This window comes from Flavobacterium daejeonense DSM 17708 (genome assembly GCF_000425425.1).
GTDB lineage: Bacteria > Bacteroidota > Bacteroidia > Flavobacteriales > Flavobacteriaceae > Flavobacterium > Flavobacterium daejeonense.
The window spans coordinates 22930-80600 of the sequence record NZ_KE384374.1 but is presented as its reverse complement, the minus strand read 5'-3'; the positions used below and the strand labels follow the sequence as shown (position 1 = coordinate 80600).

Annotated in this window: 47 protein-coding genes and 1 tRNA gene (1 of these 48 running past the window's edge); 18 read left to right on the top strand and 30 right to left on the bottom strand. The window is 35.5% G+C overall.

The window, feature by feature from the left end:
* Window positions 1-1467: the 3' portion of an MGH1-like glycoside hydrolase domain-containing protein gene (locus tag H599_RS0118095; RefSeq protein WP_026715398.1), read on the top strand. The gene continues 1158 nt to the left of window position 1, outside the view; 1467 of the gene's 2625 nt are visible here — the last part of the coding sequence; the start codon falls outside the window, past its left edge; its stop codon occupies window positions 1465-1467.
* A gap of 69 nt (window positions 1468-1536) precedes the next feature.
* On the opposite strand, the gene H599_RS0118090 is transcribed toward H599_RS0118095, so the two are convergent.
* The gene (locus H599_RS0118090) at window positions 1537-2298 is read right to left on the bottom strand and encodes a hypothetical protein (RefSeq protein WP_026715397.1); all 762 of its coding nucleotides are present in this window, start codon (window positions 2296-2298) and stop codon (window positions 1537-1539) included.
* 669 nt (window positions 2299-2967) lie between these two features.
* Here H599_RS0118090 and asnS point away from each other — a divergent pair.
* Complete coding sequence (gene asnS, locus H599_RS0118085; protein ID WP_026715396.1) at window positions 2968-4401, top strand: asparagine--tRNA ligase; 1434 nt, start codon at window positions 2968-2970, stop codon at window positions 4399-4401.
* A gap of 87 nt (window positions 4402-4488) precedes the next feature.
* Complete coding sequence (gene rpoN / locus H599_RS0118080; RefSeq protein ID WP_026715395.1) at window positions 4489-5952, top strand: RNA polymerase factor sigma-54; 1464 nt, start codon at window positions 4489-4491, stop codon at window positions 5950-5952.
* An 81-nt stretch (window positions 5953-6033) separates the two neighbouring features.
* Here the strand turns inward: rpoN and H599_RS0118075 are convergent, their stop codons facing one another.
* Both H599_RS0118075 and H599_RS0118070 read right to left on the bottom strand, forming a co-directional pair.
* Window positions 6034-6459, bottom strand: a complete 426-nt coding sequence (locus tag H599_RS0118075) for a YMGG-like glycine zipper-containing protein (protein ID WP_026715394.1) — start codon at window positions 6457-6459, stop codon at window positions 6034-6036.
* 103 nt (window positions 6460-6562) lie between these two features.
* Window positions 6563-7153, bottom strand: coding sequence for a thymidine kinase (locus H599_RS0118070; RefSeq protein WP_026715393.1), 591 nt, complete (start codon window positions 7151-7153; stop codon window positions 6563-6565).
* Window positions 7154-7414: 261 nt separating this feature from the next.
* On the opposite strand from H599_RS0118070, the gene H599_RS0118065 reads away from it, so the two are divergent.
* From H599_RS0118065 to H599_RS0118035, 7 genes are all read left to right on the top strand, one after another.
* The gene (locus tag H599_RS0118065; RefSeq protein WP_026715392.1) at window positions 7415-8443 is read left to right on the top strand and encodes a hypothetical protein; all 1029 of its coding nucleotides are present in this window, start codon (window positions 7415-7417) and stop codon (window positions 8441-8443) included.
* Between the two features lie 23 nt (window positions 8444-8466).
* Window positions 8467-9183 carry a 16S rRNA (cytidine(1402)-2'-O)-methyltransferase gene (gene rsmI / locus H599_RS0118060; protein WP_026715391.1) on the top strand — a complete coding sequence of 239 codons (717 nt, stop codon included), beginning with the start codon at window positions 8467-8469 and terminating at the stop codon, window positions 9181-9183.
* Between the two features lie 165 nt (window positions 9184-9348).
* Complete coding sequence (locus H599_RS0118055) at window positions 9349-9693, top strand: HopJ type III effector protein (RefSeq protein ID WP_026715390.1); 345 nt, start codon at window positions 9349-9351, stop codon at window positions 9691-9693.
* A 97-nt stretch (window positions 9694-9790) separates the two neighbouring features.
* On the top strand, window positions 9791-11479 hold the full coding sequence (gene recJ, locus H599_RS0118050) for a single-stranded-DNA-specific exonuclease RecJ (protein ID WP_026715389.1): 1689 nt from the start codon (window positions 9791-9793) through the stop codon (window positions 11477-11479).
* Window positions 11479-12762: an MFS transporter gene (locus tag H599_RS0118045; RefSeq protein WP_026715388.1), complete on the top strand. Its 1284-nt coding sequence runs from the start codon at window positions 11479-11481 to the stop codon at window positions 12760-12762. Before recJ ends, H599_RS0118045 begins: the two co-directional genes overlap by 1 nt.
* A gap of 121 nt (window positions 12763-12883) precedes the next feature.
* On the top strand, window positions 12884-13924 hold the full coding sequence (locus tag H599_RS0118040) for a glycosyltransferase family 9 protein (RefSeq protein WP_026715387.1): 1041 nt from the start codon (window positions 12884-12886) through the stop codon (window positions 13922-13924).
* Window positions 13925-14002: 78 nt separating this feature from the next.
* A complete protein-coding gene (locus H599_RS0118035) occupies window positions 14003-14359 on the top strand; it encodes a hypothetical protein (protein WP_026715386.1) in 357 nt (118 codons plus the stop codon).
* Here the strand turns inward: H599_RS0118035 and H599_RS0118030 are convergent.
* The 3 genes from H599_RS0118030 to H599_RS0118020 all read right to left on the bottom strand — a co-directional run bounded on the left by H599_RS0118030 (window position 14356) and on the right by H599_RS0118020 (window position 16536).
* Window positions 14356-15099 carry a UDP-2,3-diacylglucosamine diphosphatase gene (locus H599_RS0118030; RefSeq protein ID WP_026715385.1) on the bottom strand — a complete coding sequence of 248 codons (744 nt, stop codon included), beginning with the start codon at window positions 15097-15099 and terminating at the stop codon, window positions 14356-14358. The genes H599_RS0118035 and H599_RS0118030 overlap by 4 nt on opposite strands.
* Before the next feature lie 85 nt (window positions 15100-15184).
* Window positions 15185-15637 carry a 6-pyruvoyl trahydropterin synthase family protein gene (locus H599_RS0118025; protein ID WP_026715384.1) on the bottom strand — a complete coding sequence of 151 codons (453 nt, stop codon included), beginning with the start codon at window positions 15635-15637 and terminating at the stop codon, window positions 15185-15187.
* A 131-nt stretch (window positions 15638-15768) separates the two neighbouring features.
* Window positions 15769-16536 (bottom strand): enoyl-CoA hydratase/isomerase family protein, encoded by a 768-nt coding sequence (locus H599_RS0118020; protein ID WP_026715383.1) that lies wholly within the window; start codon window positions 16534-16536, stop codon window positions 15769-15771.
* 185 nt (window positions 16537-16721) lie between these two features.
* Between H599_RS0118020 and H599_RS0118015 the strand changes: the two genes are divergently transcribed.
* Together H599_RS0118015 and H599_RS21290 are read left to right on the top strand one after the other, a co-directional pair.
* Window positions 16722-16798, top strand: a tRNA-Ala gene (locus H599_RS0118015).
* Window positions 16799-16846: 48 nt separating this feature from the next.
* Complete coding sequence (locus tag H599_RS21290; protein ID WP_245600565.1) at window positions 16847-16987, top strand: GIY-YIG nuclease family protein; 141 nt, start codon at window positions 16847-16849, stop codon at window positions 16985-16987.
* A 198-nt stretch (window positions 16988-17185) separates the two neighbouring features.
* On the opposite strand, the gene H599_RS0118010 is transcribed toward H599_RS21290, so the two are convergent.
* The 11 genes from H599_RS0118010 to mtgA all read right to left on the bottom strand — a co-directional run bounded on the left by H599_RS0118010 (window position 17186) and on the right by mtgA (window position 36102).
* Window positions 17186-17668 carry a hypothetical protein gene (locus tag H599_RS0118010; protein ID WP_026715382.1) on the bottom strand — a complete coding sequence of 161 codons (483 nt, stop codon included), beginning with the start codon at window positions 17666-17668 and terminating at the stop codon, window positions 17186-17188.
* A 141-nt stretch (window positions 17669-17809) separates the two neighbouring features.
* On the bottom strand, window positions 17810-19678 hold the full coding sequence (locus H599_RS0118005; protein ID WP_155960831.1) for a glycoside hydrolase family 13 protein: 1869 nt from the start codon (window positions 19676-19678) through the stop codon (window positions 17810-17812).
* Between the two features lies 1 nt (window position 19679).
* Window positions 19680-20375: a glycoside hydrolase family 78 protein gene (locus tag H599_RS0118000; RefSeq protein ID WP_026715380.1), complete on the bottom strand. Its 696-nt coding sequence runs from the start codon at window positions 20373-20375 to the stop codon at window positions 19680-19682.
* A gap of 2 nt (window positions 20376-20377) precedes the next feature.
* Entirely contained in the window at window positions 20378-23710 is a 3333-nt protein-coding gene (locus H599_RS20150; RefSeq protein ID WP_081810602.1) for an alpha-amylase family glycosyl hydrolase, read from the bottom strand.
* A 61-nt stretch (window positions 23711-23771) separates the two neighbouring features.
* The gene (locus H599_RS0117990; protein ID WP_026715379.1) at window positions 23772-24887 is read right to left on the bottom strand and encodes a SusE domain-containing protein; all 1116 of its coding nucleotides are present in this window, start codon (window positions 24885-24887) and stop codon (window positions 23772-23774) included.
* Between the two features lie 19 nt (window positions 24888-24906).
* The gene (locus tag H599_RS20665; RefSeq protein WP_081810604.1) at window positions 24907-26751 is read right to left on the bottom strand and encodes a RagB/SusD family nutrient uptake outer membrane protein; all 1845 of its coding nucleotides are present in this window, start codon (window positions 26749-26751) and stop codon (window positions 24907-24909) included.
* Between the two features lie 31 nt (window positions 26752-26782).
* Window positions 26783-29713: a SusC/RagA family TonB-linked outer membrane protein gene (locus tag H599_RS0117980; RefSeq protein WP_245600560.1), complete on the bottom strand. Its 2931-nt coding sequence runs from the start codon at window positions 29711-29713 to the stop codon at window positions 26783-26785.
* 536 nt (window positions 29714-30249) lie between these two features.
* Window positions 30250-32361 carry a glycoside hydrolase family 97 protein gene (locus H599_RS0117975; RefSeq protein ID WP_026715377.1) on the bottom strand — a complete coding sequence of 704 codons (2112 nt, stop codon included), beginning with the start codon at window positions 32359-32361 and terminating at the stop codon, window positions 30250-30252.
* 251 nt (window positions 32362-32612) lie between these two features.
* A complete protein-coding gene (locus H599_RS0117970; RefSeq protein WP_026715376.1) occupies window positions 32613-34256 on the bottom strand; it encodes a DUF6377 domain-containing protein in 1644 nt (547 codons plus the stop codon).
* A 166-nt stretch (window positions 34257-34422) separates the two neighbouring features.
* Window positions 34423-35370 (bottom strand): lipid A deacylase LpxR family protein, encoded by a 948-nt coding sequence (locus H599_RS0117960; protein WP_026715375.1) that lies wholly within the window; start codon window positions 35368-35370, stop codon window positions 34423-34425.
* Complete coding sequence (gene mtgA / locus H599_RS0117955; RefSeq protein ID WP_026715374.1) at window positions 35371-36102, bottom strand: monofunctional biosynthetic peptidoglycan transglycosylase; 732 nt, start codon at window positions 36100-36102, stop codon at window positions 35371-35373. It abuts the gene before it with no gap.
* Window positions 36103-36329: 227 nt separating this feature from the next.
* On the opposite strand from mtgA, the gene H599_RS0117950 reads away from it, so the two are divergent.
* Together H599_RS0117950 and H599_RS0117945 are read left to right on the top strand one after the other, a co-directional pair.
* The gene (locus H599_RS0117950; RefSeq protein ID WP_026715373.1) at window positions 36330-38168 is read left to right on the top strand and encodes a S9 family peptidase; all 1839 of its coding nucleotides are present in this window, start codon (window positions 36330-36332) and stop codon (window positions 38166-38168) included.
* Window positions 38169-38186: 18 nt separating this feature from the next.
* The gene (locus H599_RS0117945) at window positions 38187-40607 is read left to right on the top strand and encodes an ATP-binding response regulator (protein ID WP_026715372.1); all 2421 of its coding nucleotides are present in this window, start codon (window positions 38187-38189) and stop codon (window positions 40605-40607) included.
* Here H599_RS0117945 and H599_RS0117940 read toward each other — a convergent pair.
* The 9 genes from H599_RS0117940 to pdxA form a co-directional block, all read right to left on the bottom strand.
* Window positions 40604-41938: a sigma-54-dependent transcriptional regulator gene (locus H599_RS0117940; RefSeq protein ID WP_026715371.1), complete on the bottom strand. Its 1335-nt coding sequence runs from the start codon at window positions 41936-41938 to the stop codon at window positions 40604-40606. The genes H599_RS0117945 and H599_RS0117940 overlap by 4 nt on opposite strands.
* Window positions 41939-42060: 122 nt before the next feature.
* Window positions 42061-42363 carry a hypothetical protein gene (locus tag H599_RS0117935; protein WP_026715370.1) on the bottom strand — a complete coding sequence of 101 codons (303 nt, stop codon included), beginning with the start codon at window positions 42361-42363 and terminating at the stop codon, window positions 42061-42063.
* Window positions 42364-42416: 53 nt separating this feature from the next.
* On the bottom strand, window positions 42417-42737 hold the full coding sequence (locus H599_RS0117930) for a hypothetical protein (protein ID WP_026715369.1): 321 nt from the start codon (window positions 42735-42737) through the stop codon (window positions 42417-42419).
* A 248-nt stretch (window positions 42738-42985) separates the two neighbouring features.
* On the bottom strand, window positions 42986-44332 hold the full coding sequence (gene accC / locus H599_RS0117920) for an acetyl-CoA carboxylase biotin carboxylase subunit (RefSeq protein WP_026715368.1): 1347 nt from the start codon (window positions 44330-44332) through the stop codon (window positions 42986-42988).
* A gap of 85 nt (window positions 44333-44417) precedes the next feature.
* Window positions 44418-44903 (bottom strand): acetyl-CoA carboxylase biotin carboxyl carrier protein, encoded by a 486-nt coding sequence (gene accB, locus H599_RS0117915; protein WP_026715367.1) that lies wholly within the window; start codon window positions 44901-44903, stop codon window positions 44418-44420.
* A 24-nt stretch (window positions 44904-44927) separates the two neighbouring features.
* Window positions 44928-45926 (bottom strand): beta-ketoacyl-ACP synthase III, encoded by a 999-nt coding sequence (locus H599_RS0117910; RefSeq protein ID WP_026715366.1) that lies wholly within the window; start codon window positions 45924-45926, stop codon window positions 44928-44930.
* Between the two features lie 176 nt (window positions 45927-46102).
* On the bottom strand, window positions 46103-46300 hold the full coding sequence (gene rpmF / locus H599_RS0117905) for a 50S ribosomal protein L32 (RefSeq protein WP_026715365.1): 198 nt from the start codon (window positions 46298-46300) through the stop codon (window positions 46103-46105).
* Between the two features lie 9 nt (window positions 46301-46309).
* Window positions 46310-46852, bottom strand: a complete 543-nt coding sequence (locus tag H599_RS0117900) for a YceD family protein (RefSeq protein ID WP_026715364.1) — start codon at window positions 46850-46852, stop codon at window positions 46310-46312.
* Window positions 46853-46952: 100 nt separating this feature from the next.
* The gene (pdxA, locus tag H599_RS0117895) at window positions 46953-47996 is read right to left on the bottom strand and encodes a 4-hydroxythreonine-4-phosphate dehydrogenase PdxA (protein WP_026715363.1); all 1044 of its coding nucleotides are present in this window, start codon (window positions 47994-47996) and stop codon (window positions 46953-46955) included.
* Window positions 47997-48050: 54 nt separating this feature from the next.
* On the opposite strand from pdxA, the gene H599_RS0117890 reads away from it, so the two are divergent.
* Window positions 48051-48641 carry a riboflavin synthase gene (locus H599_RS0117890; RefSeq protein ID WP_026715362.1) on the top strand — a complete coding sequence of 197 codons (591 nt, stop codon included), beginning with the start codon at window positions 48051-48053 and terminating at the stop codon, window positions 48639-48641.
* 19 nt (window positions 48642-48660) lie between these two features.
* Here the strand turns inward: H599_RS0117890 and H599_RS20140 are convergent, their stop codons facing one another.
* On the bottom strand, window positions 48661-48873 hold the full coding sequence (locus tag H599_RS20140; RefSeq protein ID WP_155960830.1) for a hypothetical protein: 213 nt from the start codon (window positions 48871-48873) through the stop codon (window positions 48661-48663).
* 775 nt (window positions 48874-49648) lie between these two features.
* Between H599_RS20140 and H599_RS21390 the strand changes: the two genes are divergently transcribed.
* Complete coding sequence (locus H599_RS21390) at window positions 49649-50875, top strand: phage integrase SAM-like domain-containing protein (protein WP_026715361.1); 1227 nt, start codon at window positions 49649-49651, stop codon at window positions 50873-50875.
* A 155-nt stretch (window positions 50876-51030) separates the two neighbouring features.
* Here H599_RS21390 and H599_RS0117875 read toward each other — a convergent pair whose 3' ends face one another.
* A complete protein-coding gene (locus tag H599_RS0117875) occupies window positions 51031-52470 on the bottom strand; it encodes an ATP-binding protein (protein ID WP_026715360.1) in 1440 nt (479 codons plus the stop codon).
* Between the two features lie 163 nt (window positions 52471-52633).
* On the opposite strand from H599_RS0117875, the gene H599_RS20135 reads away from it, so the two are divergent.
* Both H599_RS20135 and H599_RS20660 read left to right on the top strand, forming a co-directional pair.
* Window positions 52634-52975: a response regulator gene (locus tag H599_RS20135; RefSeq protein WP_081810601.1), complete on the top strand. Its 342-nt coding sequence runs from the start codon at window positions 52634-52636 to the stop codon at window positions 52973-52975.
* Window positions 52976-53330: 355 nt separating this feature from the next.
* Window positions 53331-53573, top strand: coding sequence for a transposase (locus H599_RS20660; protein WP_081810600.1), 243 nt, complete (start codon window positions 53331-53333; stop codon window positions 53571-53573).
* A 650-nt stretch (window positions 53574-54223) separates the two neighbouring features.
* On the opposite strand, the gene H599_RS0117850 is transcribed toward H599_RS20660, so the two are convergent.
* Together H599_RS0117850 and H599_RS20450 are read right to left on the bottom strand one after the other, a co-directional pair.
* The gene (locus tag H599_RS0117850; RefSeq protein ID WP_026715359.1) at window positions 54224-55057 is read right to left on the bottom strand and encodes an outer membrane beta-barrel protein; all 834 of its coding nucleotides are present in this window, start codon (window positions 55055-55057) and stop codon (window positions 54224-54226) included.
* A 67-nt stretch (window positions 55058-55124) separates the two neighbouring features.
* Window positions 55125-57671: MBG domain-containing protein (locus tag H599_RS20450; RefSeq protein ID WP_026715358.1), on the bottom strand; the 2547-nt coding region annotated here is incomplete at its 5' end.

Genomic DNA, 57671 nt, shown 5'->3' with positions numbered 1-57671 from the left:
CCTCATCGTTCTAACATGCGAAATTATTCCTGGCAACATCTTACCAATCGTCACGTTATTTCGATGCCCGACAAATGGGAATACCCTTGGTATGCCGCCTGGGACTTGGCTTTTCACATGGCTTCCTTTGTAGAAATTGACCCTTATTTTGCCAAGCAGCAATTACTGCTCGTTTTACAGGAAAGCTACATGCATCCTAACGGACAAATTCCGGCTTACGAATGGAATTTTAGCGATGTAAATCCGCCTGTACATTCCTGGGCAGTTTGGACGGTTTATGAAAAAGATAAAATTCGTACTGGCAAAGCCGATACAACATTTTTAGAAAAAGCATTCCAAAAACTCCTTATCAATTTTACCTGGTGGGTAAATCAAAAAGACACCAGTGGAACCGACTTATTTGAAGGAGGGTTCCTGGGCTTGGATAACATTGGGGTTTTTGACCGCAACCACATGCCCGAAGGAATTAAAAAAATGCAACAGGCCGATGCTACCAGCTGGATGGCCATGTTTTCATTAAACATGTTGCGCATGTCGCTGGAACTGGCTAAAACGAATAAAATTTACGAAGAGGTTTCGGCTAAATTTTTCAGACACTTTTTGAATATTGCCTGGGCGATGCATCACATCGGGAAAAAAGATATTTCACTTTGGGATGACGAAGACAATTTCTATTATGATGTTGTCGAAATGTCCAATGGAAAAACGGAACGTTTAAAAGTACGCTCTCTGGTGGGTGTTATCCCGATGTTTGCTGTCGAAATCATGCACAAAGATTTGTTCGATCAATTGCAGGATTTTAGAAAAAGAGCTAACGAAATTATCAGAACCCGTCCTGATTTGGCTTCCTTAATTTCGAATTTGGAAAAAGCCAATCCGGATGGGAATTTTCTATTCTCTATAATGCGTGGTTTTAGATTAGAACACTTACTCAAACGCCTGCTGGATGAAAATGAATTTTTATCTGATTACGGAATTCGTTCCCTGTCTAAATTCCACAAAGACCATCCTTTTGTTTTTGAACATCATGGACGTCACCAAATTCAGTACGAACCGGGAGAAAGCCGTTCGAATATGTTTGGCGGAAATTCGAACTGGCGTGGTCCTATCTGGATGCCGTTGAATTATATGATTATCCAATCGCTTCGTAAATATTATACTTTTTACGGACCAACATATATCTATGAATTCCCAACGGGTTCCGGAAATAAACTGAATTTAAAAGAAATTGCTAACGAATTGACTAAACGTTTAATCAAACTGTTTGAAAGAAACGAAAATGGTAAATTTCAATACCATTCCGATGACCACGAAATGCATTTTGCCAAAGACCCGCATTTTAGAAATGAACATTTTTTCTATGAGTTTTTTGACGGCGATACCGGAAAAGGTCTCGGCGCATCACACCAAACCGGATGGACAGCATTGATTGCTAATTTGATTCTGGAATTAGAGAAGAATAGTTAAAATGCTAAATCCCGTCTCGTTTTTAGGAATGAGACGGGGTTTTATATTCAAATAGTTTTTTAAATTTCTCTATCTTACACTTAAAAAACTGTATTCGTCAAGATACTCTTTTAATTCTCGACTGGGTTTGAAATAAATTAGTTGATTAGTTGGAATATTTTCTATAATTTCCTTTTCTACATTCTCACATTGTAATTGTTTTAAAACAGATATACAATAATCAAATTTACTGAGAGAATTAAACATCCTCATACAACATCTGGTTTGATTTGGCACTCCATAACGTGAATAGGCTCCAACAATGAACGAAATTTTTTGTGTATCAGTTTTAAATAAACCATCCTTCATTGTACCTTGATAAACAGTATCTTTTGGCTCTTTACTTTTATAATAATCATCATGTTTTTTCCTCCATTCTTTATCTTTAGTATCTATAAAATACTTAAAAGCCCCATCAAATTTATAGTTATAAAAAGAGTTTATTCTTTCGGCTATTTTTTTTGATCTTAGTATATCTTCCACGCTATTATATGGATATTGATTTTTTTCAACTACAAAATTAGGGGCTTCATCACTGTACATTTCGACAATAAATTTCATCAATAAATATTCACCTTTGTAATAATTATCAACAAAATCATCATTCCTATACGTCTTCTCTCTTCCCAGATAGTCTGATAAAGTTCCAAGTAAAAAATAATCTCTATCTAAAATTAATTGAGACTTGGGCTTTTGCTCCAATTGAAATTCATAACCATTTAAATTTTGACTATGATCAAATTGAAAAGCAAAAAGAACCAATACAATAAAGAAAGTTTTCATTTTTTTCATTTACTTATTTCATTTAAAAACATTCATAAAATTAACAAAATAATCTTACAAACAATATCTTCTAACCATTTTAGAAAATTTTGCATTGAAAACGCTATGATTTCACTACCTAACAGCTAATCGATTTCATCGAATCGAGTACCTTCTTTAATTATATAGACAAATCATAGCGTTTTCAATGCAAAATTTTCAAACCTAATTAACTTTAAATATTAGATTACGTACCTACGGCACTCCAACAAATTACCTTCAATTGTGGATGGATTAAAATCCATACCTACAAAATATACCGAGCCTACGGCTCTTTGATACCTTATCTAAAAACAAATTGAATTCCTAATACCCTATTTACACAGAAAAGTTCCGTAGGAACGTTATGTTTATAGCTCCGTAGGAGCGAGACATTTTGTAGCCCCGAAATTTATTTCGGGGGAAATAATAGGGAACGACATATAAATCAACATTTTAAATCTTTGTGAAATAAAACAACTTTGTAAAAACCTAATTCCACTGTTCCCTAGCCCCGATAGCAATGAAAATCCTTTTCTTTTTTTCTTTAAAAAGAAAAGATTGAAATGAATAGCGGGAAAATAGCTCCTAAAAAATAACTTCAAAAGATTTATATTTGCATGTAGAACGTGAGACTATTTTAAATCAACGCTACCCAAAATGAGACACACAAAAGTTAAAGACTTATTGAACAGCTCGGTTACACTGCAGGAAGTAAACGCTAAAGGATGGGTAAGAACATTTAGAAACAATCAGTTTATTGCTTTGAATGACGGTTCGACCATCAATAACATTCAATGTGTGGTAGATTTTGAAAATACGCCTGAAGAAACCTTAAAAAGAATTACTACCGGTGCTGCGGTTTCTGTAACGGGAACTTTGGCAGAAAGCAAAGGTGCAGGTCAGAAATATGAAATTCAGGTTTCGAAATTAGAAATTCTTGGAGATTCTGATCCTGAGAAATTCCCGATGCAACCTAAAAAACATTCTCTGGAATTTTTACGAGAAAATGCGCATTTGCGTGTCAGAACCAATACTTTTGGGGCGATTATGCGCGTGCGTTCGATATTGTCATTTGCGGTGCATAGTTATTTCCAACAAAAGGGATTCGTTTATGTCAATACGCCAATTATCACCGGAGCCGATGCGGAAGGTGCCGGCGAAATGTTTCAGGTGACTTCGTTGCCACTAGACAATTTGCCAAAAAATGAAGAAGGAAACATTGATTACAAAAAAGATTTCTTTGGAAAACATACTAACCTAACAGTTTCAGGCCAATTAGAAGGAGAAACTTTTGCAATGGCTTTGGGACAGATTTATACTTTTGGGCCAACATTTAGAGCCGAAAACTCCAATACTTCCCGCCATTTGGCTGAATTTTGGATGATAGAGCCGGAAGTAGCTTTTAATGATTTGGATGCCAATATGGATTTGGCAGAAGATTTTATTCAATATGTGATTAAATATGCGATGGACAAATGTCCGGAAGATTTAAAATTTCTGGAATCCCGTTTGTTGGAAGAAGAAAAATCAAAACCGCAGGCAGAAAGAAGCGAAATGACTTTGCTGGAAAAATTGAATTTTGTTTTAGAAAACAATTTCAAACGTGTTTCTTATACCGAAGCTATCGATATTTTAAGAGATTCGACACCTAACAAAAAGAAAAAATTCCAATATAGCATTGACGAATGGGGCGCCGACTTACAAAGCGAACACGAACGTTATTTGGTAGAAAAACATTTTAAATGTCCTGTAATTCTGTTTGATTATCCGGCCAAAATAAAAGCGTTTTACATGCGTTTAAACGAAGACGGAAAAACCGTTCGCGCCATGGATATCCTTTTCCCGGGAATTGGAGAAATCGTTGGCGGTTCGCAAAGGGAGGAACGTTTTGATGTTTTAGTCGAAAAAATGAAAACACTGGGCATTCACGAAGAAGAATTATGGTGGTATCTGGACACCCGAAGATTTGGTAGTGCGGTTCACTCCGGTTTCGGACTCGGGTTTGAAAGACTGGTATTATTTGTAACCGGAATGACTAACATTCGTGACGTAATTCCGTTTCCAAGAACCCCGATGAATGCAGAATTTTAAAAATAATGTTTAATCGGTTAATCGTTTATTTGTCTAAAAACAATTATGTACGAATAAACAGATAACCAAATAAACAAATAAACCCAAATGCTAAAGCAATTCTTAAATTTAAAATTAACCCAAAAATTATCTCCGCAGCAAATTCAGCTGATGAAGTTAATTCAATTGCCTACGCAAGCCTTTGAACAACGTCTTTTAGAAGAAATGAATGAAAATCCGGCATTAGAATCCGGAAAAGAGGAAGAGGATTACGACAAAGACGAATTTGACAATAATGATGAATACGACGACTACGATGATTCTGATCGTATTGAAGCCGATGATATCAATATCGACGAATATTTAAGCGACGACGATACTCCGGATTACAAAACGCAAACTAACAATTACAGCGACGATGATGAATTACGCGAATCGCCTATAGCCGCTCCGATTAGTTTTCATCAGGATTTAATTAATCAGTTGAATACTTTTATCTTAGACGATCACGAAAGAGAAATTGCCGAATTTCTGGTAGGAAGCATTGATGATATGGGCTACATCCGTCGTAGTATTCCGGATATTGTGGACGATATGGCTTTCACCCAGGGTATTTATACCGATGAATTCATGGTAGAACGTATGTTGCAGGTAATCCATCAATTAGAGCCATCAGGTGTAGGTGCCAGAGATTTACAGGAATGTCTTTTGCTTCAACTAAAACACAAAACACCTACCGATTCGGTTGATTTGGCCGCTGATATCATCGAAAATCAGTTTGATGCTTTTACCAAAAAACATTACGACAAACTGATTCAAAAATACAATATTTCGAATGACCAGCTTAAAAAAGCCATCTACGAAATCGAAAAACTAAACCCGAAACCGGGTGGTGGTTTTACCGGAAACAATAAAGTAACCGAAAATGTAGTACCTGATTTTGCCATTCGAATTATTGATAACGAACTCGAATTGACCCTAAACGGACGAAACGCTCCTTCTTTGCACGTTTCTAAGGATTATCAGGAAATGCTGCAAACGTATAAAGATTCCCGCGACAAATCGGGGGCACAAAAAGAAGCGGTTCAGTTTATCAAGCAAAAATTAGACTCAGCCAAATGGTTTATTGATGCTATCAAACAACGTCAGGAAACCCTGTTTGTAACCATGAATGCCATCATGCATTATCAGGAAGAATATTTCTTAGATGGTGACGAAACCAAACTAAAACCAATGATTCTAAAAGACATTGCCGATATTGTAGGTTTGGATATTTCGACGGTTTCCCGTGTGGCCAACAGCAAATATGTGGAAACACCTTATGGCACCAAACTGATTAAGGAATTTTTCTCAGAAGCGATGAAAAACGATCAGGGAGAAGATGTTTCGACTTTGGAAATCAAAAAAATATTGCAAAATATCATCGAAGAAGAAGACAAGAAAAAACCCCTTCCGGATGACCAACTGGCCGAAATGCTTAAAGATAAAGGCTATCCAATTGCCCGAAGAACGGTGGCCAAATACCGCGAACAATTGGATATTCCGGTTGCCCGAATGCGCAAAAAAATTTAAAACCTTCCCTTTTTACAAAACAAAAAAGGCTGTTTCGTTATTTGAAACAGCCTTTCTTTTTATAAAACAAACCAACCATTTTTATTCTTTCTTACTATCAATGATTGCTCCGGTTCCGGCGCCAACACCCGCTCCGGCCAGACCACCAATAATAGCACCTTCTCCTTTCTTCTTACTGATAATAGCACCTGTAGCAGCTCCTACTCCGGCACCAATTACTGCACCTTTAGCCGTACTACTCCATTTCTTTTTCTCAGTTGTAGTCTGAGGTGTGGTATTATTAATCACCGTTACCTCTTTTCCCTTAGCAGCTTCCTGTTTTGCCATTTCTATTTTCATCGAATCGATGGCTTTTTGCTTAACCATTTCCATTTTCATCGAATCAATACTCGCCTGTTTCATCGAGTCGATACTGGCCTGACTATCATCCATCATTCCTGCTTTTTCGGCTTTTTTACAGGAAACAATCATCAAAGAAGCTAAAATTACATAAACAATATATTTCATGACTTATCGTGTTTAAAATTATTACTCTACAAAGATACTCTAAAAGACCGCCTGAATTCCTTACATGATTTTATTAATATATTACAGAATTTTAACTCTAGCCTTATTCTTCCTGACTTTTTTGCATGGCTTCAAAATAAGCCGCGCGACTTAGCGGTTCATATTCTTCGGTTTCACCTAATAAAACCAATTTATCATTGGCTGTTTTTCTAAAACTGTAATTCGCCAGATTTCCGGTTCGGGTACATACCGCATGAACTTTCGTTACATATTCGGCCGTTGCCATCAATGCCGGCATGGGGCCAAAAGGATTTCCTTTAAAATCCATATCCAGTCCCGCAACAATCACACGAACACCCTGATTAGCCAAATCATTACAAACCCTTACAATTTCATCATCAAAAAATTGCGCTTCGTCAATTCCTACCACATCACAACCCTGCGCTAAAATGGCGATATTAGCCGCCGCAGGCACCGGCGTGGAACGAATTTCATTCGCATCGTGCGAAACTACCATATCCTGATGGTAACGGGTATCAACTTCAGGTTTGAAAATTTCTACTTTTTGTCTGGCAAATTGTGCTCTTTTCAACCTGCGAATCAGCTCTTCTGTTTTTCCCGAAAACATGGAACCGCAAATAACTTCAATCCAACCAAATTGCTCTTTATGATTTACTGTATTTTCGAGAAACATTTTATATTTTTTCTAACTTAAAAAATGAATAGTTTTTATTACTTTGTAAACTTAAAATCGACTTAAGATTTTATACTTTTACACTTTCTCAAAAGTAGAAAATTTTTAGCAATTTGAAGGTTTTAGAACACTTAATTAAAAGCAGTTCCTAATTCTTTCACTAAATAATAAAAAACATTCGCCAAAACTAAACCATTGTAAAATTGCCGGTCTAAACAAACGGTGAGAACATCATTTGACCTCTAAAAATAAATTACAGATATGAAAAAAAGATTAGAAGCCGATTTAATTAGCATCGCACACAGAATTTTACAGCTTAAAGATAAATCTGACGTGAATCAATTGTATTTGGAAACCCAAAAACTATACGAAAAACTGTCTGTTTTAAAATTTATAGAAGAAAATTACGCGGATACCAAACCTACCATTGGCAGCTATAGCGAGATTGAAAAGGAAGTAGAAGGTTTCTATGACAAAGAAGCTGCTTTACCGGTTGAAACAGTTATTGAAATGACTGAAAGCACTATTTATCCGGAAACTAAAACCGAAGAAACTGTTGCAGCAACAACAGAAATAGTTGAAGAAGAAAAAGAAGCTGTTGCCATTTCTGAAAATAATACAATTGAGGTAGAAACTATTGTTGCTGAAGAAACAGAAGAAGAGGAAGAAGACTTAGTTTCTGACGAAGAAGAAATCTTAGAAGAAAACGAAACTGAATTCCACGAACAGGAACCGGAAATCGAAATTGAAGAAGAGGAAGAGGAAGAAACTGATAATGAAAAAGTGGAAATTCCGGCTTTCAAAGCAGCTTTCGAATTAGCATCTGAGCCGGAAGCTGAAGAACTTAAAAAATCGGAACCTTTACAAATTTCGTTTGAAGACTTATTAGGTTTGGATTACAACGAGCCTGAATTTGTTAAAGTAGATGAAATTCCGACTCCTGCCACAACTAATAATATTGTTTTTGAAGCTCCGGAAGCCATAGAAACTCCTGTAGAAAAAGCCGTGGAAACTTCTGAAAAAGCAAATCCTAAATCTCTTTCGCTAAACGATAAATTTTCGAAAGGAATTGAAATTGACCTGAACGACCGTCTGGCTTTTGTTAAACATCTTTTTGGCAACAGCAACGAAGATTACATTCGTGTAATGAATCAAATAATTACTTTTGATAATTTTTATGAAACCAAAAGTTTCATAGACGACATGGTTAAACCCGATTACAACAACTGGGAAGGAAAAGAAGAATATGAAGAACGTTTTATGGAAATTATCGAAAAAAAATTCCTTTAAAACAACTGAAGAAGAACTAATTTATGTCTAAATTATACATCGTTCCCACACCCATAGGCAACCTCGAAGACATGACTTTTAGAGCCATCCGGATTCTAAAAGAAGTCGATTTGATTCTGGCCGAGGACACGCGTACCAGCGGAAAACTCCTGAAACATTTTGAGATAAGCACGCACATGCACAGTCACCACATGCACAACGAGCACAAAACCACCGAAAATGTGATTGCCCGACTGAAAGCAGGTGAAAACATTGCACTGATTTCGGATGCGGGAACTCCAGCGATTTCCGATCCCGGTTTTTTACTCACCCGTGCCTGTGTTGAAAACAGAATTACAGTGGAATGCCTCCCGGGAGCAACTGCCTTTGTTCCTGCACTAGTAAATAGTGGTTTACCAAATGACAAATTTGTTTTCGAAGGTTTTTTACCTGAAAAAAAAGGACGTCAAACCCGATATTTAGAATTGGCAGAAGAAGTCAGAACGATGATTTTGTATGTTTCGCCACATAAATTAGTAAAAACACTGAGCGAATTTGCGACTTATTTTGGCGAAGACCGACAAATATGCGTTTCGCGGGAGCTTTCTAAAATGCACGAAGAAAACCGAAGAGGAACAGTCAAAGAAATTTTGGCGCACTTTGAAAACACAGCTCCAAGAGGCGAAATTGTAGTTATCGTTGCCGGAAAAACGATTGTAAAAGAAGCAAAGAAAAATAAATTTCAAAAAGACGAAGAATAGAAATCAAGCCACAGATTTAAAGGATTAACACAGATTAAAAAATTTTCAATTTCTGGCAGTAAATAAAATTTCAAAGACTAAAATTAAGTCACCTATTACAAAGATTAACAAAGTACAAAATCCTTAAAATCTTTCTAATCTGTGGCAAAAAATTAAATACAACCCATGAATATCCAAACTTTCTTAGAAAAATTAAAACAAACACCTGAAGCCATTACTTTTCCGGAAACCATTGAAGTAATCGAAGCGAATTACGATTTTACTCCAACCGCTTTTCAAAATGGAAATACACATAACGCGGCCGGGACCAACTCAGGTTCCTGCAAATTATTTGCTTTTGCCCAATTACAAAACTTATCTCAGGACGAAACCTTAGCCTGTTTTGGCTCTTTTTATCGTGACGAAGTTTTAGGTGAGCCCGAAGGAACCAATCACCAAAACATCCGAAACTTTATGGTTCACGGTTGGAGCGGCATTCAGTTTGAAGGAACTGCTTTAGAATTGAAATAAATTATTTAAGATTGAAGGTTAACGTCCCGATAACTATCGGGACTGATTTCAGATCTAAAATCAAAAATCGTTAATCAACATTCAAAAATCGAAAAAAATGCGCTGGACACTGAAACCCAAACCTTCGGAAGACAAAATCAAACACTTGGCGCAGGTCTTAAATGTAGAAGAATTTGTAGCCCAATTATTAGTGCAGCGCGGCATTGAAACTTTCGAACAGGCCAAAAACTTTTTTCGCCCTTCTTTAGAGCATTTGCATGATCCTTATCTGATGAAAGACATGGACAAAGCCATTGCCCGAATTGAAAAAGCTATCGAAAACGACGAACGCATTCTTATTTTTGGCGATTATGATGTTGACGGAACTACTGCAGTTTCTTTGGTTGCTTCTTATTTAAGCAGTTTTTATCCCAATGTAGCCACTTACATTCCGGATCGCTATACCGAAGGTTATGGCGTTTCTTTCAAAGGGATTGACTTTGCTGATGATAACGAATTTTCATTAATCATTGCGCTGGATTGCGGTATCAAATCGATTGATCATGTGGCCTACGCCAAAGAACGAAACATTGATTTTATTATTTGCGACCACCACCGCCCGGGAGATTCTTTGCCAGAAGCAGCTGCAGTTCTTGATCCTAAAAGAATCGATTGTAATTATCCTTATGATGAATTGTGCGGCTGCGGAATTGGTTTTAAACTCATTCAGGCGATAGGTGCAAACAGAAATCAGACGATCGAAGATTTAGTGCCTTATCTCGATTTGGTTGCTACCGCCATTGCCGCCGATATTGTCCCGATAACCGGAGAAAACCGGGTATTGGCGTATTTTGGTTTGCAGGTCATCAACAACAATCCCAGACCGGGAATTAAAGCTTTGGTACACCAAATCAAAAAGCAAAAATTAGACATTACCGATGTGGTTTTTATCATTGCTCCGCGAATTAATGCCGCCGGACGCATCAAACACGGAAATCAGGCAGTGAAATTACTCAGTGAATTTAACTTCGAACAAGCGCAACAGTTTGCTTCTGAAATCGAACAATACAATGCCGCCCGTAAAGATTTAGACAAACAAATCACTAAAGAAGCTTTCGAACAAATTGAAAAAAATCAGGAGCAAAATAGATACACTACAGTTGTTTATCAGGAAGACTGGCACAAAGGTGTTATCGGGATTGTAGCTTCCCGATTAATTGAAACCTATTATCGCCCGACGCTGGTTTTTACCAAAAGTGGTGATAAATATGCGGCTTCTGCCCGTTCGGTTAAAGGATTTGATGTTTATAATGCACTGGAAGCCTGTTCGGAACATTTGGAGCAATTTGGCGGACACATGTATGCTGCCGGAATGACTTTAAAAGAAGAAAACTATGCTGCTTTTAAAGAAGCTTTTGAATTACAGGTTCAAAAAACCATTCATCCGGAGCAGCTCATTCCAGAAGTGGAGGTTGATGCCGAAATTAATTTTTCGGATATCACACCTAAACTTTGCCGTATTTTAAAACAATTCGAACCTTTTGGCCCTATGAATATGACACCTGTTTTTGTGACAAAAAATGTTATTGATACCGGTTATGCCAAAAAACTCGGAGCTGAAGAGGAACATTTAAAACTTTTCGTGAAACAAAATCAATCCGAAGGAATTGCAGCTATTGGTTTTGGTTTAGGAAATAAAATTGATTTGACCACCAATCAAAAACCATTTCAGGCAGCTTATTGCATTGATGAAAACGAATGGAACGGTAAAACTTCCATTCAATTACGATTAAAAAGTATTCAATAATGACTTCAAAAAAAATAGATAAAAAAGACCCTTACGCAGCCTTGCGTTACAAAGAATTCAACACCTTTTTATTCCTTCGTTTTGCGATGGTTTTTGCCTGGTCCATGCAGTTTATCGTCATTGAATGGGAAGTGTACAGCATTACTAAAGATGCGCTTTCACTGGGAATCATCGGATTAATGGAAGTAATTCCTGCGGTTTCACTAGCCTTATTTGCCGGACATATTGTAGATCAAAAAGAGAAAAAAGGCTTGCTGATGAAATGTATTTTTGCTTTCTCAATAATCAGTTTTGGACTGTTTCTTTTAACCTGGCCGGCTGTTGTAGGAGGAATTTCGAATCAAATTATATTATACCTCATCTATTTTCTGGTATTTTTAGGTGGATTAGTCAGAGCTTTTTTAGGTCCTACTATTTTTTCCCTTCTTTCCTTAATTGTTCCTAAAAAAGTATATCCGAATGCCGCAACCTGGAGCAGTACGGTTTGGCAAATTGGTTCAGTAGTAGGACCCGCCGTAGCCGGTTTTTCAATTACACTTATGGGAGTGCATTGGTCTTTATGTTTGGTTTTTGCCTGTTCGGTGATGGCATTATTGGCTTTATCCCAAATTAGTGAAAAACCAATTTTAAATCCTAAAATTGGCGAACCGGTAATGCAAAGTTTAGCCGAAGGAATCAAATTTGTCTTTAACAATAAAACGGTTTTAGGAGCGATTACCCTCGATATGGTTGCCGTTCTTTTTGGCGGAGCTGTTGCTTTATTACCTATTTTTGCTCAGGATATTCTTAAAGTAGGTCCGGAAGGATTTGGTTTCCTGAGAGCCGCTCCGGCAGTGGGCGCTTTTTTAACCATGCTTGTTACTGCTTATGTCCCTTTAAGTAAAAATGCAGGAATGAAATTGCTGACCGCCATTTTTGGATTTGGTGTTTGTATCATTATTTTTGGACTTTCTACCTTGTTTTGGGTTTCCCTTTTAGCCTTATTCTTTAGTGGTGTTTTTGACGGAATTTCCGTGGTCATTCGTCAAACTATTTTGCAAATCAAAACTCCGGATAATATGCGCGGAAGAGTTTCTTCGGTAAATTCTATGTTCGTAGGTTCTTCCAATGAGTTAGGCGCTTTTGAAAGCGGCTTGACCGCCCGATTAATGGGAACTGTTACCGCAGTAGTTTTTGGAGGAAGTATGACGCTTTTAGTGGTTTTAACCACAGGAATTATTTCGCCTTCTTTTAGAAAACTGGATTTAACAAAAGATATTGAAGAACACGAGAAGAAAAATTAAAAAATAGCAATAGAAATTTCCTAAAAAAGACTAATTATTGTTAAAAAAATACATTCTTAACAATAATTTAATCTAAGTGTTTTTCGTTTAAACTACTTTAATAGCTTTTTAAACGAAAAACATGAGCTTCAAAACAAAAATTAATGCAGTAAGAAGAAAAATTACGCGCAGCTTAACAAAGAATATTGGAACAACAAAACTGGGACAAAATCCTGATTCTAAAATAGAACTTAAAAACGTGTTAATCTGCCGTCCTAACCACCGTTTGGGTAATTTGCTTCTTATCACGCCTTTAGTTCAGGAAATCAACCATACTTTCCCGGATTGTAAAATTGATATTTTTACAAAAGGAGGCTTAGGTTCTGTCGTTTTTAAAAATTATCCTTCGGTTGAAAACTTTATTGTTTTGCCAAGAAAACCATTTAAAGAACTCCTCAAATACATTAAAATTTGGTTTAAAATCAAACAAAAAAAATACGATTTAGTCATCAACATCGATGGTGGTTCTTCTTCAGGACGTATGTCAACTCAATTGGCAAATGCTGATTTTAAATTTTTTGGCGAACTCAACCTGGAAATTGTTGCTAATCATCCTGATTACAAACACATGGCCAAATATCCAATTTTTGAATTTCGCCATTATTTAAACCAACTTGGTTTCCCAAATCAGCAAAAAGAAATCCCAACTATTAACATCAAACTCACCGAACAGGAAATTCAGGATGCTAAAAAAATTCTGAATCAGATTGTTCCAAATGATAAAAAAACCATCGCCATTTTTACTTTTGCTACTGCTGCCAAATGCTACTGCACGGAATGGTGGGATGTTTTTTATGAAAAATTAGTACACTGTTTTCCGGAATACAATATTGTGGAAGTTTTGCCTGTGGAAAATGTTTCGCAAATTAACTTCAAAGCACCTTCTTTTTACAGTAAAGACGTTAGAGAAATTGCAGCTTTTATAGCCAACACCGAAGTTTTCATTGGTGCCGACAGCGGAATTATGCATCTTGCCTGCGCTTCGCAAATTCCTGTTGTGGGATTATTTTCGGTAACAGTTCCTGAAAAATATGAGCCTTATGGGAACAACAGTATTGCCATCGACACCAATGTTACCGATTTAGAAGCTATGATTGAAATTATTAAAAAACGTCTTAACTAAATCAGGATTTATTTTTTTATTATTTTTATTTAGAATAAATTTAAATAATAATTATATTTGTTTCATACTTAAAAAATCATGGAACAAATACATCAAATATATCTTAACAGCACAGGAATTGCGTTTTATTGGGAAAAAGAAGAAGGAATTATTCCCGGCCGAATTCAACTAATCTTTAAGGAAATCGGTTTGTTTTTTTCCTACGCCGAACTTAAGGATTTTAATTATTTAATTGACGAAAGTATTGCTAAAAACAGTTGTTGTGCAGCCTGTGAACTGAAAAATTCTAACTGTAAGTTTTTATTAAAAACACCTTTGTTTCCCCTCGATTTATCAGTTACTATGAACGAATTACGAGATATAAAAGATTTGGTTTACGGAACTTTGTTCAAAATTGATTTGGAAATCTATTTATACGGGGAAGGAAAAAACTAGTTTTCGAAAGTTTTAATTACAAAATTTTCTCCATCAAAAACACCATAGGTAAAATACGAAATCCAATCGCCAAGATTAACATAATCGGCATTTTCACCCACAGAATGAATCATCGGCAAATGACGGTGACCAAAAACCAGATAGTTATAATGCCTGGTTTCTAATTTTCGTTTGGCATACAAAATCAGCCATTCTTTGTCTTCTCCTAGAAATTTCACATCCGATTCTCCGGAAATCAACTTATTTTTCACTGAAAGATATTGCGCCAAACGGACACCAATATCCGGATGCAACCATCTGAAAAGCCATTTCGAAAAAGGATTCGTAAACACTTTTTTCATGCGTTTGTAACCTTTATCTCCCGGACCTTTTCCGTCTCCGTGACCAATTAAAAAAGTCTTTCCGTTAAACGTAAACTCCTGATTATCGCGAAAAACAGGAATATTTAATTCTTGTTCAAAATAATCATCCATCCATAAATCGTGATTCCCAACGAAGAAATAAATCGGAATTCCGCTGTCTCGAATTTCGGCCAATTTACCTAAAACACGCACAAAACCTTTAGGCACAACCGTTTTGTATTCAAACCAAAAATCGAATAAATCACCCAAAAGAAAAATTGCCTCAGCATCTTGTTTCACTTCGTCAAGCCAGGCCACAAATTTTTGTTCTCTGGGGAAACTCAATTCGGCTGTTGGCGCTCCAAAATGCTGATCGGAAGCAAAATATACTTTTTTCATAGAAGAAGTTCTGAGTTATGGGTTGTGAGTTATGAGTTTATACATTAAAAATTCTATTCAACATCTAACTCTTAACTTATAACTTTTAGAGATTATCACTGGCAAACCATTCGGCAAAAGAAGAATCGGTTTCCTGTAATTTCAACGAAAACAATTCGATTCCTTCAGGTAATCTGCCGCTAATTCTTTGGGCAAAATCAATAACCATATTCTCGCTCGTAGGCTGGTAATCTACCAAAATAACGTGGTGTCCGCGATTTTTTAATTCTGCTGCCAATTCAACATGAGGTGTTGTTTCGTTAAAAACTGTTGCATGATCAAACTGATCTACCACTTCTTCTTTTACGATTTTTTTCAAATCGCCAAAATCGATTACCATTCCGAATTTTACATCATTACGATTCTTTATCGGTTTTCCAATAACTGTTACGGACAATTTATAACTATGACCATGCACATTTTTACATTTTCCATCATAGCCGTACAAAGCATGACCCGTTTCGAAACTAAATTGTTTGGTAATTCTGATTTTACTCATCGATTTGAATTTTAGGTTGCAAATTTACGAATTAATAACTGTTTAAATAATAAATTCCAAATAAAGAAAAATTCCAAATTCCAATAGTTTTGAGTTTTTTATTGGAATTTGGAATATTAGAATTTCCTTTTTTATTTCTTAAACTGTTCCAGAGCTTTTTTAGTAAAATCAGACAAAACCAATTGTCCCGTAATTGCTGCTCTTTCTAATAATAGTGATTCCCAATTTTCAGTTCCTTCCCAAATCACTTTCTTCATTTCGAATAAAGCCTCGGGATTATAAGAAGCTAATTTGGAAGCAAAATCGGCAATAGCCGCATCCAATAATTCGGAATTTTCAAAAACTTCGGCATACAATCCTTTTTCCTGCGCCCATGCTGCCGATTTCCATTGGTGTGTATTTAAAGTCATTTCGGTCATAGCGGTTGTACCCATTTTTCTGCTAACAGCAGGCTCAATCACAAAAGGACCGATTCCTATCGCTAATTCCGATAATTTAACCGCAGCATTATCTGTCGCAAAAACATAATCACAGGCCGCAACAATACCTATTCCTCCTCCAACAGCTTTTCCGTGAACACGACCAATAATCAGCTTGGAACATTGACGCATCGCATTGATTAAATGCGCAAAACCGGAGAAAAATTCCATTCCTTCCTGCTCATTTGAAACAGCCAGAAGTTCGTCAAAAGAAGCACCGGCACAAAAAGCAGCCGTGCCTTTACTTTTCAAAATAATTATAACCACAGCGTCATTAACACTTAAAGAATTGATTTCCGCTGTTAATGAATCCAACAAGGATCTTGGAAAAGAGTTACTCGCCGGATGTCCAAACTCAACCGTAGCAATTTTATTTTCGATAATAGTAAGTAAAGAACCTTTAGTTTCCTGCGTATTCATTTTGAATAGTTTTTAGGTAAAGTTAAAAATATTCGATAAAAACAATAGTTTTTTCAAAAGTTGTTTTTTGAATAAGATAAAATACTATATTTGCCTCGCATTTGGAAATCCAATCCATACGGGAGATTAGCTCATTTGGCCAGAGCGTCCCGATAGCAATCGGGAAGACGACCAATGAAAAACACGGGGGATTAGCTCATTTGGCTAGAGCGCTACGCTGGCAGCGTAGAGGCGACCGGTTCGAATCCGGTATTCTCCACCAATAAAAACTCAAGTCAATTGGCTTGAGTTTTTTTTTAATTTTAGAGCTATGTTTTACACATACATTATTTTCTCTAAAACTTTAAACAAATACTACATTGGTTCCTGTCAAAATATTCAGGAACAATTAGCTGACCATTTAAATAGCCGAAGTACATTTACAAAAAAAAAGCTAAAGACTGGGAATTAAAATATTTCGAAAGCTTTGAATCAAGAAGTGAAGCTTATCAAAGAGAGATAGAAATCAAAAAAAAAGAAAAGCAGAAAATATATTGAATATTTAATTGAAAATAAAAACTAAAGAATCGATATACATAAAGACTTATTGACAAAAAAAAGGCTGTAAATGTTAGTTTACAGCCTTTCATTTTTTTATAAAACCATGCACTTATTTTTCAGGACAGTCAACTGTTGAAAATTTATATTTTACATTTTCAAAATCTATAGGTTCTCCTTTCACAAAATAAGTAGCTCCCATTGTCGTCTCCATTTTTCCGTTACCAAGAATCAACTGACCTTCTTTTTTTAAGAAAGCCAACGGATTTTTATAAGTTACTTTGTCATTTCCTGCATCTATAAAAGTGTAGCTAACCAATAAAGTGTCGCCATGAAAATCACCGAAAATTTCTCCAATTTTATTCGGCATTTTGTCAATCTTCATAACCATATCTCCGGACACTTCCCCGCTTTCTAAGGTATTTATTTTTAGATTGATAGTGTCATTTTCGTATAACGCCATATAGCATGCCGTACTTACCACCACATCAGGTTTTAATTTAGCTTCCTTCTCCGCTTTTTTTTCCGGATCTTGTTTACAACTTCCAAAACCAATGCAAACGAATAAAAAACAAATCCAACTTAGAATTCTCATAATAGTATATTTTAAATTAATAATTGCGATAATAGCTAAAGCTAATTTACGAACAAACTCCAATTATTAACTCATATATCTCTAATTATTTCAACTAAAAATCAAAATAGTACTAACTTCCGGTCGAACTTTTTATCATTATTATTGTAGTTCTAAAATTAAAGCCGATTGTCCCTCTATCTCAAAAAGGCCGCTTAATTCGAATTGCTTTCCGGTCAAAACATCTTTCCCAATTTTGAAATTCTTAATATTCTCCTGAAAACGTTTTGGATTTATTTTGCTAGAAGCCAAACTATTATTCACCACCACCATTACTGTTTTAGCATCGGTAAATCTAAAGTAAACATAGACATTGTTTTCCGGAACATAATGCGTCATTTTTCCAAAATGTACGGCTTCATTGGTTTTTCGCCATTGAAATAATTGGGAAGTAAATTCAAAAAATTGCTGTTGCTCACCAGTTCTTCCAATTTTAGAAAAAGCATTGTTGCTGTCACCTTCCCAACCACCCGGAAAATCCAATCGGATGGCACCGTCACCCTGAGTTTTGTTTCCTGCCATGCCAATTTCAGAGCCATAATACAATTGCGGAATGCCACGAACCGTTGCCAAAATACTCATTGCCATTTGGTATTTTTTGAAATCCTTTTGATAAATTTCGTTAAAGCGATTGGTGTCATGATTTTCAACAAAAGTCAGCAAATTATTCGTATTTGGATACAAAAAATCATTGGTAAAATTGTTATAAACCTTCATTAGTCCTTTGTCCCAATCGGATTGATTTTCATTAAAAGCCACTGCCAAAGCATCCATCAGCGTAAAATCCATTACACTTGGTAAATGAGAATTAAAATTTTGCATCGCTCCAACTTTGCTATCCTTTTGCCAATAAGCCATTTGCGCCTGATCCGGCATCCAAACTTCGCCCACAATATTAAAATTCGGGTATTCATCGGTGATGGCTTTGGTCCATTTGGCAATTCCTTTTTTATCATTATAAGAATAGGTATCTACACGAAATCCATCCAAATCGGCATATTCAATCCACCAAATCGCATTTTGAATCAAATAATTCAACACCAAAGGATTCGATTGATTCAAATCAGGCATGGACTGCACAAACCAGCCGTCTGCACACAATTTTGCATCTATTTTAGAAGCATTGATATCAAATTGAGTTGTCATGCGGTAATTGGTTTGCGCATAACCCGGAAACTGATGAATCCAGTCATAAGCAGGCAAATCTTTGATTATCCAATGTTCCATTCCCCAGTGATTGGTCACATAATCCATGATGAGTTTCATCTTTCTTTGATGCAAAGCCGATGACAATTTCAGATAATCTTCGTTCCTTCCATATCGAGGATCAATGCGGTACACATCGGATTGAGCGTAACCATGATACGAACCCTGCGCATCATTATCCTCACAAAGCGGCGTAGCCCAAAGTGCCGTTGCTCCCAATTCCTGAATGTAATCCAAATTTTGAATAATGCCTGTGATATCGCCACCATGCCTGCCGGACGGATTGTTTCTGTTAGCTTTTTCAGTAACTGATTTTTCATTGTCATTTTTCGGATTTCCATTAGCAAATCGATCCGGCATGAGCAAATAAATCATATCCGAAGCATCGTAACTTTGGCGTAAAGCCGAATTAGCTCTTCGCTGTTTCAACGCATATTTCTTAACAAAAGTCACTTTTTTATTTTTCGAAAAAGAAAACAACAATTCCTGCGGAACTGCATTTTTAGTATCAATAGTTACAAAAAGATAATTGGGATTTTCGGTTTTCTGAACCGCTTTTATTGGAATTCCATTCGAAACCGAAACTTCATTTTCGGCGATATTTTTTCCATAAAATAAAATTTGCACTTCTGGATTTTTCATCCCGGCATACCAAAAAGGAGGTTCGGTTTTTTGGATTTGTGACCAACATTTTATCGAAAGAAAACACACCATAAAAAGGCTAATCTTCAATAGTTTTTTACTTTTTATAAATAAATCCATCATATTAATTCGTCTTAAAATTCCAAATTTGCCCGATTGTTTCTCCGCCCTTATTATCCTTAACCACCACTTTCCAATAATAATTTGTAGCAAACTGTAAATCATTAATTTGCAAAGAAGTCACGGTCAAATTACTTCCTACTTTGGTCATTGGTACAGTCGCCATTCCGCAATAGATATCATAAGTAAGCACATCACTAGCATCTACATCTGAAGCCAACCATTTTAAGGTAACGCTCGTTGCACTGATAAGCGAATTGATTTCGGGTTGGACAATTTGAGGTAAAAAAGGCGCGTGATTGGCCACCGCATCACCTTCGGTATAAAAACTAAAGGTATTAGAATAAGTACTGGGAGCATTTTTACTGTCGGTAGCTTTTACCCTCCAATAATAGGCCATCCCTTTATTGAGGGTAAAACTTTGGTAACTGGCAGTACCTTCGGCTGTTTTTACAATTTGTGCAAACTGATTATCGGTAGCAATTTGAATTTGATACGTAATCGGATTATTCTCGGCATCCGTGGCAGGATTCCATTCCAAGCTCACCGCATTATTGATACACAAAGTGTTATTGGCAGGTGTTACCAACGAAGGAGCTGTGGGCGCCGTATTTACAGTTTCCGATTCGGATGACGAATCACCGCCACCACAGGAAATCAAAAATGATATTATTAAAAATAAAGCAACAATCTTTCTCATCTTTATTGTTTTATAATCGTTAAACTAACCGGATTTTCTAAATCAATTTTTGCGAAATAAACAGCTGAGGCTAATTTTCCCAAAGACAATTTCACTTTTTGATCCACAACCGTATAAATTTCTTTAGAAATTAATTGCCCGTTTGCCGTGTACAAAGCAATATGAACTTCATTTTTGGAAGTTGGAACCAAAAGCGTCATTACATCCTGAACCGGATTTGGATAAGCCAGCACCGTATCACTATTTGCAGAAATATTTTGCGTATAAATTCCCTCGCAAGGCACAGCCGATTTTACTTCCAATATATCGCCTTTTTGAACATCAACTGAAAAAGAAGTGGAATTGGTCTCAAATTGAGTTATTCCATTCAAAGCAACCTGATAAGGTGCTGTTCCTTCGGCAATTTCAACTGCTATTTTATTCGAAGTAAGCGTAGATTTTCCAACTAAAGTCCCACCTGAACCGATTGTAATGGAAAAACATTGTTCGAAAATTTTGCCGGGAATAGTAATACAAACCGGGTAAGTTCCGGGTGCTAAATCAGAAACCGTCAAACTATTGTTCACAAAATTATAATTGATATTATTGATTTTGGCTACATAATCATATGATTGAAGAGCAGTAATACCGATTTGTCCATTTTTCTTATTGGCGCAGGTTTCAGATTTGGATTCGATAGTAAAATTATCAGAAGGCAAAGCAAAAGGCACATCGGTAGTAAATGCAGGTTTATTACCGTAAATTCGAAATTGTCCCGCCGGAATAGCAATCGGATCATTGACATTGGACACATTCCACACCGAATTATCCATCAAATTGTACCATTCACCAGGATAAGGAAACCCTGTTGCTACGTTTTGCGTGGTTACATCAAAATTGGCCAAAATTATCACATCTTTTAGGCTATTAGCCGGCAATGCAGCATCGGTAATTTTAATATTCTTAGTCAAAGAACTACTGTTTTCCATGGTAACTGTTCCGGAAAAAACAGCTTCTTCGGTTTTAAGTTTTATCATTCTCGCCCAATCGGAATAAATTTTATAGCGATTGTCATTGACTAACCAATTATTAGCCCATTGCGGTTGTGGTTTTGTGGCCAGTTTACAATCTCCGGAAGTCGTATCAGAATCCGTGTTCACAGTTCCGTTATCACAGGTAAAAATGGAATTCTCGAAACCTAATTCTCCAAAATGCCAAATCATCTTAGGCCCCGGCACTAATAAGGAAACTGCTCCAATTGCCGACATTCTTGATAAAGCCGTATTTAAATTTTTCACATTATGAGCCACATTAGCTGAATTTCCGTATTGCAGGTTTTTATACATCAGGCGTTCTTCGTCATGACTTTCGGCATAGCCCATCAATCTGTTTTTGGTAAAACCTCGGTTGGCACTGTTCATTCTGGCAATATTGGCTGTATAACCCATTGAAAGTTCGTTGTATTCATTGGTCATTTTTCCCCACAACATAATGCCCTTGCTTGGCGACTCGGCAATGCGATAATTAGCCCATTGCTGTTCTTCTGCATCTGTTCCCAGATGTTCAAAAATCGAATAATGCGTTGCGTCTAAACTCCAGGAATAATCGGCATAGGATTTCAATACATCCACACGATCCTGCTGATACCCATTAGTACAACTTTCATCAGCAGCGGTACAGTTTTGCGTAAAGCCTTTGGTCAAATCCCAACGAAATCCGTCGATATTATATTCCTGAATCCATTGTTTGATGACTCTTTTCACATAATATTGGGTTCGGGCTTGCTGATGATTAAAATCTTCCCCTACATTGTAACTGTGTTTAGCCACTGCATTAAAATAGGGATTCTCTGTTGTTGGCGAACCAAAACCATCTCCGTCGGGATCGTTCATCCACATACGAACCATTGGATTTCTGCCAAAAGCATGGTTGAGCGCCACATCCAGAATGACGGCAATTCCGTTTTGATGACACAAATCAATCAACTCTTTGAACTTATCCGAAGTCCCATAAAATTTATCCAAAGCCAAATGAAACGAAGTATTGTAACCCCAGCTTTCATTGCCTTCAAACTCCATCACCGGCATTAACTGAATAGCATTTATTTTCAATTTCTTGAAATAATCCATTCGATTAATCAAATCCTGAAAATTGCGATACGCATCAAAATCGCGTACCAAAACTTCATAAACGACTAATTTTTCTTTTTCTGGTTTGGAAAAATTGGTCACCTGCCAATTGTATGGAGTTTGTCCTGTTTTTAAGACCGTTACTTCAAAATTTTGTCCGGCAGGATAAGCCGGTAAATTAGGATAAGTTGTTGCCGGAATCCATGAATCATCATAAGGAGAAAGTACCAAAGTGGAATAAGGATCGGCAATCTTGACCATTGTTGGCGAATTTGCTAAAGGTGTTTGATCGACAACCCAATATTGGTAAGTATAATTGGTTTCAGAAGTTAAACCTGCAATTTCCAACCAAAATTTACCCGATGCAGGATCTTTTTTCATGGCATAAGTCGAATTTGGCTGCCAATTGTTGAAACTTCCAGCGATATACACAAAATCTTTCCCCGGAGCATCCAAAACTAACGTAGCCTTAGTGGCATCAGTTGGATTATAATTGATACCATCCTCTAATCCTGCTGGCATTGCTTCTGAAATGGTATTTGGATTTACCACCACATTAAACTTTTTGGTAATTATGGCAGCTCCTTGTGTAACCTGCAATTCGTAATTTTGATTTGTAGAAATTGCCGAATGCGTATAAGAATAAGTTGCAGTACCAGAATTGGAATTAATAGTTGAACCATTGGCTTTCAAAACATAACTAGCGTTTCCACCTGAATTGCTTGCTGAAATAGTAAAATCAGCACCCGAAGAAATTATAGTTGTACTATTTTCCAGCGGTGCAGTTAATGTCAATTGAAAACCGCCCACCTCAACTAAAATATCCTGTGATTTTTTATCGCCGGTTCCATTTTTGGCTTTGACTAAAAAGCCTATTTTTCCTAAGCCGGTAGCATTGTAATAAGTAGCGGGAGTAATCGTTTTGGTATAAGTATCTGTTGCGGCATTATAGGTAAACCTGCTTGCTTCGGACGAAGCATCCCAGCTTCCGTTATCGGGAGTTCCTTTGGCAGTGGTATCGTCAAGTGCAAAAGCCCAAGCCCACATATAGAGCGCGTTTCCGCTAATCCCCCAGGTCAATTCGTTGATACTATTTCCGTTTATGGTAATAGTAATTGCTGCTGTTTCTTCAAAAGTAGCCGGACTTACAGTATAAGTTACTATTTGTTGCTGACCCAAAACCACCATTGAAAAAAAGCAAAAAAAGAAGAGTAGGTATTTTTTCATCTTAATTTGTTTAGTAAAAAAAAGGCTATCCGGAGATAGCCTTCATCATTATTTCAATTCGTTATTCCTGATTAGGAATCATCAAGTAACTTCCGTCTAAATCATTGAAGAATACTTTGTATTTTGATTTGGCCACAGGAATATCTCCTCCACTGGTTCCATTAGCAGGAAATGCAGAAAAAGCAGTATCACCACCCCAGTTTACATCCCAGGAATTATTGGCTCTAAACTTCGCTTTACCATCAAACAGGCTAATTGTAAGTGCCCAATAATGAGGATTAAATGCCGATTGCGTCATATCAGTATCTTCTCCCCAACCATCGTCATTACCAGTTCTTGAAGAACCAATTAACCCAATAGTTGGATAAACAGTTGCAGCAGAAGCATCAAATGGAACTAAAGTATAGCTTAGATTTTGCACATTCATCGTAAAAGTATAATAACCCGCAGTTGGAATATTTATATTTGCCGGATCGCCATCAGATTCGGTTGCTCTGTAAATTAAACTTCCTCCTGAACCACCATACATGGGCGCCCAACTTCCTAGTTTGGAAATCACTTTGAAATAACCCGCATAAAAATAACCTGTAAACTTGTACAAGTTAACATCAGACCCACTTCTAAAGAGCGGTTGATTTCCATTATTATTATCCCAGTTGGCAGCCGTGGCATCACCTACTAAATACCAATCGGTATAAGGATAAGGTACCAAACCGGAATAAGCTGTAACAGTGATAGTTGCTTTATTTTCTGAAACGACAACCACCCCTCCGGAAACACTGCTTTTTACTTTTATATCAAAATCAGAAGCCGTTCCAGGTTCTGCGCCTAAATCTATCGCAGCCTGATTCAAAGTTTTAACTAAAACCGAAGCTTCGGTCACATCAGCAGTGGTAGCCAAAACTTTTGGAGAAGAAAAATCTCCTCCTTTTACATCCATCATCAGAGTATAAGTTACTACTACATCCTGAGAATATTCAGCAGCGGACCAAACAAAATTATCCGCAGCTTTCGTAGCATTTTCTTCCGTTAACACATAGGTTTTAGCTGTTAAAGAAGCTGGCAATACCGGAATACTTAAATTCTCAAGAACCGGTCTGTTATCTACCGCATCGGCGTTGCATGATAAAAACAAAACGCTTACCAATGCGATTACTATTTTATATAAATTTTTCATCTTTAATTGAAGTGATTAGTTAGTATCCGGTATTTTGCTCTAAAGTTGGGTTTGCCTGAATCGTTTTGGCAGGAATCGGCATCAAATCTCTAAATGATGCTGTTGCCGAACCATCTTCAGTTCCCCCTTTCCATTGCCAGATTTTATCTGCTCCTGAAAATTTTCCGAAACGAATTAAATCGGTTCTTCTGTGGCATTCCCAAAATAATTCACGCCCTCTTTCATCCAGAATAAAATTAAGATTCATATTGACTGAACTAATCGTAGATGCCTGAGCACGGTTTCTTAACATGTTAACATAACCAACAGCAGTAGTCATATCAGTACCTGAAGCACCTCTTACCGCACATTCAGCATACATTAACATTGCATCAGACAAACGGAACACTGGGAAATCAGTATCCGGAATATCATTACGTTGTGCCGCAGATCCATCAGAATTTAGATTAGTAAATTTAGTCACTGCATAACCATTCGTAAATGTTCCTATATTAGCAATATCCAATGTTTGACCTGGAGTATATGCAGATAATCTTTTATCTCCCCAAATTTGCTGTGTTCCTAAAGATACTGGAGCATTATTAAATGCCGTCGGAGCTGCAACTTCAACACCATTTAAAGTAATTTTACCTGTTACAAAATTAAATACGTAAGTATTATTTGCATTATACCCTGTTTGCGTTTCATTTCTGTCGTTTGAATCAAATGTTTGGCCATCTTTATTAACCAAAATACCTGTATTGTTTGATAAATTTTTATTCTTTGTTTGATAAAAATCAAATGAACTTGTTGGATTACCAAAATTAGCCACAAACTCTCTACGGGTTCTGATTCCCTGCCAGCCTCCATTCATACCGTATTGAGCAGCATCCATACTTCCTCCTATAGAAGCATGTAAAATAAAACTCATACCTCCACCGGTCGCTCTAATCGCATTTCCGTCACTGACAATTGGGAAAATAAATTCCGATTGTGCTCCGTTTCTGTTATTATCCGCAGAGAATAAATAACGGTAAGGCACATTAGCAAAAGTATATCCGGAATTATTGATAATATCCGTACACAAAGCAGCAGCCTCATTATATTTTTCAGTTCCGATATAGACTTTAGCATTTAAATAAATTTTTGCCAATAAAAATTTAGCCGCCGTTTTATCAATTCGGCCGTATTCATTTGCTTTTGAAGCTACTAAACCCGCATCCAAATCTTTCAGTTCGCTTTCTACATAAGCAAAAACTTCGGCTCTGGTTTTTTGTTCCGGATAGAAAAATCCAACAGGATCATTTTCGGTCGTAATAGGTACATTACCAAACAAATCCATTAGATTAGCATAAGAAAAAGCTCTTAAAAAACGGGCTTCTGCTCTAAAATAAGCGATATCCGTTTTCAAGCCGGTATCTACCCCACGAGCTGTTAATTTTTCATCTGTTGTTTGTCTCAAAAATTCATTGGCCAAACTAATTTCATAGAAAGCTCTGGAGAAAGTTCCGTATAAAAATTCGTTGTTTGGCGACCAGGTTTGTGTATTTAATGTTGGCAAAGTACCATCGGCCCAGGCAATAACGGCTTCATCAGTGGTAAATTCCTGACATACAAAAAGTAAGCGCAAATAACTGCTGAAATCACCTCCAATTCCGGCAATATCTGCTTTACCATCACCATCATTTCCTCCAACATACAAACCGGCATATAATTTGGCTAAAACCTGTTTATAAGAATCCGGATCCTGAAAAAAGCTATCAGAAAGGAATTCGTCATCGTCTTTTGGAGTCACATCTAAATCGCTCGTACACGATACTAATGTCATATTCATTCCTAAAATAATCAGGAAGAAAATGGATATATATTTGAATGAAATTTTCATTTTGTTTAATTTTTTGATTGTTAATTCGCTATTAGAAACTTGCATTGATACCAAACAAATACGTTCTGGCACGAGGATAAATATTCCCGTCAATTCCGTTGAATTTTTCAGGATCTAAACCATTGTATTTTGTAATGGTAAACACATTTTGAACACCTGCCGAAAATCTTAAATTAACTACTTTCAACAAGGCTTTATCCATCGTATAGCCCAGAGTAACATTGTCTAATTTGATGAAAGAAGCATCTTTTACAAAGTAATTAGACAGGTAACGTTGCGTTCCGTTATCTTCAAAAACAAAACCGGTATTCAAATAATCCGAACTGATATTAGCCAAATCTGTATCTCGGCGTAATCCTGCCATTAAATAACCTTTGTCCGAACTTACGTTATCAAAAATGTAATTTCCTGTACTTGCTCTCCAGTTCATTACAAAGTCAAATTTTTTGTAGTTCAAACTTGAAAACAATCCGAAAGTATAATCCGGCGCTGCTTTGTGAAATCGGTAACGATCGGCATCATCAATTTTGCCATCATCGTTTCTATCCACATAAGCACCTGGAATTGGTTTTTTATTGGCATCATACAATTGTTCATAAACGAAGAATGAATTAGGTGCATAACCAACCGAATTGATTTGGATTTTATTACCACTTCCACCTTTAATATCTCCTACGGCATACCCTGTAAATCCTTCTACAGTTCTACCTAAATCGGTAATTTTTTGGTCGATATAAGTGGTATTAAATGCAACATTCCAGGTTAAATTATCGTTTTTCACAACATCCGACTGAATACTGAACTCAATCCCTTTGGTTCTCACACTACCTATATTAAAGAATCCCTGGTTTCTTAAATTAGCTCCATCAGGAACCAAAACATCAGCTAATAAATCAGTTGATTTTTTATCAAAATAGTTAATCGAACCTGAAATTCGGTTATTCAAAAAGCCATAATCCAAACCGATGTTTTTCTCTGTTAACTCTTCCCATTTAATATCCTGATTGTAGCCTTCCGGTCTGGCACTCGAATAAATCGTATTTCCAAAAATATATTGAGTATTAATCGAACCTAAAGTAACACGGGTTAAATAATCATAAGAAGCTGAAATATCCTGTTGTCCTGTTGTTCCGTATCCTAAACGTAACTTTAAAGTCGAAATAGTTTCGCTGTCTTTTAAGAAAGCTTCTTCAGCCAGATTCCAGGCAAAAGCCGCTCCGGCAAAATTCCCCCAACGGTTAGCTTTAGAAAAACGGGAAGTTCCGTCTCTTCTGTAATTTACAGTCAGCAAATAACGACTGTCATATCCTAGATTCAAACGTCCAAAATAAGACTGTAAGTTAATATCCGGATCGGTAGTAACATCCTCATTTGGATTAGGCTGTGTCGTTTCTCCCGATTCGTATTTTTCTTTTTGGAACAATTGGTAGTTATAACCGGCTGTGGCATCTACTTTAATTTTTCCAAATTCCTTAGTATAATTAAAATAACTGTTCAGGTTTTTATTTTGAAGCGCATCAGTATAAGTAGAATAATTCCCTAAATTCACCCAGTTCCCTGATGTATAAGGATTAGGCTGATACCCTAAAGCACTTTGGGTACTTACTCTGGTATATCCATCACTGTCAAAACGATCTATCCCTGCCTCAGTGATAAAGTGTAAATCTTCAAAGAAATGCAATTTATAATCCAAACGGATATTTCCCCATTTTCTGGTAGAAGTGGCTCTTCTTTCATCCTGATTCAATCGGGCAACAGGGTTTCTGGCCGGCAATAAAGGTAAGTTGCCGTTTGATTCTAACCATTCAAAATAACCTCCGTAACGGGAACCTGCAGCGTAAACAGACTGCGTTGGATCAAAACCAATTGCACTTCCAATTACTGCATCTTCATCCTGAAATCTGTTTTTAGCGAAAGATAAATTTGCGCTAATATCAATTTTTAAATGATTGTCAAACAAAACCGGATTCAAAGCCAGAGATGTAGTTGTTCTTTCAAAACTGGTATTTTTAAGAATTCCCGGGTTGTTCACATTCCCTACCGATAAACGAATTGGCAATTTGTTAAACAAAGAACCGCTAATCGAAATATTATTGTTCGTAGTTAAAGCAGTATGGAAAATTTCGTTCTGCCAATTGGTATTAGCCGTTCCCAACAAAGCTTTTTGAGCATCAGAACCTTTTTCATTAACCACAGCACGAAATTGATCAGCACTTAATACATCCACAGTGTTAGCAATAGTATTCACTCCTACCTGAGAACTGAAATTCACTTTTACACCGCCTTTGCTTCCTTTTTTAGTGGTAATTACAATAACCCCATTAGCTGCACGGGAACCATAAATCGCTGCTGCCGAAGCATCTTTCAAAACCGTAAACGATTCGATGTCATTAGGATCTATAGTCGATAAAATACTGGTTGATCCTGATGGAACGGCATTGCTCAAAGGCAAACCATCTAAAATAATCAATGGATCATTCGATGCATTTAAGGATGAACCTCCACGAATACGGATATCCGCTTTTGCTCCCGGAGCTCCTCCTCCGGTTACATTTACTCCGGAAATACGCCCACTAATTAAGCTTTCAGGTGTTACGTTTTGTCCTTTGTTGAATTCTTTAGCCGAAATTTGTGATACAGAACCTGTGGCATCTTTTTTCTTTACGGTTCCATAACCTACCTGAACCACCACTTCTTTCAACTCATTAGAATCTTCTATAAGTACTACACGAAGTTTTTGTTCTCCGGCAACTACTTCTTTTGCACTATATCCAATAAACGAAACCTGTACCGTTGCTGATTTGCCGGATAGTGGTAAGGCAAATTCTCCGTTAACATCGGTAATAGTTCCTATATTTGTTCCTTTAATCAGGACACTTGCTCCAATTAGGGGTTCTCCTTTTTGATCCACGACAAGGCCGCTAATTTTTTTTGCGGTAGTTTGTGCAACTACACTTGGCATAATAAACAGTATGTTACATAAAAGCAAAATGTAAAACATACTTTTTTTCATTTGTACCATAATTTGGTTTTTTTGGTTGTTAATAAATGTTAGTTTTTTTTAGAAATCCGTTCGATATTATTTACATCCTAATACTTCTCCGATTTCGATATTGTAAAATTATATCGTTTCCGAACGGACTATTTTTTCAGCTGTTAAAATGTAGTTAATTCAGCTTCTAAAAGACATGTAAAACACTATAAAATAAGGGTTTGTTGATTTTCTATCTAATAAAAAAAGTAGTAGTTGTGTAGTAAAAAAGTCTTCATTTATACTGTTTTTAAAATTTAAAGACCTTTGACCTTCGTTTAATATTCTTTAAAATTCAGACTGTTTTTTATTGATTTACTAATTAAAATTACGAATAAATACGCATTATTTATTTTTTAAGGAAAACAAAATGACTGCTATTTGTTTTTTGGATGCGTTTTTAGAACAACCGTCCGAAAAGAATCCTTTCAGACAGCTCTCTAAAATTTTATAAAACGAAAAAACGATTATTTCTTTTCAATCACACTGATGGCATAACCACCTCCCGGCGCAGAAAACTGACTCAACTTGGTTTTGTTAGTCACATTCATTTTACGAATGGTATAAGCCTGAGGATTAGTTTTGTAATGTGCATCTTTAGCATCGGCATAAATAGTGGCCTCATATTTTTTCCCTTTTTCAAGGAAATCAAAATTGATGGAAGATACACGAGACGTTTCGCCATTTACATTTCCAATAAACCAATTGTTTGTTCCCTTGGCTTTTCGGGCTACAGTAATATATTGTCCCGGTTCGGCTTCTAAATATTTACTGTCGCTCCAGTCAACCGCAACATCTTTGATGAATTGGAAAGCATCCGCAAAGCGCTCGTAATTTTCCGGCAAGTCGGCAGCCATTTGTAGTGGGCTGTACATAGTTAGATATAAGGCTAATTGATTCGCCAAAGTACTGTTTAAATGCGAAGTATTTTCCGGATTGATTTTACTGATATCCATTTCAAAAATTCCCGGCGTATAATCCATTGGCCCGCCAATTAATCGGGTAAATGGTAAAATGGTAACGTGATTTGGTTTTGAACCGCCAAAAGCCTGATACTCGGTTCCTCTCGCCGATTCATTTCCAATCAAATTCGGATAGGTTCTGCAAATTCCAGTTGGACGAATCGCTTCGTGTGCATTGACCATAATTTTATAATCGGCAGCTTTTTCAATAGCATATTGGTAGTGATTTACAATCCATTGGTCGTAATGGTTTTCTCCTCTTGGCAAAATTGGTCCTACATAACCACTTTTTACCGCATCATAACCGTTGTCTTTCATAAACTGATAGGCTTTATCCATATGACGCTCATAATTACGGGTAGAACCGGAAGTTTCATGATGCATAATCATTTTGATTCCTTTAGATTTTGCATATTCATGAATTCCTTTTACATCAAAATCCGGATAAGGTGTCACAAAATCAAAAACATAATCTTTAGAATGCCCAAACCAGTCTTCCCAACCTTCATTCCAGCCTTCTACCAATACAGCATCGAATCCATTTGCGGCAGCAAAATCAATATATTTTTTCACATTAGCCGTATTGGCACCGTGTTTTCCATTTGGTTTCGCTTTAGCAAAATCGGTTACCCCTAATTGCACCGTTGGGTATTCATCGGTATAAGCCCAGGTGCTTTTTCCGGTAATCATTTCCCACCAAACACCAACATATTTCACCGGTTTTATCCAGGAAGTATCGCCAATTTTACAAGGATCATTTAAGTTCAAAGTCATTTTGGAAGCCAAAATTTCTCGGGCATCATCACTCACCATAATCGTTCTCCAAGGCGACTGGCAAGATGCCTGCATATAACCTTTATCTCCTTTAGCATCCGGAGTTAACCAGGATTCGAAAACCATGTTTTTATCATCCAGATTCAGGTGCATACAGGAATAATTAATCAAAGCCGCTTCGTGCAAATTGATGTACAATCCGTCAGCCGTTTTCATCATCAAAGCCGTTTGAACTCCCGTAGGCGAAAAAGATTGCTGAGAAACATTAGCCGTCATGGCTTTTTCTGTTAAACCTCTGATTTCGGATAATTTTGAAGTCGTGTAATCGTACTCCTGAGTATCATAATCTCCCGGAATCCAAAAAGCAGTATGATCCCCATTCATGGCAAATTGACTTCTCTCTTCCTTAATAACAAAATAAGTCAGGTTCTTTTGTAGAGGGAATTCATAGCGAAAACCTAAACCTTCGTCAAACAAACGAAAACGAATTACCATTTGTCTGTCGGTTCCTTTTTGGTTTAGTGTAACTGCCAATTCGTTATAATGATTGCGAATACTGGCTACTTCTCCCCAAACCGGTTTCCAGATTTCATCAAAACTAGTCGTCTTTGTGTCTGCAATCACAAAATCATTCAATAAAGATTTTGTGTCGTCTTTTAGTTCCAACCCCAATTTGCTTGGCTTAATAACTACTTTGTCTTTGAATTTTAAACTGTAGCCGGGAGTTCCGTCTTTTTGCAAAGAAAACTCCATTTGCAATTGTTGGTTGGGCGATTTTAGCTGCTGTGCTAACAAGGCATTCGATGTCAAACAGAGCCAGGTTAATAAAAAGAAATGTTTCATTTGGTTGCTTTAATAAAATTAATAATTTGCTTTAACTTCTTTGGTTAACCAAATTTAAAACGATTTTGCTGCACCTATTTTGACTAATATAATTTGGTAGTTACAAATCGTAATTAAAAATAATAATTTATTGATTTACAATCATTTAAACAATATTTTAAATCAAAAAAAGTAGTAGTTTAGTAGCATAAAAAAGGCCTTTTAACCCCAAAAAAAGAGTCAAAAGGCAGCTATCTTGAAAGAACAATTTTCTATTTATTTGTTCCTATTCGCATTACATTTGCTTCAAACTCATCTCTTGGCCCTAATGCTTTATTCCTCAGTTTGGTCCTGTAATTATAAATAGTCGATAAGGAATAACGCAAAAATTCGGCAATTTTAACGCTATCGGATATTCCTAAACGAATCAGGGCAAAAATTCGCAATTCGGTATTCATTAACTCGCCCGGTTTTAATTTAATGTCTTCGTTATCGGTCAATAAACTGTTGAATTCTTCAATGAAATTAGGAAAAAGCAATAAAAAGGTTTTATCAAAATTATGGTAGAACTCTTTCAACTCGACTTCGATAAACTCCTTGGATTTTACGGCTTTGACCAATTCAGCGGTTTTCCCACTGGACACAATAACGTTCAGTTTGCGTCGGTATTCGTCTAATTTACTGATGTAAACCGAACATTGATCCATATATCTTCCAATGTAAATTTCTTTTACCAAATTGGCTTCTTTAAGTGTGGTATTGGTTTCATTCAATTTTTCGTTAAAGCTGTTCAACTCTTTATTCAATTCAATAAATTGACTGTTGGCCAAACTGATTTCCTTTTTAGCTTTAGATAATTTTTTCATTTGTTTGAACAACAAAATCAAAACCACCAGTAAAAACAACGACAGAATACTGGCGCTCACCAAAAAGACAATCAACTGATGCCTGTTAGTATCATTTTGTTTTTGATAAGCATCATTAATGATAGGCATCATTCTCGAAATTTCATAAGTTCTCAAACGCGCATTACAAAAAAGCGCATCTTCCAGCGAACGCTTAATATATTTGTAAGCGCGATCGATATCGCCTTCTTTGTACATGATAAAAGCCAAAGAACGCAAGGAAATGTATTCCTTTTTCTCCAGCTGTAAATCGGAAATGGCCGATTTAATTAACCATTTTTTCTCCTGTTCAAAATCTTTTTTCCGTTGGTAAGTTTCCGAAATAATATAAGCAACCACCGCTTTATCAGGATCATTATTACTCATTTTCGGAAAATAATCCTGTAGCATTCGAAGCGTCTCATCGTATTGCCCTTTTTCAAAAAATTTATTCGCTTGCGTGATAACATAGGATTTCGAATTTGCAGGATCATACTTAAAAACAGAATCCCGAAACTGCTGCGTCAACTGCACATAACTATTCTTCTCCTGATTGGAAGCCGCATATTCCGACATATACAAATAAATAGAACTATGTACTCCGTAATAAAAACTTTTAATTTCGGGCGTGGGATTGATATCTACTTTATTCAAAATATCCGTAGCTTCCTTATACATTCCCAAAGTTCCCATAATGGATGCCAAATTTAATTTTGCCGTATTAATTTTGTTTAAATCCTTTAAAGTATTAGCCACTTTCAAACTTCGTCGGGCATAATTTAAAGCCGAATCTGATTGATAAGCACGATATTCATTATACAATTTTTGATATATCTCGTATTTCTGGGTATTTGAAGACGTTAATTTCAGTAAACTGCTCAATTTATTCATTTCGGCTTCTTTCTTATTATGATAAAATTCGCTTTTATCCAAAGTCGCGTCTAATTCATCTAATAATGAATTCATTTCATCTTGAGAATACAGTAGTACAGGAAAACAAATAATAAGGAATAAAGTCCAAATTTTATTCATTGTTGTGGTTTTTTTGGTTAGGTTAAGGTAGAACTAATTTATTAAATATTCGGCAATAAAAACTTTTTTAGAACACTTAAAAAATACTTTTCAGCAAAAAAATTGCATAACGAAATCAAAAGAGTTAAAAAATAATTCGCTCGTATTCCTGAAATATTTTCAATTTTCATCTAAAAATATAAGAGAGGCGGATGGAACCGTAAAAGTAGCCTATCGTTCGGTAAAATTTTAATTCTTTGCCCCGGTAAACAAAGGCATAGAATAAATTCCAATTGTTTTTTCGATAGCGAAATCCGGCTTCGGCATTGAACCGCAGCGGAATCAAATCAAAAGTTACCGGACTATTATCATTAAACATGCTGCCCTGAATCGTAGCATCATAAATTTGATAATTTAAAAAAGACGCCATGTAAAAATAAAATTCCCTCGCCTGCTGAATCGTATCGGCACTTATTGAAGCACCATGAAAGTTGGACTCCGAAAGTGGCATTAATTTTTTCAGCCCAATTCGGGTTACAAATCCGGTGGTTAATGAAGTAAAAATGGTGCCTAATTTAGCTTCCGACAACCATTGAAAATCGACTCTTTCGCTTTTAATTTTTTTCCAGACAGGACGGGAAATCATAAAATACGTTTGAATCCCAAAAGTGTTTTGAATTTGGTAATCCCATTGCTCAAAAGCAGTATAATGAAACAACCGATGCGTTCCGGATTGTACTTTGTCAGCAAAAGAATAAGGCCCTACAAATCCTAGCTGTAAATATTTTTTAAAAACCGTTTGATTCGAATAAAAATTAGTATTCCCAAATTCTCCGAAAAGATAACCCGCAAAAGGGCGGTCAAACATATCTTCCTCATCGACATATATAGTCCGCGGACTGTACATGTATTGTCCTAAACGGATTTCATTAATTTTCTTGAGAACATTTGGTTTGCTTTTTTTAGCCAAATACCGATAGAAAACTTCTAAACCATTCGTATAATATTGATCATTTTTAGTGGAAGTGTACAAATCATTATCAGTAATAACTCCTATTTCGACACTGTTGTTCTGACCCGATATACGAACCGAAAGCAAAAACAAACAGAGTAATAATACTGTTTTGATTCGCATCTAATATTCAATTTTACCAACAGTATTCATCACACGCATAATTTTGTCTTTCCGTCTGTTGATGTAAGACGACGAACTCGTTGCGGTATATTTTCGGGGATTAGGCAAAATGGCGGCTATTCCGGCGGCTTGTCTTCGGGTTAAATTAGTGGCATCTTTTCGGTACCAATGTTCGGCTGCCGCCTGTGCTCCGTAAACGCCATCGCCCATTTCGATGCTATTTAAATATACTTCCATGATACGTTCTTTGCCCCAAATTAATTCTATTAAAACCGTAAAATAAGCTTCAAGACCTTTTCTTAAATAACTTCTCCCCTGCCACAGAAAAACATTCTTGGCGGTTTGTTGCGAAATGGTACTTCCGCCTTTTATTCTTCGACCTCTTTCGTTGTTTTTATAGGCTTTTTGCATGGCTTTAAAATCAAAACCATTGTGTTGTAAAAACAATCCGTCTTCACTGGCAATAACTGCTTTTTGCAAATTAACTGAAATATTTTCCAGTGGTTCCCAGTCGTGACTGAAATAAACCGGCTTTCCGGCAACTTTATTTTCTATGGCTCTGATAAGCATCAAAGGTGTAAACGGCACCGGAACAAACTTAAAAAAAACCACCAAAAACAGTGAAAGACCAACAAACCACAAAATCATTTTAATGAAAAATACTCTCAATGTTGCCATAAAATTTCGGGAAGCTTTTTTAGTTTTTGTTTTAGGATTTATTTTTGTTGCCATTATTCAAAACCGGATTTTTAATTTCTTTAAACTTACATAATTCTTTTAGAAATAAAAATCCACCCTTAAAAAACGGCGATTTTTACAGGGAGTAAAATTACTTTTTTTAAAGATTCTTCCAATAGATTTAACCTTATTTCTAATTCATTTAAAAAAAACTTAAAGTACAATCTACTTATATCCGGCAATTTTAAATTAGCTATTTTTATATTTCTAAATAAAGATCAATGACTGCTGATAAAATGACTGCCGAATTATTATGGCAACTGGGAAGACTAAGCGTTTTAGGATTTTCCAAAGACAAAAAATATATTGTTTATAAAGTCAACACACCTTCAATAGAAGAAAACAAACAAAACACGAAACATTATTTTATTCCGGTTAACGGAGGAAATCCAACCGAAATTGAAGACCCAAATACTATTTTAAAAAACAAGAATATATCGCCTGATGGCAAATACCTGCTTTCGCATCAGGAAGTAAAACTCCAAAATATTTTAGGGAAAGATTTTTATCCGGAACTGGAAAAATCAGAAGCTCAAATTTACGATTCCTTAAATTACAGACATTGGGACAGCTGGCACGAAGGGAAATTTAACCATGTTTTTTATAGCAAAAACCGCGATGATGCTCCTAAAACCGACATTATGCCAAACGAACTTTTTGAATGTCCGCAAAAACCTTTTGGCGGAGACGAAGATTATATTTGGTCACCGGACAGCAAAAGCATTTTGTATGTATGTAAAAAAAAGACAGGAACCGAATATGCTGTTTCTACCAACACAAACATTTATCAATACAATCTTGAAACGAAGCAAACCATAAATCTTACTGATGAAAATAAAGGTTATGATACAGTTCCTCAATTTTCAAATTCCGGAATATTAGCCTGGTTACAAATGCAACGCGACGGTTATGAAGCCGACAAAAATGATATTATCATTCTTAACAATGGAATCAAAACCAACTTAACTGAACATTGGGACGGCACAGTAGATAGCTTTTTATGGAGTGAAGACAGCCTGAAAATTTATTTCATTGCTCCCATTGATGGCACCAAACAATTATTTGAAGTTGCATTAAATAATCCACAACCCACTCAAATCACGGACGGGGATTTTGATATCACAAAAATCCTTGGTTTTCATAACACTCAAATTATTGTTTGCAGAGAAGATATCAATCATGCTTCTGAAATTTTCTCTTATGATTTAGCTGAAAAAAATTGGATACAAATCACCAATATCAACACTAAAATCTATAAAAAATTAGCCTTCAGCAAAACCGAAAAACGGTATGTAAACACTACCGATGGCAAGAAAATGCTGGTTTGGGTCATTTTTCCGCCTAATTTTGATACTTCCAAAAAATACCCAACACTTTTATATTGTCAGGGCGGACCACAAAGTGCGTTGAGTCAGTTTTATTCTTTTAGATGGAATTTTCAATTAATGGCCGCCAATGATTATATTGTTGTTGCCCCAAACCGTCGCGGAATGCCCGGACACGGAGTAGAATGGAACGAACAGATTAGCAAAGACTGGGGCGGACAAGTAATAGACGATTATCTTTCGGCAATTGATGCTGTGGCTATGGAAAGCTATGTTGACAAAAACCGTTTGGGTTGTGTCGGAGCCAGTTACGGTGGTTATTCTGTATTTTATTTGGCTGGAATTCACAAAAACAGATTCAAAACGTTTATTGCACATGACGGGGTTTTCAACACCCAAAGTATGTATGGCACTACCGAAGAAATATTTTTCAGCAACTGGGATTTTGGCGGTGCGTATTGGGAAACAGAAAATAGGCTTGCACAAAAAACCTACAATAAATTCAATCCGATAAATTTAATAACCAACTGGAACAAGCCTATTTTAATTATTCAGGGAGGAAAAGATTACCGTGTACCTATTGGGCAGGCTCAGGAAGCTTTTCAGGCAGCACAATTGCGTGGCATTAAAAGTCGTTTTCTCTATTTCCCGGAAGAAAACCACTGGGTTCTTAATCCTCAAAATGCACAAATTTGGCAAAAAGAATTTTACAAATGGCTGAAAGAAACACTTTAAAACTATCAAACAATAAAAATGGGAAATAAAAACAGTAATATTCCTTTAAAAGTTTTCATCAGCTACATCATTCTTGTTTCACTTGTAGCAAGTGTAGGCTGGGTTTTATACAAAGAAAATCAAGACTATTCGAAAATAGAAAACAAAATAGCTTTTGAAAAAAATAAGGTTTTAAAAGTAAGCCAACTCTTTTCGAATGTGTATAAAACCGAAAATTTAGCCCGAAAAACCATTCAATCCAATTCGGAAACCGATTATAAAAACTACATCCAGGAAACGAATTCTTTGCAAAACAGAATTGGTTCTTTAAAACAAATACTTTCCAGCGAATATCAAATTAAATTACTGGATAGTGTGATGATTTTGCTTACCGAAAAAACGCAAAACATTAAACAACTCAAAGCTATTAAAAACAAAACTTCTGATGAAGCTTCGGTAAACGAAGCCATTAAAGAACTCACCCAATTAGAATTTTCACTTAGCAAATTAAAACTCGAAGATTTTACCAAAAACCCCGAAAAACTTAGCAGTTACCAGCGCAAAGTACTGCAAAACTACATTGACTATCTCAACCAGAATATTCCCGACGACAACAGCAATACGCTAACCAAAAAAGAAACCGATTCTATTTTAGCCGCTTCAAAACGATTGCTTAGCAAAGTAAAACTGGAAACCGAAAAGAAAAAAGAATCCTTAAACATTCAGGAAAGCAAATTGCTTACAAATGAACTTTTAATCTCGGACCAACTCAGAAAAGTACTCCGTGTTATAGAACAGGAAATCCTGACTTCATCAACTAAAAACAACACTGAAAAAGAAAAATCATTAAAAAAAATCAACCAAATCATAACCTATGCGGCCATTTTAGGTTTATTACTCACCCTCTTTTTTTCAATATTAATTGCCAGTGATTTTTCAAAAACCCAGCGGTATAAAAAACAACTGGAAATAGCCAATTTTAAAACACAAAACTTACTTAAAAACAGAGAACAACTCATTTCCACCGTTAGCCATGACTTAAAAACGCCATTAAGCACCATAACCGGTTACGCCGAATTATTAGGCAATTCAACCTTAAACAGTAAGCAAAATTACTACACAAACAACATTAAAAGTTCATCGGAATTCATCGCCAGGTTAGTACAGGATTTGTTGGATTTTTCGCAAATTGAAGCCGGAAAAATCAATTTAGACAAAAAACCTTTTTCCCTGGCTGAAACTATCAACGAAGTCGCTAAAAATATTCAGTCGGTTTACCCGCAAAAAAATATCGACTTGGAAATTTTAATAGACAAAGAACTCGAAAATCCAATCATTGGTGATGTTTTTCGTTTAAAACAGGTTTTAATCAACATCATTGGAAACGCTTATAAATTCACTCCGGAAGGGTTCATAAAAATACATGCAGCTCTTAATTTTGACAAAAACCAAGCGTTGATAAGCGTTGAAGACTCCGGGATAGGAATTGAAAAAGAAAGTCAGGATTTAGTTTTTGAAGAATTTGCCCAAGCCAATGAAAACATTGAAAAAAATTATGGCGGTACAGGCTTAGGACTGGCTATTTCTAAAAAAATAATGACGCTTTTAGGCGGCGAATTATACCTGAAAAACAGTTCAAAAAAAGGAAGTTGTTTCGAAATCAGTTTAGCTGTTACATTTGATACCGAAACTAAAACCGAGGAAAATAAACCATCGGTTTACATCCCGAATTCACAAAACAAAACGATTGTTGTTCTCGATGATGATGCTCATTTGCTACAATTAAGCTACGAAGTTTTAAAGGAATATCATCAGGTTCTTTGTTTTTCAAATGCTGATCAGGCACTGCAAAAGCTGGCATTTGAAAATTTTGATCTCCTGATTACCGATATTCAGATGCCGGAAAAAGATGGTTTTCAATTCATCGAAGAATTACAAAAAATGGAAATTTACGTCAATCAACCATTGATTGCCGTAACCGGAAGAACTGATTTGGATGAGGAAATTTACACTAAAACAGGATTTGCAACCCTACTCAAAAAACCATTTAGCCCTAATATACTGTTACAAACCATTGATGCTATTTTTGAAGAAAAAACGCTTCCTGTTCAAAATAATACCCTTAAAAATTCTGAGAACAGCTTCACTTTGAATTCTTTAAAATTATTTCTAAAAAATGATTCTGAGGCTGTCAAAAACGTCGTTGAATCTTTCATCGCTTCAACCAATTCCAATCTTGTGCTACTTGAAAATGCTGTTCAAACGCTGGATTACCAAAAAACAAAACAACTCGCGCACAAAATGAATCCTATGTTCAAACAAATTGAAGCGATCGAAATTACAGCAATTTTAGACCAATTGGAATCAAAAGAATGCGATGCAACCGAATTAGTTACTCAATTCTCTAATTTAAAAACCAAAACCAACCAACTCCTTACTGAATTAGCAAAAGTCATTTAGTGAATATTGTACAGTTTGAGTTTATTGTACAATGTTTTTCGGGTAATTTTAAGCAATTTTGCGGCTTCAGATTTATTATTTTTGGTTTTTACCAAAGCATTTTCAATTGCTTCTTTCTCGTTTTCCGATAAAGAAAAAGAAGTGTTTTTGGTTTCATTTTGCTGAAAAAATTCCACAGGTAAAACCGTGCTTTCTATAAAATCACCCGGAGTGAGCAGTGTTGCCCGCTTAACACAGTTTTGCAATTCCCTTAAATTTCCGGGCCAGGGATAGTTTTGAAAAATATTGACGACTTCTTTTGAAAAACCTATTACCTCTTTATTCAACTGCTGATTGGCTTTTTCCAGAAAAAAATCGGCAAAGAGAATTAAATCTTCTTCCCGTTCAACCAGCGAAGGCGAATGAATGGAAAATTCATTAATCCGGTGATACAAATCTTCCCTGAAATCGCCGTTTTTAACCGCTTCGCGCAAATCCTCATTGGTAGCTGCAATAATTCGAATATCAACCTCAATTTCTTTATTGCTACCCACCGCTTTTATTTTTCGCTCCTGCAAGGCGCGCAACAATTGAATTTGATTTTCATAAGACAAATTTCCAATTTCATCCAGAAAAAGTGTACCTCCGTTAGCCGCTTCAAAATAACCAATCTTATCGGAAATAGCGCCTGTAAAGGAACCTTTTAAATGCCCGAAAAACTCGCTGGCGGCCAATTCTTTTGGAATAGCACCACAATCTACAGCGATGAAATTATGTTCTTTTCGAAGACTTTGACGGTGAATACTTTGAGCGATTATCTCTTTTCCGGTTCCGCTTTCGCCAATTATTAAAACTGACATATCCGTTGGACTCACCAGTTTGATATGTTCCGATAATTTTTTAGAAGCAGCCGAAATTCCCTGAACATATTCGGTAGTAATAACTTTTTTTGTGTTTTTAGGAGCTGTTTTTGGCGTCTCTTTGACCGAAGTTTCACTTGCAAGAGCATTGGTAATAACTGCTAAAACTTCGTCGGGGTTAAAAGGTTTCGAAATATAATCGGAAGCGCCGTTTTTAATAGCTTTCACAGCCGTACTTACCTCCGAATAACCGGTCATCAAAATCACGGGAAGTTGCGGAAAAATTGCTTTAAACTCAGCTAATAAATCAATTCCATCAGCATCTGGCAGTCGCAAATCTGTTAAAACTAAATTGAATGCTTCATTTTGAATTGCTAATCGGGCTTCGCTTGCTGAAAAAGTAGTTCTAACCTCAAAATTATTTTTGATTAGAAATTTTTCTAACAGTTTACCAAACGAAACATCATCTTCAATAATTAAAATCTTCAACATTAGACAGACACTTTTTGTGCTAAATTAAGGCTAATATTATTGTATTTTCATAAAATTATGCAAAAAAGAAGGCTGCTCTTTCGAACAACCTCCTTCAAAAACAATAAGCTAATTCGCGATGCTTATTTTTGTATCCAGTTCCCATCAACATCTGTATAAACAGTAGCCAATTGGTCTTTAACTGTAATTTCTAGTTTGTATTCCTTTTTTTCGTTGATATAAGCCTTAGACAATACGGCATCCGGATAAGATTTCTTTAATGCTTCGGTTACTTTTGACGGCAAATCCTCTGCTTTAATTTCTGTAAATTCTTCTGTTGCCGGAGCTTTTTGTTCTGTTGGAGCTGTATTTTGATCTTGCATTTGAGCATTTATTGTTGATAAACCTCCTAATACGATTGCTGCTGTTAAAATTAATTTTTTCATGATGTGTATTGTTTTAATATATTATTTTTAAAATCTGTTCTATTCGTTTTTAATTATTTTTGGATCCATTTTCCTGTTTCATCTGCATATAAAGCACCTTCTTTATCACCAACTTTTACCTCCAGTTGATATTCTTTTTTATCATTAACCGAAGCTTTATTTAAAATTGCAGTTGGAAAAGCTTTTTTTAAGGCCTCAGTAACAGCTGCCGGAAGTTCTTCTGCCTTAATTTCGGTATAAGCTGACGTTGCTTCTGTTACTTGTTCTGTTACTTTAGTTTCCGCTGCAGGAGTTGCATTTTCTTTTTGTTCCTGAGCATTCATTGTTGTTAAAGAACCTAATACGATAGCGGCTGATAAAAATAATTTTTTCATAATGTGTATAATTTAAAGTGTTATTAATGTTTTACACTTTGGACAATGAAATTATTATACCAGCATTTTTTGAGGAAGGAACAAAATTAAAAACTATTGATTTTCAGTATATTAAGAACAAATCATAATTTCACACTTTGTGTACCACTGTGTAAAACAGAAAAAAACTGTTTCTTTTTTACACACTTTTGCACATAAAAAAAGCCGCACATCAACTGTACGGCTTTGGATTTTTCAACAAATTAAACTTATTCCGGTTCATTCATTTTGAAAGTTTCCATGAAGGCAGTAGTATAATCTCCCGCGATATAACGAGGATCATCCATTAATTGTCTATGGAAAGGAATAGTAGTTTTGATACCTTCGATTACAAATTCATCTAAAGCTCTTCTCATTTTAGAAATAGCTTCTTCACGGGATTGCGCGGTAGTAATTAACTTTGCAATCATCGAATCGTAATTTGGCGGAATCGTATAACCTGAATATACGTGAGTATCTAAACGCACTCCGTGTCCACCCGGCATGTGTAAGGTAGTAATTTTTCCTGGTGAAGGTCTAAAATCATTATATGGATCTTCAGCATTGATACGACATTCGATAGCGTGTAATTGCGGTAAATAATTTTTACCAGAAATTGGAATTCCGGCAGCTACCATAATTTGCTCACGAATCAAATCGTAATCAATAACCTGTTCCGTAATTGGATGTTCTACCTGGATACGGGTATTCATCTCCATGAAGTAGAAATTACGGTGTTTATCAACTAAGAACTCAACTGTTCCGGCACCTTCATATTTAATATATTCGGCTGCTTTTACGGCTGCCTCTCCCATTCTTTGACGTAAATCGTCAGTCATAAATGGAGAAGGAGTTTCTTCCGTTAATTTTTGGTGACGTCTTTGTACAGAACAATCTCTTTCAGAAAGGTGACAGGCTTTTCCGTAAGCATCTCCTACTACCTGAATTTCGATATGACGTGGCTCTTCGATCAATTTTTCCATGTACATTCCGTCATTTCCAAATGCAGCAGCAGCTTCCTGACGGGCGCTTTCCCATGCTTTATGAAGATCTTCTTCTTTCCAGATGGCACGCATTCCTTTTCCACCACCACCGGCAGTAGCTTTCATCATAACAGGATACCCTATTTCTTTAGCCACTTTTTGTGCTTGTTCATAAGATTCTAAAATTCCTTCAGAACCTGGAACACAAGGAACTCCGGCTTCAATCATTGTAGATTTTGCAGAAGCTTTATCTCCCATTCTGTCAATCATTTCAGGAGCAGCTCCAATGAATTTAATTCCGTGTTCCTGACAGATTTTAGAAAACTTAGAATTTTCAGAAAGGAAACCATATCCGGGATGTATTGCATCGGCATTTGTAATTTCGGCCGCAGCAATAATATTTGACATTTTCAAATAGGACAGGTTGCTTGGCGCAGGTCCGATACAAACCGCTTCGTCAGCAAACTTCACATGCAAACTTTCTGCATCGGCAGTAGAATAAACGGCAACTGTTTTAATTCCCATTTCTTTGCATGTCCTGATTACACGTAGTGCAATCTCTCCTCTATTTGCAACTAATATTTTTTTAAACATCTTATTTATATTAAAAATTACAAATTCCAATCTCCAAATTCCAAATAATTGGATTTTGTGATTTGTCTATTGGAATTTTTAAAAACTATGATGGATCTACTAAGAATAATGGTTGATCAAATTCTACCGGAGACATATCATCAACTAAAATTTTAACGATTTTTCCTGAAACTTCAGATTCGATTTCGTTAAATAATTTCATTGCCTCAACAACACAAAGTACATCACCTTTAGCAATAGAACTTCCTACTTCAACAAACATTGGTTTATCCGGAGATGGTTTTCTATAGAAAGTACCAATCATTGGAGACTTAATAGTGATATATTTTGATGTATCATCAACTGCCGCTGCAGGAGCCGCAGTTGCTGCTGCTGGTGCAGGAGCTGCTGGTGTAGCTACAATTTGTTGAACAGGAGCTGCTGGTAATTGTTGTACATAAGCTGGTTCTGGAGTACTACTTTCTAATACCGTTCTGATAGTAATTTTCACATCATCCATTTCCAGCTTTACCTCAGCAACACCAGAATTAGATACAAATTTGATCAGGTTCTGAATTTCTTTTAAATCCATAATATTTGTAATTTTAGTTTTAATTTATTGTTTGTTATACGCCCATTTCAGATAAATAGATCCCCAAGTGAATCCACCTCCAAATGCGGCAAAAATAATAGTATCTCCTTTTTTAAACAAATGTTCGAAATCATTTAAAACCAGAGGAAGGGTAGCCGATGTCGTATTTCCATATCGCTCGATATTCATCAAAACTTTAGATTCCTCTAAGTTCATTCGGCTTGCAGTAGCATCAATAATACGCTTATTAGCCTGATGTGGAACCAAATAAGCAACATCTTCGTTAGTAAGATTGTTTCTTTTCAAAATTTGTTCACTGGCATCAGCCATATTGGTTACAGCATATTTAAAAACCGTTTTCCCATCCTGTCTGATACTGTGTCTTTTTTCTTCAACTGTTTGAATTGTTGGCGGGTGAAGAGAACCTCCGGCGTCTATTTTTAAGAAATCACGACCAATACCATCGCTTCTTAAATATTCATCCTGCAAACCTAAACCTTCATAATTAGGTTCAAATAATACTGCTCCGCCTCCATCACCAAAAATAATACAGGTTGTTCTGTCAGTATAATCTACGATTGAAGACATTTTATCAGCACCAATTAATAATACTTTTTTATATCTTCCTGATTGAATATAGGCGGCTGCAGTTGACATTCCGTATAAAAAGCTGGAACATGCCGCTTGCAAATCGTATGCAAAAGCATTAGTGGCTCCTATTTGAGTCGCAACATAAGCTCCCGTTGCAGAAACCTGCATATCCGGTGTTGCCGTTGCCATTAAAACCAAATCAATTTCCAAAGGATTAAGATTCGCTTTGGCAATTAAATCTTCAGCTGCTTTTATTGCTAAAAAAGAAGTTCCTTTGTCAGCATCTTTTAAAATTCTTCTTTCTTTTATTCCTGTTCGTGATATAATCCACTCATCGTTTGTGTCAACCATAGTTTCAAGAACCTGATTAGTAAGCACAAAATCTGGAACATAAGCTCCAACAGCAGTAATTGCGGCTGTAATTTTATTCATTTTATTCGGATATTTCCTCTTCTGTTTTTACACAAAAGAAAACGTTTAAAAAAGGGGTTAAAAATACAAAAAAAATCTAAAACCCTTTGTCTTAAAACTTCTTATTTAACGAAAATAACAAACAACAAAAAACTCTCACAAAGTGTGAGAGTTCTCGTAGTATCTATAAAAACATATTAAGCAAAAGTAGCTTCTGACTTGTCAATAACCACTTGTCCTCTGTAATACATTTTTCCTTCATGCCAGTAAGCTCTGTGGTACAAGTGAGCTTCACCTGTAACAGGGCAAGTAGCGATTTGAGCTACAGTAGCTTTGTAATGTGTTCTTCTCTTATCTCTTCTTGTTTTCGAAGTTTTTCTCTTAGGATGTGCCATTTTACTATATTATTTATCCGTTAATAGTTGCTTTAATTTGTCCCAACGCGGGTCTATATTCTCTTCTTTATTCTCTTTTTTCTCTACTTCTTTGACCTGTAATTCATTCAGCTTATCCAAAGCATCCGTTTTTAAACTTCCGTCTTTAACTCCTGGATGAATTCGTTTTTGAGGAACCGAAAGAACAATCATCTCATAAATATACTGTGCAATATTTATTTCAAATTCTCCAAAAGGCAAAATAAGCAACTCTTCATTATCATCATTAAACACTTCTCCAAAACGAACAATCAACTTCATTTTACCTTTAATTGGCAAATCAAAATCTTCACCCGTTAAGTCGCAAGGCACATTAACCGTCCCTTTGTGCTTAAAACTCAACTCAAGCATATTGCTTTTTTTCTCTAAAACTACCGACACTTTGACATCCGAATTTTGAAATTCGTCATACTCAAAGATCCCAAAGAACGCATTATCTACCTGATACTCAAAATGATGTTTTCCTAGCTTTAACCCTACAAAAGGAATTAAAAATTCTTTAGTCTTGTCCATTTCAACAAAATTTTGCCCAAATCCGAAGCTTCGGAAAGGGAGTGCAAAGATATAAAATTATTGTAAATCCAATAACTTATTAATCTTTTTTTATTTACATTTATTTTTCCTTAACTTTTAGCGGATTTTTAACCATCTCCTCATGCTGAATCCTTGAGCGATAAACATCTACAGCCAAATAAACCGCTTCTTTAAAAGAATTAAAATCTGCTATTCCTTTTCCGGCAATATCATAAGCCGTTCCATGATCCGGCGAAGTCCTTACCTTACTCAATCCCGCTGTAAAATTAACTCCTTTACCAAAAGACAAGGTCTTAAACGGCACCAATCCCTGATCATGATAAGTCGCAATTACAGCATCGAATTTCTCATAATGACTACTACCAAAAAAACCATCTGCAGCAAAAGGACCAAAAACCATCGTCCCCTGATCAAACATTTTTTTCAACACCGGACGAATCAATTCTTCCTCTTCTTTTCCAATAACCCCACCATCCCCACAATGCGGATTCAAACCTAAAACAGCAATTTTTGGATTATTGATACTAAAATCCTTAATCAAAGACTGCTTGACCGTATTTATTTTTTTTACAATCAAATCTTCTGTCAATCGGGAAGCCACTTCGTTAATTGGCACATGATCGGTCAACAAACCCACCCTCAGATTGTCCTGAACCATAAACATCAACGCATCACCTCTTAACTCCTGATCTAAATAATCGGTATGCCCCGGAAACTTAAAATCTTCCGATTGAATATTGTATTTATTTATAGGTGCCGTAACCAAAACATCTACCAAATCCTCCTTCAAAGCCTTGGTAGCTGCCACAAAAGATTTTATAGCATACTCACCTACCTTATCATCATTTACACCCAAATTCAAATCAACTCCTTCTTTCCAAACATTCAAAACATTCAGCTTTCCTGGTACCACCTGATCCAGTTTATCAATACCATGAAGCGCAACAGTCAACTCTAAATTTCGTTTTATAAAAGACAAAATTTTCACATTAGCAAAAATAACCGGCGTACAAAGCTCCAACATTCGGGTATCTTCAAATGTTTTCAGAACTACCTCGCTCCCAATACCATTTAAATCCCCTATCGAAATTCCTACGATAATATTTTCTGCTTTTTTAATCATATCCACACGTTTTATTGCTAATTTTGAAAGCAAATTTAGTAAAATAAAACAAGAATGTTTACAGGAATCATAGAAACCCTCGGAACTATCCAGGAAATAAAACACGAAAAAGACAACATCCACGTTACAATAGACTCCAGCATTACAAATGAACTTAAAATTGACCAAAGTGTAGCCCACAATGGCATCTGTTTAACCGTAGTAGCTATAAAAGATTCCACCTACACCGTAACTGCCATTGACGAAACCATTCAAAAAACCAATTTAGGCGAATGGCAAAAAGGCGACTTCGTCAATCTGGAAAGAGCCATGAAACTAGGCGACCGCTTAGACGGACATATTGTTCAGGGACACGTAGATCAAACAGGAACTTGCATTTCGATTGAAGAAACCAACGGAAGCTGGCTTTACACCTTTGAATACGATGATAAATTAAACAACCTAACCATCGAAAAAGGATCTATTACTGTAAACGGCGTTAGCTTAACCGTTGTAAACTCTCAAAAAAACCAGTTTAGTGTAGCCATCATCCCTTACACTCACGAACATACTAATTTTAAAAATTTCGTAGCAGGCTCTAAAATCAATCTGGAATTTGATGTAATCGGGAAATATGTTTCTAAATTATATACAAACAAAATTTAAAACAAAAAGAAACACCCGATTAAACCGGGCGTTTCTTTTTTGACATAGAAATATAAATTTTAAACAAACCAAACAACAAAGCTATAAACATCATCACTACAATCTCCGTGTCAATTGGCAAACCCGGAGGAGTTACAGGACCACTTAAAGACATAGTTGTAGAGCCGGGTGTTGGAGATGGAGGCTCTGTAGTATCAGCAAAGACATTCACAATCCCAAACACGAATGTCATTAAAAAAAACAATATTTTATGGGAAATTTTCATAATTTAGTTACACCAAAATCAATTGCTCGAAACAGCCTAAACAGCCTTACTTAAACCAAGACTTACATGATAAAGGATAAAACTAGAACATATAAACAACAACAAAAACTATTCCCGTCTAAACGAATTTTTCACCGACAAACTGATTGATTTTAGTAATTTTTAACAATTATAGTAACGACATCTCCTCTTTAAAATCAGACATAAATTTTTATACGGCTGTCCGTAAAACATACTAAAATATTTTTTTACCACAGATTACACAGATTCTCATAGCTTTTATAAGCTTTTTTGAATTTCTTTAATCGGTGTTCTAAAAACAATACAAGGATAGAATAGCCCTCAAAAAATTCTTTCTGCGAAAGCTCGTTTTCATGATTACTTTACTATTTTCACAAATCAAAAAGACTTAAACACGAAGACAAAACACTCATTATCACCATTTGACTTGAATTTGCCATTAAACAAAACGAATTGAAAGCAAGAAATAATCGCCGAAAGAAAACAAAAAAGCCCTCACATTGCTGTGAAGGCTTAATTTTAACTAGTGGTCCCACCTGGGCTCGAACCAGGGACCACCTGATTATGAGATAGACTTTTAACTTTTGCATTTAATTGCATTTAGCTTCAAAATCACTGTTTTACAGCTGTTTATCATTTTTAAAAAATATTTTTGTTTCATCCGGTTTCACAATATGCACTCATTTGTTGTACGTATGTTGTACTTTTAAAAATATTAAAAATGAAAGCTAGTGTAAAAATCATCCTAAAAAAGACAATGCTTAACGATGGCACATTTCCTGTCAATTTAAGAATAACAATTGATAGAAAGTCTAAATTCTACAAAACCCCTTACAATGTGTTACCAAAATTTTGGAATGACAAAGCAAGTGAATTTACAACTAAATTCCGAAATTATTTGCAATGTAACCGAATATTAAATTCGATAAAACAAGACGCCTCCAAAATATTAGACGTAATGATTGAGGAAAATCACAACTTTTCTCTGGAATCATTCGACTCTTTATTTAGACCTGAAGAGGTAAAAAAACTAAACTTTATTGCTTATTTTGAAGAAAGAAAACTTCAATTAAAAGAATCTGGAAAAATAAGCTCCAGCAGTTCCTATCGTGATACTATCTCAGCACTTTCAAGATTTAGACCAACGATTTCAACTTATGATTTCACAAAAATCAATTACGATTTTCTAACAGCTTTTGAATCCTACTTACGAGCTCATGGCTGTAACAATGGTGGTATTGGTGTATATATGCGAAATATTAGAGCAATTTACAACTCAGCAATAAAATCTAAAATTGTATCTAGTGAATTTTATCCTTTTAAAGATTATGTAATATCTAAATTGAAATCAAGCAAAGTAAAGAAAGCTTTAACTAAAGAGGATTTACAATTATTATTAGACTATGACATATCTAAAAACAAAGAAGGAGCTAAAGCTTTATATACTTACTTATTCAGTTTTTATTGCCGAGGTATTAATTTCACTGACCTAGCTGAGTTAAAATGGGGAGAAGTTGATTTAAGCAGTTTTTCTTACGTTAGAAATAAAACCGGAATAAAGTTAAATGTAAAAATTCCTGACAATCATCATATGAAAACTATTCTAAACTACTTTAAAGTTTATCGCCCATTTGATACCGATTACATTTTTCCTATATTAGAAAAAGATGAAAAACTTTACACCAAAGAAGAATTGAGAGATCGAAAAAAAAGTGTTTTAAATTATTATGGCAAACTCCTTAATATTATTGCTCTCGAATGTGGAATTAAAAACAAAGTAACTTTTTATACCGCCAGACACACTTTTGCAACCCTATCTTTAAAAAAAGGCATCAATACCGTCATGATTAAACAAGCACTAGGACATCAGTCCATTAAAACTACAGAAACTTATCTAGAAGATTTCAATACTAAAGAGTTAGATACTGCTTTTGAGAATTTACTTTAAATCATTTTTTAATTTTTAAAAGCAATCTAAAAACCAAATTATTTTGGAATTAAAAACACGAGATTATAACCAAATCTCGTGTTTTTTTTATTTCCCTTTTGTTTATTAAAAAAAGACAAAACCCTTTGAAGTTAAGTTTCAGAGATTCCTGTAAATTAATAACTTGTAGTTTTCATCTTCAATGTATTATCACCAATATTATAAGCATAAACTGAAGCTGGTAAAAAAGTTAACAACAATCCTCCCACTTCTTTAGCCCCCAGTTTATCAATCGATGTAACTAATGAACTAGAAAAATCGTTACTTTTACAAAATTGAATTAAACTTGATAATTCCTGTGGTTTTTCAAAATATCGATTACTCCACTTAATCTCAACGCCCCAAACTGGTTTAAACTTTTTATCATCTACCAAAACTAAATCTACCTCTCCATCTTTCCATCGAGCATAGGTTAAATCTAAATTTTCACGATGCATCCATTGAGATAAAATAGCGGTCTCTACCATATTACCCATTTCATCATCAGTACCTTTTATAGGAGAAAACAACGCTGTTCTTAATGACGGATTCGTTAAATACACCTTGAAGTTCGTTACCCGCTTCATCCTTTTAGCATTAATATCAACTTTATTCAAAACCTTTATTAAAAAAGCTGCTTCGAGATATTCCAAATATTTTTTCAAAGTATCTTTCTGAATACCGCTATCTTTTGACATTGCTTCATAAGAAAACTCATTACCTGTATTATAAGCTATATAAGTAAAAAAGCGATTAAGTTCCTGAACATCTTTTATCCCGTATAGGCTTGGCAAATCACGTAATAACACTTTATCAACAATATCATTTTTAACATACCTCCCCATATCCTTTTGAATTCTTTCAGACAAGACCACCTCAGGATACCCTCCAAAATTCAGATATTGCAAGAATTCATTATTCAATTCATCTATATTAAGTGGCAAACAATATGGAATTTCTTTATTACCATATTTAATATGTCCATTTTGAATTAAATGCCCTTTATTCTTTAAATGTATAAATTCCTGAAACGTAAGTGGTGGTAACATAAAATCAGTAAATCTTCCTGCTCCACTTTCTGTACTATGCCACTTCAAAGCCGCAGCAGCCGAACCGGAAACAACAAATTTAGTTTCAGGATATGTATCGACTAAGACTTTTAAATGACGCTCCCAATCTTTTAAATATTGAATTTCATCAAAAAAGATGTAACACCCTTTCAAATCTGACAACTGTAAAGATGCTACGCATAAATCCAATATATCTTGCAAACTGAGTTGTACATAAATTGGATTATCTATTCCAACAAAAAAAACACGCTGTGGATTTACCCCTTCTTCTATAAGCTTCTCAATAGTATGAAACATCATCACTGTTTTCCCTACCCTCCGTGGCCCCATTAATACAACTGCTCTGCGAATATCAGTTTCTTGAACAAAAGGGAAGAACAAATCAAAATACAAACGTTTTGACATGTCCTTATAAATCTCGGGAATTTCTTTAGTAATCCACCAAGGATTTTCATATTGCAGTCGTTCGATAATCTTATCTTCTGGAATAAGCCTTGAATTTTTCATATTTATTCTTATTTGAACAAATATAGCAAAATAAGCAGATTTAAATCTACTTATTTGCTAAAATAAAAGAAAATAAGCTATTTTAATCTCTTTTAAACTTCTTATTTTCTAATTTCAAGTAACTAAACTTTCATTCCTTTACAAAGTAAATGTTGCACTTTTTATATTTTCAAAATTGTTGACTAAAAATAATTTTTGTGAAAATATTTTACAGTACACCTCTGCCGAAAAAGCACTAAAATACATGGTAGAAAACCAAGAAAACAGCCATTTAATGCCGGAAATTATTTTTCTTGATATTTATATGCCTGTAATGGATGGTTTTGAATTTTTAGAAAATTACAAACTACTTTTTAAAAACAAAACTCAAAACTGTAAAATAGTAATGGTTTCGTCTTCTATAGACAATAGCGATATTTCCCGTGCCAAATTAGATGAAAATGTAGCACTATATGCTACAAAACCAATATCTAAAAATTTATTTAATGATATGATTTTTTTTTAACACACAGTTAATTTAAACGAATTTACTCAAACCCTTTAATATATTTTCCTAGATTTTAAACTCAAATTTTTTTGATTCATCAAATTTTTAGATGAAGCTGTCCGAAAAGTAATTTTCGGGCAGTTTTTTTCAACAAGATTTTGATTTTGTATTTTTAAGTATTATAAATACTGACAATGCAAACCATTCTCAAATCTCATTCTGTTCATCAGCAAACACTTTTCCCTTTAGATTTAACTACTTTGATACCTGAAATCATTCAGCGAGATTAATTGATTCTGTAGCTGAAAAATTAGATATTCCCGATATAATTTCACAATACAAAAGCAGCGGAACATCGAGTTAATACCCCAAAATGCTAATTAAAATACTATTTTATGGTTATTTGAACAATACTTATTCTTGCCGAAAAATAACCAAATCGGTAAAGGAAAACATTTACTTCATGTGGCTTTCAGGAGGATTACAGCCTGATTTTAGAGGACAAAAATTAAAAGGTAATATTGAAAAACTCTTTAGTCAGCTTGTAGAGATGATGGTCGATTTGGATTTGATTAGTCTTGAAAACAATTTATCGATGGTACTAAGATTGAAGTAATGCTCACAAATACAGTTTTATTTGGAAAAAGTCGGTAAAGAAAACAAAGCCAAACTTCATCAAAAGATAAATGCTATTTTATCTGAAATAGGTCACTAAAACTACTTCAAAATTTATCATCCATTTGATACCGATTACATTTTTCCTATATTAGAAAAAGATGAAAAACTTTACATCAAAGAAGAATTGAGAGATCGAAAAAAAAGTGTTTTAAAGTATTATGACAAACTCCTTAATATTATTACTCTCGAATGTGGAATTAAAAACAAAGTAACTTTTTATACCGCCAGACACACTTTTGCAACCCTATCTTTAAAAAAAAGCGATCAATACCGTTATGATTAAACAAGCCTTAGGACATCAATCTATCAAAACAACTGAAACTTACTTAGAAGATTTTAATACCAAAGAATTAGATAAAGCCTTTGAAAATTTAATTTAAAAACTCCCTTTATATTTTTTTTAGTATGCTTACTCAACTTCGAAACTACCTCGCATAGCAAACTCGAAACCATTATGATCTTTAGCTAGACTTTAGTTAATTTCACTTAATGTAGGATTAAAAATAAACAACTAATGGTTGCGACCTATGTAAAAAGTAAAAGGCCTGATTTCTCAAGGCCTTTACTATTTATACGATTAAACTATATTTATTTAAAATTCCACCCCAAAGTCACCCCAAAAGCTACAGGGCGTAATTTAGCATCTTTATCAGTACTGTACAATCCATTTGCTTTACGGTCTGAAACAGATGATGGATTATATCCAACAAACGATTTATCTGCATTTTGATCTAAAATTGAACCATGTCCATTCTCTAAAAACATCGCAGCATACAAAGAGTTCTTTGGTCCCATATCAAAAGTAAATCCTAATTCGAACATACTCATAATTATTCCTTTCGTATCATATTCTCCAGAAGCACTATAATTGGTTTGACTACCAAAACCATATTCTGGTAAATCATCAATGTATAAATTCACATCAGGATAATAAGCTGTACCGTTTATCTTGCTGGCTTTGGCTTCAATCTTGTACTTTAGAGGTAAAAAATATTTTGCTCCTGCTCTAAAATTAAAATCTATACCTTTATTGATATTGGTTTTATATTGTAGAAAAAGTGGAATCTGTAGAGCATGAAGTGTTTGCTTCTCCTTATAATTAGTAGCACTCATATTATATTCAAAGGCTGAAGTTGATTCATCTACCTCGTAACTCTTTAAAACTGTCATTGGGTTATTTAATGTAACTATTTGTCGGTACTGAGAAATTTCTACTCCTGAACCAATCCCGATATGATCTGTCAATGAGTAAATATACCCTGCTTTTAAAGCAGCTCCCAATCTATTACCTTCCTCTGCAACTGAGACATCACTTTGAATATTTCCTATTCCTGATTGCGCTCCAATATAAAACTGAGCTGTAATTGCCTGAGAAAGCAATAATGCCAACGTTCCTATTGTATTTTTCAAATTAAATTTCATACTTATTCTTTTAGATATCAGAATAACCATCCTCACTCTTACCATGAGGATGATGTATTCCAATTATTTAATTTCTAACTAATAAATTTTTAGTGAAAATTTTACCGTTTGAAAGGGTCATCTTCACAACATATATTCCTTCAACTAATGGTGCAGTTAATGTTACTACATTCTCATTTGTCATTTTATCCTGCATTAATATACCTCCTACACTATAAACTTCAACATGTGCATTTTGCAATCTTGCGGAAGACACATTTGTTAACAGTTCATAAGAAGCATTTGGTTTCACAGGATTTGGTGCAATTTTAATATACTCATCCTCTACTGTAGAAGATAAAACCAAAGGACAAGTAGTAACTACCATACCATCCAATCTAGTAGCTTTAGCGTAATAGATTCCGTTCAACGTTCCGTTCTCTTTATAATACTGTAATGTTTGTCCAGAAACCAAAGCTCCATCTTTATACCAGGTATAAGAAGCAAACTGTTGAGAACTATTATCAAAGAAAATAACGTTCTCGAATTGTTTTCTAATAAGATTAGGCTGTCTATTTACAACTGTCAAAGTAACGGATGAAGCCGGAAAATAATTATTATTTCCTTCTTGAGAAGCTGTAATAGTTGTAAAACCATAATCATGTACCGATAGTTCTCCATCAGAAATCGTTGCGATATTAGTATTTGAAGAGGTATAATTTATAGGCAAACCACTACTTGTCTCAGCCGTTAAAACCACTGAAGAACCTGTCTCACAACCTAAATCTAATATTTGATTCCAACTAATTGTCTGATTTGCTTTTGTAATGCTAAAATCTTTCGAAACAAAACTTATCGTATAATTGCCCCCTGCTGTTAAAGTTCCCTGAGTAATCGCATAAAGACCTACATTCTCTCCAGATACTCTTGATAAAGCACCTGTAAAAGAATCTCCACTTACTAAAGCAGGTGAAACACTGTAAGTAAACGTTGGATCAACTGTTCCATAAACTTTAGTTTGGGAAACATCAGCTGTAACGATTATCGGTTTTGCTGTAATTGTAAAATCTTTAGAATTATAAGTAATATCATAATTACTTCCTGCAGTCAGACTTCCTTGAGTAATAACATAAATACCTACATCCTCTCCGGATACTCTTGATAAAGTACCAGTAAACGAGTCTCCACTTACTAAACCTGGTGAAACCGTATAAGTAAACGTTGGATCAACTGTTCCATAAACTTTAGTTTGAGAAACATCAGCTGTAATAGTTATCGGTTTTGCAGTAATAATAAAATCTTTTGAAACATAGATAATATCATAATTATTTCCTGCACTCAAAGTACCTTGTGTTATCGCATAGTTTCCGATGTTTTCTCCGGCATCTCTTGTCAGCGTTCCTGTGAAAGTGTCACCACTTACTAAAGCAGGTGAAACGCTGTAAGTAAACGTTGGATCAACTGTTCCGTATACTTTAGTTTGAGAAACGTCAGCTGTAACGGTTATCGATTTTGCTGTAATAGTAAAATCTTTTGAAACATAGGTAATATCATAATTACTTCCTGCACTTAAACTTCCCTGATTGATTGCATAAGCTCCAATGTTCTCTCCTGCAACTCTTGTTAAAGTTCCTGTAAAGGAATCTCCACTTACCAAACTTGGTGAAACACTGTAAGTAAACGCCGGGTCAACTGTTCCGTAAACTTTAGTTTGAGCCGCATCAGCTGTAACTGTAATTGGTTTTGCTGTAATAACAAAATCTTTTGAAACATAAGTAATCAAATATTTATCACCTGCAGAAAGAGTACCTTGAGTGATTTCATAAGAACCAATATTTTCACCTGTAACTCTTGTTAATCCCCCTGTAAATGAATCACCTGATAATAAAGTAGGCGTTACAGTATAAGTAAAAACTGGATCTGAAGCGCCATAAACTTTCGTTTGAGAAGCATCCGCAGTTACTGTAATTGGTATTTGATTTAATTTTAATGTATAACTATGGGTTGCTGTACAAGCGTTGGCATCCGTAACTGTAACCGTAAAATTACTATCTGCTACCTGAGTAGAAGCACCTGTTATCTGTCCACTCGATGAAAGGGTAAAACCTGAAGGCAAATCACCAGCAGTAACGGCATAAGTTTTAGGACCTGTCCCACCAGTTGAAGCAATTGTTTGACTATAAGAAGTATTGTAATCATATCCTGACAAAGTAGTAGTTGTAAAACCGATAGCTGTTGGTTCGGTAATAGTAAACATCTGCGTAGTTTGACATGAATTAGCATCTGTTACAGTTACTGTGTATGTTCCTGCTGACAAACCTGTAGCCGTAGCAGCTGTACCTCCTGATGGTGACCAAGAGAAAGTGTATCCAGAAGTTCCTCCTGATACTGAAACTGTAGCCGAACCATTAGAACCTCCATTACAGGAAACATTCGTTTGTGAAGCTGCCGTTGCAACCAGTGCTGTTGGCTGAGTTATTGTAAAACTTTGAGTAGTTTGACATGCGTTAGCATCAGTTACAGTTACAGTATAAGTTCCTGCAGCTAATCCAGTGGCTGTAGCAGCTGTACCTCCTGATGGTGACCAAGAGTAAGTGTATCCAGAAGTTCCTCCTGATACTGAAACTGTAGCCGA

Excerpts from the sequence above, each read along its gene's own strand:
- H599_RS0118090 (WP_026715397.1), bottom strand. The coding sequence starts at position 2,298 with ATGAAAAAAATGAAAACTTTCTTTATTGTATTGGTTCTTTTTGCTTTT.
- asnS (WP_026715396.1), top strand. The coding sequence starts at position 2,968 with ATGAGACACACAAAAGTTAAAGACTTATTGAACAGCTCGGTTACACTG.
- rpoN (WP_026715395.1), top strand. The coding sequence starts at position 4,489 with ATGCTAAAGCAATTCTTAAATTTAAAATTAACCCAAAAATTATCTCCG.
- H599_RS0118075 (WP_026715394.1), bottom strand. The coding sequence starts at position 6,459 with ATGAAATATATTGTTTATGTAATTTTAGCTTCTTTGATGATTGTTTCC.
- H599_RS0118070 (WP_026715393.1), bottom strand. The coding sequence starts at position 7,153 with ATGTTTCTCGAAAATACAGTAAATCATAAAGAGCAATTTGGTTGGATT.
- H599_RS0118065 (WP_026715392.1), top strand. The coding sequence starts at position 7,415 with ATGAAAAAAAGATTAGAAGCCGATTTAATTAGCATCGCACACAGAATT.
- rsmI (WP_026715391.1), top strand. The coding sequence starts at position 8,467 with ATGTCTAAATTATACATCGTTCCCACACCCATAGGCAACCTCGAAGAC.
- H599_RS0118055 (WP_026715390.1), top strand. The coding sequence starts at position 9,349 with ATGAATATCCAAACTTTCTTAGAAAAATTAAAACAAACACCTGAAGCC.
- recJ (WP_026715389.1), top strand. The coding sequence starts at position 9,791 with ATGCGCTGGACACTGAAACCCAAACCTTCGGAAGACAAAATCAAACAC.
- H599_RS0118045 (WP_026715388.1), top strand. The coding sequence starts at position 11,479 with ATGACTTCAAAAAAAATAGATAAAAAAGACCCTTACGCAGCCTTGCGT.
- H599_RS0118040 (WP_026715387.1), top strand. The coding sequence starts at position 12,884 with ATGAGCTTCAAAACAAAAATTAATGCAGTAAGAAGAAAAATTACGCGC.
- H599_RS0118035 (WP_026715386.1), top strand. The coding sequence starts at position 14,003 with ATGGAACAAATACATCAAATATATCTTAACAGCACAGGAATTGCGTTT.
- H599_RS0118030 (WP_026715385.1), bottom strand. The coding sequence starts at position 15,099 with ATGAAAAAAGTATATTTTGCTTCCGATCAGCATTTTGGAGCGCCAACA.
- H599_RS0118025 (WP_026715384.1), bottom strand. The coding sequence starts at position 15,637 with ATGAGTAAAATCAGAATTACCAAACAATTTAGTTTCGAAACGGGTCAT.
- H599_RS0118020 (WP_026715383.1), bottom strand. The coding sequence starts at position 16,536 with ATGAATACGCAGGAAACTAAAGGTTCTTTACTTACTATTATCGAAAAT.
- H599_RS21290 (WP_245600565.1), top strand. The coding sequence starts at position 16,847 with ATGTTTTACACATACATTATTTTCTCTAAAACTTTAAACAAATACTAC.
- H599_RS0118010 (WP_026715382.1), bottom strand. The coding sequence starts at position 17,668 with ATGAGAATTCTAAGTTGGATTTGTTTTTTATTCGTTTGCATTGGTTTT.
- H599_RS0118005 (WP_155960831.1), bottom strand. The coding sequence starts at position 19,678 with ATGATGGATTTATTTATAAAAAGTAAAAAACTATTGAAGATTAGCCTT.
- H599_RS0118000 (WP_026715380.1), bottom strand. The coding sequence starts at position 20,375 with ATGAGAAAGATTGTTGCTTTATTTTTAATAATATCATTTTTGATTTCC.
- H599_RS20150 (WP_081810602.1), bottom strand. The coding sequence starts at position 23,710 with ATGAAAAAATACCTACTCTTCTTTTTTTGCTTTTTTTCAATGGTGGTT.
- H599_RS0117990 (WP_026715379.1), bottom strand. The coding sequence starts at position 24,887 with ATGAAAAATTTATATAAAATAGTAATCGCATTGGTAAGCGTTTTGTTT.
- H599_RS20665 (WP_081810604.1), bottom strand. The coding sequence starts at position 26,751 with ATGAAAATTTCATTCAAATATATATCCATTTTCTTCCTGATTATTTTA.
- H599_RS0117980 (WP_245600560.1), bottom strand. The coding sequence starts at position 29,713 with ATGCCAAGTGTAGTTGCACAAACTACCGCAAAAAAAATTAGCGGCCTT.
- H599_RS0117975 (WP_026715377.1), bottom strand. The coding sequence starts at position 32,361 with ATGAAACATTTCTTTTTATTAACCTGGCTCTGTTTGACATCGAATGCC.
- H599_RS0117970 (WP_026715376.1), bottom strand. The coding sequence starts at position 34,256 with ATGAATAAAATTTGGACTTTATTCCTTATTATTTGTTTTCCTGTACTA.
- H599_RS0117960 (WP_026715375.1), bottom strand. The coding sequence starts at position 35,370 with ATGCGAATCAAAACAGTATTATTACTCTGTTTGTTTTTGCTTTCGGTT.
- mtgA (WP_026715374.1), bottom strand. The coding sequence starts at position 36,102 with ATGGCAACAAAAATAAATCCTAAAACAAAAACTAAAAAAGCTTCCCGA.
- H599_RS0117950 (WP_026715373.1), top strand. The coding sequence starts at position 36,330 with ATGACTGCTGATAAAATGACTGCCGAATTATTATGGCAACTGGGAAGA.
- H599_RS0117945 (WP_026715372.1), top strand. The coding sequence starts at position 38,187 with ATGGGAAATAAAAACAGTAATATTCCTTTAAAAGTTTTCATCAGCTAC.
- H599_RS0117940 (WP_026715371.1), bottom strand. The coding sequence starts at position 41,938 with ATGTTGAAGATTTTAATTATTGAAGATGATGTTTCGTTTGGTAAACTG.
- H599_RS0117935 (WP_026715370.1), bottom strand. The coding sequence starts at position 42,363 with ATGAAAAAATTAATTTTAACAGCAGCAATCGTATTAGGAGGTTTATCA.
- H599_RS0117930 (WP_026715369.1), bottom strand. The coding sequence starts at position 42,737 with ATGAAAAAATTATTTTTATCAGCCGCTATCGTATTAGGTTCTTTAACA.
- accC (WP_026715368.1), bottom strand. The coding sequence starts at position 44,332 with ATGTTTAAAAAAATATTAGTTGCAAATAGAGGAGAGATTGCACTACGT.
- accB (WP_026715367.1), bottom strand. The coding sequence starts at position 44,903 with ATGGATTTAAAAGAAATTCAGAACCTGATCAAATTTGTATCTAATTCT.
- H599_RS0117910 (WP_026715366.1), bottom strand. The coding sequence starts at position 45,926 with ATGAATAAAATTACAGCCGCAATTACTGCTGTTGGAGCTTATGTTCCA.
- rpmF (WP_026715365.1), bottom strand. The coding sequence starts at position 46,300 with ATGGCACATCCTAAGAGAAAAACTTCGAAAACAAGAAGAGATAAGAGA.
- H599_RS0117900 (WP_026715364.1), bottom strand. The coding sequence starts at position 46,852 with ATGGACAAGACTAAAGAATTTTTAATTCCTTTTGTAGGGTTAAAGCTA.
- pdxA (WP_026715363.1), bottom strand. The coding sequence starts at position 47,996 with ATGATTAAAAAAGCAGAAAATATTATCGTAGGAATTTCGATAGGGGAT.
- H599_RS0117890 (WP_026715362.1), top strand. The coding sequence starts at position 48,051 with ATGTTTACAGGAATCATAGAAACCCTCGGAACTATCCAGGAAATAAAA.
- H599_RS20140 (WP_155960830.1), bottom strand. The coding sequence starts at position 48,873 with ATGACATTCGTGTTTGGGATTGTGAATGTCTTTGCTGATACTACAGAG.
- H599_RS21390 (WP_026715361.1), top strand. The coding sequence starts at position 49,649 with ATGAAAGCTAGTGTAAAAATCATCCTAAAAAAGACAATGCTTAACGAT.
- H599_RS0117875 (WP_026715360.1), bottom strand. The coding sequence starts at position 52,470 with ATGAAAAATTCAAGGCTTATTCCAGAAGATAAGATTATCGAACGACTG.
- H599_RS20660 (WP_081810600.1), top strand. The coding sequence starts at position 53,331 with ATGCTAATTAAAATACTATTTTATGGTTATTTGAACAATACTTATTCT.
- H599_RS0117850 (WP_026715359.1), bottom strand. The coding sequence starts at position 55,057 with ATGAAATTTAATTTGAAAAATACAATAGGAACGTTGGCATTATTGCTT.